This window comes from uncultured Planococcus sp., assembly GCF_947501725.1.
GTDB classification, from domain to species: domain Bacteria; phylum Bacillota; class Bacilli; order Bacillales_A; family Planococcaceae; genus Planococcus; species Planococcus donghaensis_C.
Genome location: NZ_CANMXD010000003.1, coordinates 288,358 through 346,028, shown reverse-complemented (window position 1 = coordinate 346,028; position 57,671 = coordinate 288,358). Strand labels below are relative to the sequence as shown.

At 46.0% G+C, this 57,671-nt stretch carries 53 protein-coding genes and 1 riboswitch (2 of these 54 only partly in view); of the genes, 29 read left to right on the top strand and 24 right to left on the bottom strand.

Annotated features, from left to right (window positions below):
* Positions 1-217, top strand: the final stretch of a protein-coding gene (locus Q0785_RS06265; protein ID WP_298827140.1) for a divergent PAP2 family protein. The gene continues 335 nt to the left of window position 1, outside the view; 217 of the gene's 552 nt are visible here — the last part of the coding sequence; its start codon lies beyond the left edge, outside the window; the stop codon is at positions 215-217.
* A 240-nt stretch (positions 218-457) separates the two neighbouring features.
* On the opposite strand, the gene nadA is transcribed toward Q0785_RS06265, so the two are convergent.
* From nadA to nadB, 3 genes are read right to left on the bottom strand one after another with little or no spacing between them, the layout of a single operon-like run.
* Positions 458-1,552 carry a quinolinate synthase NadA gene (nadA, locus tag Q0785_RS06260; protein WP_298827137.1) on the bottom strand — a complete coding sequence of 365 codons (1,095 nt, stop codon included), beginning with the start codon at positions 1,550-1,552 and terminating at the stop codon, positions 458-460.
* Positions 1,549-2,403 carry a carboxylating nicotinate-nucleotide diphosphorylase gene (gene nadC / locus Q0785_RS06255; protein ID WP_298827135.1) on the bottom strand — a complete coding sequence of 285 codons (855 nt, stop codon included), beginning with the start codon at positions 2,401-2,403 and terminating at the stop codon, positions 1,549-1,551. The genes nadA and nadC overlap by 4 nt, the downstream gene beginning before the upstream one ends.
* On the bottom strand, positions 2,400-3,938 hold the full coding sequence (gene nadB, locus Q0785_RS06250) for an L-aspartate oxidase (RefSeq protein WP_298827132.1): 1,539 nt from the start codon (positions 3,936-3,938) through the stop codon (positions 2,400-2,402). The genes nadC and nadB overlap by 4 nt, the downstream gene beginning before the upstream one ends.
* A 99-nt stretch (positions 3,939-4,037) precedes the next feature.
* On the opposite strand from nadB, the gene Q0785_RS06245 reads away from it, so the two are divergent.
* A complete protein-coding gene (locus Q0785_RS06245) occupies positions 4,038-5,165 on the top strand; it encodes an IscS subfamily cysteine desulfurase (protein ID WP_366522827.1) in 1,128 nt (375 codons plus the stop codon).
* Positions 5,166-5,271: 106 nt separating this feature from the next.
* Here Q0785_RS06245 and Q0785_RS06240 read toward each other — a convergent pair whose 3' ends face one another.
* Together Q0785_RS06240 and secA2 are read right to left on the bottom strand one after the other, a co-directional pair.
* A complete protein-coding gene (locus Q0785_RS06240; RefSeq protein WP_298827129.1) occupies positions 5,272-6,168 on the bottom strand; it encodes an accessory Sec system S-layer assembly protein in 897 nt (298 codons plus the stop codon).
* Positions 6,165-8,531: an accessory Sec system translocase SecA2 gene (gene secA2 / locus Q0785_RS06235; RefSeq protein ID WP_298827126.1), complete on the bottom strand. Its 2,367-nt coding sequence runs from the start codon at positions 8,529-8,531 to the stop codon at positions 6,165-6,167. Before secA2 ends, Q0785_RS06240 begins: the two co-directional genes overlap by 4 nt.
* Before the next feature lie 320 nt (positions 8,532-8,851).
* Here secA2 and Q0785_RS06230 point away from each other — a divergent pair, with 320 nt between their 5' ends.
* Both Q0785_RS06230 and Q0785_RS06225 read left to right on the top strand, forming a co-directional pair.
* Positions 8,852-9,259 carry a hypothetical protein gene (locus Q0785_RS06230; protein ID WP_298827123.1) on the top strand — a complete coding sequence of 136 codons (408 nt, stop codon included), beginning with the start codon at positions 8,852-8,854 and terminating at the stop codon, positions 9,257-9,259.
* Between the two features lie 359 nt (positions 9,260-9,618).
* Positions 9,619-11,055 (top strand): trypsin-like peptidase domain-containing protein, encoded by a 1,437-nt coding sequence (locus Q0785_RS06225; protein WP_298827121.1) that lies wholly within the window; start codon positions 9,619-9,621, stop codon positions 11,053-11,055.
* Positions 11,056-11,108: 53 nt separating this feature from the next.
* On the opposite strand, the gene Q0785_RS06220 is transcribed toward Q0785_RS06225, so the two are convergent.
* A complete protein-coding gene (locus tag Q0785_RS06220) occupies positions 11,109-11,774 on the bottom strand; it encodes a class D sortase (RefSeq protein WP_298827118.1) in 666 nt (221 codons plus the stop codon).
* Positions 11,775-11,776: 2 nt separating this feature from the next.
* Positions 11,777-12,955: a processed acidic surface protein gene (locus tag Q0785_RS06215; RefSeq protein WP_298827114.1), complete on the bottom strand. Its 1,179-nt coding sequence runs from the start codon at positions 12,953-12,955 to the stop codon at positions 11,777-11,779.
* Between the two features lie 210 nt (positions 12,956-13,165).
* On the opposite strand from Q0785_RS06215, the gene Q0785_RS06210 reads away from it, so the two are divergent.
* Complete coding sequence (locus Q0785_RS06210; RefSeq protein WP_298827111.1) at positions 13,166-13,723, top strand: DUF4126 domain-containing protein; 558 nt, start codon at positions 13,166-13,168, stop codon at positions 13,721-13,723.
* A 72-nt stretch (positions 13,724-13,795) separates the two neighbouring features.
* Here Q0785_RS06210 and Q0785_RS06205 read toward each other — a convergent pair whose 3' ends face one another.
* A complete protein-coding gene (locus Q0785_RS06205; protein ID WP_298827108.1) occupies positions 13,796-14,989 on the bottom strand; it encodes a LysM peptidoglycan-binding domain-containing protein in 1,194 nt (397 codons plus the stop codon).
* A 284-nt stretch (positions 14,990-15,273) separates the two neighbouring features.
* Here Q0785_RS06205 and Q0785_RS06200 point away from each other — a divergent pair, with 284 nt between their 5' ends.
* On the top strand, positions 15,274-16,149 hold the full coding sequence (locus tag Q0785_RS06200) for a DUF1028 domain-containing protein (protein WP_298827105.1): 876 nt from the start codon (positions 15,274-15,276) through the stop codon (positions 16,147-16,149).
* A 224-nt stretch (positions 16,150-16,373) separates the two neighbouring features.
* Here Q0785_RS06200 and Q0785_RS06195 read toward each other — a convergent pair whose 3' ends face one another.
* Both Q0785_RS06195 and Q0785_RS06190 read right to left on the bottom strand, forming a co-directional pair.
* Positions 16,374-19,571: an efflux RND transporter permease subunit gene (locus Q0785_RS06195; RefSeq protein WP_298827103.1), complete on the bottom strand. Its 3,198-nt coding sequence runs from the start codon at positions 19,569-19,571 to the stop codon at positions 16,374-16,376.
* Between the two features lie 18 nt (positions 19,572-19,589).
* Positions 19,590-20,408 carry a TetR/AcrR family transcriptional regulator gene (locus Q0785_RS06190; RefSeq protein ID WP_298827100.1) on the bottom strand — a complete coding sequence of 273 codons (819 nt, stop codon included), beginning with the start codon at positions 20,406-20,408 and terminating at the stop codon, positions 19,590-19,592.
* 277 nt (positions 20,409-20,685) lie between these two features.
* Here Q0785_RS06190 and Q0785_RS06185 point away from each other — a divergent pair, with 277 nt between their 5' ends.
* Complete coding sequence (locus Q0785_RS06185; RefSeq protein ID WP_298827097.1) at positions 20,686-21,207, top strand: GyrI-like domain-containing protein; 522 nt, start codon at positions 20,686-20,688, stop codon at positions 21,205-21,207.
* Between the two features lie 493 nt (positions 21,208-21,700).
* Here Q0785_RS06185 and Q0785_RS06180 read toward each other — a convergent pair whose 3' ends face one another.
* Positions 21,701-22,171, bottom strand: a complete 471-nt coding sequence (locus Q0785_RS06180; RefSeq protein WP_298827094.1) for a competence protein ComK — start codon at positions 22,169-22,171, stop codon at positions 21,701-21,703.
* A 240-nt stretch (positions 22,172-22,411) separates the two neighbouring features.
* Here Q0785_RS06180 and Q0785_RS06175 point away from each other — a divergent pair, with 240 nt between their 5' ends.
* Together Q0785_RS06175 and Q0785_RS06170 are read left to right on the top strand one after the other, a co-directional pair.
* Positions 22,412-22,894, top strand: a complete 483-nt coding sequence (locus Q0785_RS06175; protein WP_298827091.1) for a sigma-70 family RNA polymerase sigma factor — start codon at positions 22,412-22,414, stop codon at positions 22,892-22,894.
* Between the two features lie 103 nt (positions 22,895-22,997).
* Positions 22,998-24,275, top strand: coding sequence for a HAMP domain-containing sensor histidine kinase (locus tag Q0785_RS06170; protein WP_298827088.1), 1,278 nt, complete (start codon positions 22,998-23,000; stop codon positions 24,273-24,275).
* 32 nt (positions 24,276-24,307) lie between these two features.
* Here the strand turns inward: Q0785_RS06170 and uvsE are convergent, their stop codons facing one another.
* Positions 24,308-25,180 carry a UV DNA damage repair endonuclease UvsE gene (uvsE, locus tag Q0785_RS06165; RefSeq protein WP_298827085.1) on the bottom strand — a complete coding sequence of 291 codons (873 nt, stop codon included), beginning with the start codon at positions 25,178-25,180 and terminating at the stop codon, positions 24,308-24,310.
* Positions 25,181-25,280: 100 nt separating this feature from the next.
* Between uvsE and Q0785_RS06160 the strand changes: the two genes are divergently transcribed.
* Positions 25,281-25,766 carry an SRPBCC family protein gene (locus tag Q0785_RS06160; RefSeq protein WP_298827082.1) on the top strand — a complete coding sequence of 162 codons (486 nt, stop codon included), beginning with the start codon at positions 25,281-25,283 and terminating at the stop codon, positions 25,764-25,766.
* A 182-nt stretch (positions 25,767-25,948) separates the two neighbouring features.
* Complete coding sequence (locus tag Q0785_RS06155; RefSeq protein ID WP_298827079.1) at positions 25,949-26,812, top strand: AraC family transcriptional regulator; 864 nt, start codon at positions 25,949-25,951, stop codon at positions 26,810-26,812.
* Positions 26,813-26,883: 71 nt separating this feature from the next.
* On the opposite strand, the gene Q0785_RS06150 is transcribed toward Q0785_RS06155, so the two are convergent.
* Complete coding sequence (locus Q0785_RS06150) at positions 26,884-27,183, bottom strand: hypothetical protein (protein WP_298827075.1); 300 nt, start codon at positions 27,181-27,183, stop codon at positions 26,884-26,886.
* Positions 27,184-27,507: 324 nt separating this feature from the next.
* Between Q0785_RS06150 and Q0785_RS06145 the strand changes: the two genes are divergently transcribed.
* Positions 27,508-28,476, top strand: coding sequence for an SMP-30/gluconolactonase/LRE family protein (locus tag Q0785_RS06145; protein WP_298827072.1), 969 nt, complete (start codon positions 27,508-27,510; stop codon positions 28,474-28,476).
* Positions 28,477-28,615: 139 nt separating this feature from the next.
* Here the strand turns inward: Q0785_RS06145 and Q0785_RS06140 are convergent, their stop codons facing one another.
* Positions 28,616-29,392 (bottom strand): NRDE family protein, encoded by a 777-nt coding sequence (locus Q0785_RS06140; RefSeq protein WP_298827069.1) that lies wholly within the window; start codon positions 29,390-29,392, stop codon positions 28,616-28,618.
* A 317-nt stretch (positions 29,393-29,709) separates the two neighbouring features.
* Between Q0785_RS06140 and Q0785_RS06135 the strand changes: the two genes are divergently transcribed.
* The 12 genes from Q0785_RS06135 (at position 29,710) to Q0785_RS06080 (ending at position 43,499) form a co-directional block, all read left to right on the top strand.
* On the top strand, positions 29,710-31,383 hold the full coding sequence (locus tag Q0785_RS06135) for a diguanylate cyclase (protein ID WP_298827066.1): 1,674 nt from the start codon (positions 29,710-29,712) through the stop codon (positions 31,381-31,383).
* Positions 31,384-31,488: 105 nt separating this feature from the next.
* On the top strand, positions 31,489-31,638 hold the full coding sequence (locus tag Q0785_RS06130; RefSeq protein ID WP_298827063.1) for a hypothetical protein: 150 nt from the start codon (positions 31,489-31,491) through the stop codon (positions 31,636-31,638).
* A 352-nt stretch (positions 31,639-31,990) separates the two neighbouring features.
* On the top strand, positions 31,991-35,281 hold the full coding sequence (locus tag Q0785_RS06125) for an ATP-binding protein (protein WP_298827060.1): 3,291 nt from the start codon (positions 31,991-31,993) through the stop codon (positions 35,279-35,281).
* A gap of 14 nt (positions 35,282-35,295) precedes the next feature.
* A complete protein-coding gene (locus Q0785_RS06120; RefSeq protein ID WP_298827058.1) occupies positions 35,296-35,988 on the top strand; it encodes a response regulator transcription factor in 693 nt (230 codons plus the stop codon).
* Positions 35,989-36,149: 161 nt separating this feature from the next.
* Complete coding sequence (locus Q0785_RS06115; protein WP_298827055.1) at positions 36,150-36,938, top strand: Wzz/FepE/Etk N-terminal domain-containing protein; 789 nt, start codon at positions 36,150-36,152, stop codon at positions 36,936-36,938.
* A complete protein-coding gene (locus tag Q0785_RS06110) occupies positions 36,880-37,575 on the top strand; it encodes a CpsD/CapB family tyrosine-protein kinase (protein ID WP_298827052.1) in 696 nt (231 codons plus the stop codon). Before Q0785_RS06115 ends, Q0785_RS06110 begins: the two co-directional genes overlap by 59 nt.
* A 33-nt stretch (positions 37,576-37,608) precedes the next feature.
* Entirely contained in the window at positions 37,609-38,544 is a 936-nt protein-coding gene (locus tag Q0785_RS06105; protein ID WP_298827050.1) for a polysaccharide biosynthesis protein, read from the top strand.
* Positions 38,545-38,564: 20 nt separating this feature from the next.
* The gene (locus Q0785_RS06100; RefSeq protein WP_298827047.1) at positions 38,565-39,077 is read left to right on the top strand and encodes a sugar-transfer associated ATP-grasp domain-containing protein; all 513 of its coding nucleotides are present in this window, start codon (positions 38,565-38,567) and stop codon (positions 39,075-39,077) included.
* Positions 39,078-39,331: 254 nt separating this feature from the next.
* A complete protein-coding gene (locus Q0785_RS06095) occupies positions 39,332-40,618 on the top strand; it encodes a nucleotide sugar dehydrogenase (RefSeq protein WP_298827044.1) in 1,287 nt (428 codons plus the stop codon).
* Between the two features lie 232 nt (positions 40,619-40,850).
* Positions 40,851-41,180, top strand: coding sequence for a hypothetical protein (locus Q0785_RS06090; RefSeq protein ID WP_298827041.1), 330 nt, complete (start codon positions 40,851-40,853; stop codon positions 41,178-41,180).
* Between the two features lie 81 nt (positions 41,181-41,261).
* A complete protein-coding gene (locus tag Q0785_RS06085; RefSeq protein ID WP_298827038.1) occupies positions 41,262-41,954 on the top strand; it encodes a hypothetical protein in 693 nt (230 codons plus the stop codon).
* Between the two features lie 306 nt (positions 41,955-42,260).
* The gene (locus Q0785_RS06080; RefSeq protein ID WP_298827035.1) at positions 42,261-43,499 is read left to right on the top strand and encodes a malic enzyme-like NAD(P)-binding protein; all 1,239 of its coding nucleotides are present in this window, start codon (positions 42,261-42,263) and stop codon (positions 43,497-43,499) included.
* Between the two features lie 254 nt (positions 43,500-43,753).
* On the opposite strand, the gene Q0785_RS06075 is transcribed toward Q0785_RS06080, so the two are convergent.
* The 5 genes from Q0785_RS06075 to Q0785_RS06055 all read right to left on the bottom strand — a co-directional run bounded on the left by Q0785_RS06075 (position 43,754) and on the right by Q0785_RS06055 (position 50,080).
* Complete coding sequence (locus Q0785_RS06075) at positions 43,754-44,497, bottom strand: ABC transporter ATP-binding protein (protein WP_298827033.1); 744 nt, start codon at positions 44,495-44,497, stop codon at positions 43,754-43,756.
* Position 44,498: 1 nt separating this feature from the next.
* A complete protein-coding gene (locus tag Q0785_RS06070) occupies positions 44,499-46,130 on the bottom strand; it encodes an iron ABC transporter permease (protein WP_298827032.1) in 1,632 nt (543 codons plus the stop codon).
* 73 nt (positions 46,131-46,203) lie between these two features.
* Complete coding sequence (locus Q0785_RS06065; RefSeq protein WP_298827031.1) at positions 46,204-47,271, bottom strand: Fe(3+) ABC transporter substrate-binding protein; 1,068 nt, start codon at positions 47,269-47,271, stop codon at positions 46,204-46,206.
* Positions 47,272-47,790: 519 nt separating this feature from the next.
* Complete coding sequence (metC, locus tag Q0785_RS06060; protein ID WP_298827029.1) at positions 47,791-48,963, bottom strand: cystathionine beta-lyase; 1,173 nt, start codon at positions 48,961-48,963, stop codon at positions 47,791-47,793.
* Positions 48,956-50,080, bottom strand: a complete 1,125-nt coding sequence (locus Q0785_RS06055) for a methionine biosynthesis PLP-dependent protein (protein ID WP_298827027.1) — start codon at positions 50,078-50,080, stop codon at positions 48,956-48,958. The genes metC and Q0785_RS06055 overlap by 8 nt, the downstream gene beginning before the upstream one ends.
* A gap of 75 nt (positions 50,081-50,155) precedes the next feature.
* Positions 50,156-50,259: riboswitch (SAM riboswitch) on the bottom strand.
* A 242-nt stretch (positions 50,260-50,501) separates the two neighbouring features.
* Between Q0785_RS06055 and Q0785_RS06050 the strand changes: the two genes are divergently transcribed.
* The 5 genes from Q0785_RS06050 to Q0785_RS06030 all read left to right on the top strand — a co-directional run bounded on the left by Q0785_RS06050 (position 50,502) and on the right by Q0785_RS06030 (position 53,735).
* The gene (locus tag Q0785_RS06050) at positions 50,502-50,807 is read left to right on the top strand and encodes an antibiotic biosynthesis monooxygenase family protein (protein ID WP_223634228.1); all 306 of its coding nucleotides are present in this window, start codon (positions 50,502-50,504) and stop codon (positions 50,805-50,807) included.
* The gene (locus Q0785_RS06045; RefSeq protein ID WP_298827023.1) at positions 50,804-51,157 is read left to right on the top strand and encodes a hypothetical protein; all 354 of its coding nucleotides are present in this window, start codon (positions 50,804-50,806) and stop codon (positions 51,155-51,157) included. Before Q0785_RS06050 ends, Q0785_RS06045 begins: the two co-directional genes overlap by 4 nt.
* A gap of 16 nt (positions 51,158-51,173) precedes the next feature.
* A complete protein-coding gene (locus Q0785_RS06040; protein WP_298827021.1) occupies positions 51,174-51,830 on the top strand; it encodes a cobalamin-dependent protein in 657 nt (218 codons plus the stop codon).
* Entirely contained in the window at positions 51,808-52,575 is a 768-nt protein-coding gene (locus Q0785_RS06035; protein WP_298827019.1) for an STAS domain-containing protein, read from the top strand. Before Q0785_RS06040 ends, Q0785_RS06035 begins: the two co-directional genes overlap by 23 nt.
* A gap of 152 nt (positions 52,576-52,727) precedes the next feature.
* Positions 52,728-53,735, top strand: coding sequence for an LLM class flavin-dependent oxidoreductase (locus tag Q0785_RS06030; RefSeq protein WP_298827017.1), 1,008 nt, complete (start codon positions 52,728-52,730; stop codon positions 53,733-53,735).
* 80 nt (positions 53,736-53,815) lie between these two features.
* On the opposite strand, the gene Q0785_RS06025 is transcribed toward Q0785_RS06030, so the two are convergent.
* The 5 genes from Q0785_RS06025 to Q0785_RS06005 all read right to left on the bottom strand — a co-directional run.
* The gene (locus tag Q0785_RS06025) at positions 53,816-53,986 is read right to left on the bottom strand and encodes a hypothetical protein (protein WP_223634211.1); all 171 of its coding nucleotides are present in this window, start codon (positions 53,984-53,986) and stop codon (positions 53,816-53,818) included.
* A 524-nt stretch (positions 53,987-54,510) separates the two neighbouring features.
* A complete protein-coding gene (locus Q0785_RS06020; RefSeq protein WP_298827013.1) occupies positions 54,511-55,353 on the bottom strand; it encodes a hypothetical protein in 843 nt (280 codons plus the stop codon).
* 193 nt (positions 55,354-55,546) lie between these two features.
* Positions 55,547-56,269: an amino acid ABC transporter ATP-binding protein gene (locus tag Q0785_RS06015; RefSeq protein WP_298827012.1), complete on the bottom strand. Its 723-nt coding sequence runs from the start codon at positions 56,267-56,269 to the stop codon at positions 55,547-55,549.
* Positions 56,262-56,921 (bottom strand): amino acid ABC transporter permease, encoded by a 660-nt coding sequence (locus Q0785_RS06010; RefSeq protein ID WP_223634203.1) that lies wholly within the window; start codon positions 56,919-56,921, stop codon positions 56,262-56,264. The genes Q0785_RS06015 and Q0785_RS06010 overlap by 8 nt, the downstream gene beginning before the upstream one ends.
* A gap of 28 nt (positions 56,922-56,949) precedes the next feature.
* Positions 56,950-57,671, bottom strand: partial view of an ABC transporter substrate-binding protein gene (locus Q0785_RS06005; RefSeq protein WP_298827011.1) — the 3' portion only. Its footprint extends 55 nt past the window's final position; the window shows 722 of its 777 coding nt (coding positions 56-777); the start codon falls outside the window, past its right edge; the stop codon is at positions 56,950-56,952.

Here is a 57,671-nt window from a genome sequence, read left to right as displayed (position 1 = left end):
CCCGAGTTTTGAATTTGTCCAACGCGAAAAGGAATTGAAGGAGCTGCTTGGCCACCAGCCAGTTGAAGTGGTTGCCGGTGCAGCTTTCGGCACCGTGCTCGGGCTGGTTTCAGCCGCGATTGAAAACCGCGTACGTGAAATCGAAGAAAAAGAAGGACGTTCCAAAGCACAATTGCCATACGACGGCCGCAGCCGCCGATTGGCACGAGCCCATTAAAAAAACAGCCATCCCTTTTGGGGAATGGCTGTTTTTTCTGTGTGGATTGAGCAGTGTAAAAGTCGCGACCGCACCTCAAATGGGCATAACCGCACCTCGATGGGCAAAGACCGCACCTCGCGCCGGGATAACCGCACCTCGCGCCGGGATAACCGCACCTCAAACGGCAAAGACCGCACCTCAACGCCCCAACACCGCACCTCGCCAAACAAAAAAGGAAGGCGCAGAGCCTTCCCTCAATCACATCATCTTTTCCAACGCCAGTTTAGCTTCAATAGAAGTTTGCGGGTCAACTTGGATGCGGTTGATGACGCGCCCTTCAAGCAATTCCTCCATCGCCCATGTCAAGTGCGGCAAATCGATGCGGTTCATCGTCAGGCATGGGCACATATACGGGTTGAGCGACACGATGTCGAGATCGGGATGATCCGCAATGAGGCGGTTCACCAGATTCATCTCGGTGCCGATCGCCCATTTCGTTCCGGGTTCGGCCGCTTCGATCATGTCGATGATGTATTTGGTCGAGCCGGCGAAGTCCGATTGGCTGACCACTTCATAGGTGCATTCGGGATGGACCAGGATGCGGCGATCGGGTTCATTCGCCCGAAGATTGTCGATATGCTTCGGCAGGAAATTCATATGGACGGAACAATGGCCTTTCCACAGGATGACACGCACATCTTCAACCGGACAATGTGCTTCAAGCTTTTGCTTGATCGGATCCCAAATGGCCATCTGCTCGAGCGGAATGCCGAGTTTGACCGCCGTGTTCCGGCCGAGATGCTGATCCGGCAAAAACAGCATGCGCTCTTTTTGCGTCAATGCCCAGCGTACCATCGGCTCGGCATTGGAGGAAGTGACGGTTGCACCGCCATTGCGTCCGACAAAAGCTTTGATGGCCGCGGTGGAATTGACGTAAGTCAAGGGCACGATGGTATCGCCGAACAGTTCCTGCAGCTGTGTCCAGGCGCGTTCGGTCTGGTCGATATTGGCCATATCCGCCATCGAACAGCCGGCGCGCATGTCCGGGAGGATGACCGCCTGCTCCCTCTCTGTCAGGATATCTGCAGTTTCCGCCATGAAATGAACGCCGCAGAAGATGATGTAATCGGCTTTTTGCTGCCCCGCGATCTGCGACAATTGGAGCGAATCGCCAGTAACGTCAGCGTAGCGGATGACTTCGTCTTTCTGGTAATGGTGGCCAAGTATGTATAAGCGGTCGCCGAGCTCAGCACGTGCGCGTTTCGCGCGTTCGTGCAGCTCTTCAGTCGTCGCTTTCAAGTACGATTCCGGCATTGCGTCCGTCTGCTGTAATTCATTCAGGAATAAAGTCATTGGTGAATTGCCTCCTTCTGTGAAATGGTCAGGTTCATGCTGATGTCCAGATTGTGCACGCTATGGGTCAAAGCGCCGATGGAAATCACGTCGACTCCTGTATGGCGGTAAGCCGCCAGATTGTTCAAGTCGATGCCGCCGGATGCTTCTGTACGAATCGGTTCCGGAACGAGCTGCACCCAGGCTTTCATGGTATCAGGTGTTTGATTGTCGAACATAATGACGTCCGGGCGTGCCGCAATCGCTTCCTGCAACTCTGCCAGGCTTTCGACTTCCACTTCGATCATGGTCATATGGCCAAGAGCGGTACGGACCCTTTGCACCGCCTGCGTGATGGAACCGGCGGCTGCGATATGGTTGTCTTTCAGCATAACCGCGTCGTACAGACCGTTCCGATGGTTGAATCCACCGCCGACACGAACTGCATATTTCTCGAACATCCGCAGTCCAGGAGTGGTCTTGCGGGTGTCGACGATGCGGGTATGCGTTGAACCCAGAGCTTCGACGCATTGGGCAGTCAAAGTCGCAATGGCGCTCATGCGCTGCACCAGATTCAACAGCACGCGCTCACCCGCAAGTAACGCCGCAACGGGCCCTTGAATCCGGATAATCGCTTCTCCGGACTCCACGAAATCTCCATCTGTTTTCAAGGATTCCACTATGATAGTCGGATCGAGTAAGCGATAGCCCCATTTGAAACAATCAAGCCCCGCAACGACGCCGTCCTGTTTCAAGCGGACCACCGCTTCGCCTCGATCTTCTTCGGTGAATAAAACAGAAGACACGTCACGGTCTCCGATATCTTCCAGTAAAAAATTCTTGATGGCATCTTCCGCTTTTAAGCGATTCATGAAATCGCCTCCTTTTGCTGTAGTTGACGTTCTCCAATTTTTATTCCAGTTACCGACAATCCTATCGTTTTTCCGGTCCATTCCTCGGAAGGCTTTGGTACATCGTGGCGGTAATGTGCGCCGCGGCTTTCGTTTCGGAACAGCGCAGCTTCAGCGATCAGGCTGCTGGCTGTATAACGGTGGATCATCTTGATTTGTTGTGCTGAATACTGCTGCAGCTCGAATCGCATTAATGGAAAATCTGCAGTGAAGTTCTTTAATTCGCCTGCTTCCCTTAAAATGCCCACTTGCTGGGTCATGCGCAACTGCAGATCAGCGGGAAGGGAGAAGTGCTTCGTCGGTTCCGTTAACTGGAAAACCGTTTCTTTATGACTGAAGCCGCAAGTCTGTATCTTGTCTGCCAGGCGCTTTGCGAATACGAGGCCTTCCAGCAATGAATTGCTGGCGAGCCGGTTTGCACCGTGTACACCGGTAGACGCGACTTCGCCGACGGCATAAAGACGGGGAATCGTTGTTTCTCCCCATTCGTTTGTCCGGACACCTCCCATATGAAAATGGGCGCCCGGACGAACGGGTATGGGGTGGATCTCAGGATTTATCTGGTGGTTCATGCAATTCCTGTAGATAGAAGGGAATTTCACTTTAAATTGCTGAATGTGGCAGGCATCAAGAAATACCGGGCCACTCTGCTGCCAATGGCGCTCGGTGGCACGGGCGACAATATCCCGCGGCGCCAATTCCATAAGTGGATGGAGACCTTCCATGATGCGCTGTCCGGCCAAATCGACGAGCCAGGCGCCTTCCCCGCGAACGGCCTCGGAAATCAACCCGCATGATTGGCCATTGAGCGTGAAAACGGTGGGATGGAATTGAACGAATTCCAAATCTTCCAGCACGGCACCTGCGTGATAAGCAAGAGATAGACCATCACCTGTGGCGACAGTGGAGTTGGATGTCTGGCTGTAAAGCTGGCCGATGCCGCCAGTCGCCAATACGGTATGCTGTGCCTGGATGACCGAGCGTTTTCCGAAAGCATCTTCTATGCAGACACCTGTACATTCACCATTGCTCATCAACAGTTCAAGCACTGAGCTGTATGGAACACGCTCGACTTGGTTTTCAGTCTGAACCAGTAAATGCTGCAGCAGCATTTTGCCGGTCTGGTCGCCGCCTGCATGAAGAATTCTTCTGGTGGAATGGGCGGCTTCCTGCCCGAGCAAGGGAAGGCCATCGGTATCGGCGTCGAAAGGCAAGCCTTGGGACATCAGTTTTTCGATCAGGCACTGGCCTTGCTGGACCATGATTTCGACTCTTTCTGCATCCGCATGGTTCGCTGAAGCGGAAAGCGTATCAGCTGCGTGGGACGCCGAATAATCACTGAGACCGATGCTCGCGGCAATGCCGCCTTGGGCAAGGGCTGTATTGCTTGAAAATGGATTTTCTTTCGTGAGGACAGTGACGGAAAGGGAAGGTGGAAGCGAATGTGCAAGCATCAGGCCAGCAGCGCCTCCGCCGATGATACAAACATCAACCATAAGTTTACACTACCTTTACAAGTGTCTTGACACTATTAATGACATAAAGATAAAGTAATTACAAGATTAAAATCTTCTTTATGAAGGAATTGATGATAAATGATGATTTATTTGGACTATGCCGCAACTGCTCCGATGCGCCAAGCGGCAATCGATGCTTATGCAGAGACTGCCGAACAAGTTTTTGGGAATACCCAAAGTTTGCATGATGCAGGCTCTGCTGCCGACAATCTGCTGGAGGCATGCCGCAAAATGTGGGGAGGCTTACTGAATGTCCGGAGCGAGGGCATGTATTTTACTGGCAATGCCTCCGAAGGCAATCAATTGGCCATCCGTTCGCTGCTGCGGGGAAGGGGCGATGGCAAACGGGAAATCGTTACAACAGCACTCGAGCACGCTTCTGTTCTGACAGCTTTGCATGAATTGGAGAAGGACGGCTACCGGATCCATTATGTACCGGTTGATGCGGACGGCGTCCTTGATTTTGAACAGTACCAGAAACTGGTCACCAGCCAAACGGCGTTGATCGTAATCCAATTGGTCAATTCGGAAATGGGGGCCATCCAGCCGGTAGCGGAATGCGCTGCCTATGCAAAAGAAAAAGGGGTGCCGCTGCATTGTGATATTGTCCAGGCCATAGGGAAAATTCCGGTGGATCTGGAGCAGCTGGGTGTCACTTCCGCTGTTTGTTCGGGCCATAAAATCGGCGGACCGAAAGGAGTGGGAATCGTTTGGGTGGATCCCGGCGTCCACTGGGAATCGGTTTATGAAGGAACGGTGCATCAAGAGGGATTCCGCGCAGGAACTGTGGATGTCCCGGGAATCACATCTGCGACGATTGCGGGGAAGGAAGCGGTAGCGGAACAATGGGAAGCGGCGTTGCATGCTGAAGAGCTGCAGCGTCACTTAATGGGCGGACTTCAGGAATCGGTTTTATTGACCGGTAATCCAGCGAAGAAATCGCCTTTTATCCAAGGACTGCTCTTGCCGCATGTTGAAGGACAGTGGATGATGCTCGAATGCAATCGCCAGCAAATTGCAATTTCGACAGGAACCGCCTGCAAAATCGGTGCCGGGGAAGCGATGTCCGCTATGGGCGCCATCGGAATCGAACAGGATGCTGCGCGGAAATTCATCCGGATTTCATTTTCAGCAAACACTACTAAAGAGCATATTGATGCTTTTTTGCAGGTGATCGGAACGTCGATGGCGAAAGCAGCGTTTTGATGAGTCTGCAGAAACCAGCACTTGATAACAAAAAAAGAAAGTGGGCCCTGTCGCATAAACAGGACCCACTTTCTTTTGGGGAGAGAAAAATTATGAGAACTCTCTCTTATTGCGGTATTCGGGCAGTCCATCGTGACAAATCAGGGTCACTTACCTGCAATGTTTCTTTCGGGAAAATAAATGTCCAGGGTTTTGTGGTATTGGCCTTCACTACAAGCGGATCCAAGTTGAAAGAACCTTTCACAATCGACGATCCGGTTGCATCCAAAATCTCCAGTGGCAACTTTTCCAATTCAATCTGTTTGGAATAGCCATTGCGGATAAAGACAGAAACCGCTAAATTGCCGTCTTCTGAAAATCTCGTCTGAAAGCCAGTGATGTTCAATTCTTGAGGCTTCAGTTCAGGCAATTTTTTCACAAGTTCGGCTAAGCCTGATTTTTGTTTGTCTGTCAATGCTTCTTCCCAAGATGCGTCTAAATCCACCGCATGGGGAACAAGGGATTGGACATTGAACGCCAGTGACCAACCAGCTGCAGGGATCTCGGAGACTTGAAGGGCGTCCTTCTTGAATTTAAAGATCCAAGGGCGGTTTGAAAGCGGCGGAATGGAACCTAATTCCGATAAATCGAATTCCTGTGAAGCAATGGTTTTTTTGTCGGCATCCTGTAAAACCAACTCCGCTTTTTCCATTGTGATCGGACGATCAAGGGAAGAACGGAAAAATGCCTGGACGTTCCAATCATCCGTGTACGGGTCCGCTTCAATGTCGATGCCTGCGAGAGATAATTGATTCGGCTGCAGAGGCGGCAAATCATTCGACAGGAATTTCAATACGTATTCTTGTTCCTTGCTGATTTCCCAACTTTCGGAAATGGATAAAGCAAGTGTGACATCTTCTGTTTCTGAAGGATTCGTGTCAGAAACCTCGCCCAATTCTGTAGAGGAGACGATTGAATCCTTTCCTGTTTTATCGGTTTTATTGAAAAAAGAAAAAATACTCAATTTTTCTGCTCCTTTTCACGACGATTCAAGTTACGCAAAAATCCCAATATTTCCGACGCGATTGAATAGCGCAGGTTCTGGAAATTTGCAGCGAATAATTCAAGACCTTCTTTTTGATAGATTCTCATCGGATCTTCCTGCTGGTAAGAGCGCAGTCCGATGCCTTCTTTGAGGTGAGCCATCGATTCCAGGTGCTTCACCCACATCGCATCAATTTGCGTTTGCATGACAAGCTGGATGGTTCTGAGGACTTTTTCATCGTCCTGGCCAGCCAGGATCAATGCTGAAATGCTTTCAAGATACGGTTCGACCGCAACATCGATTTCTTTCCGTTTACTGGCCTTTTCCGGCACAGAAATCGGCTCGCCCAGCAAATGCTGTAAGTCTTGTTTTATGGACACCAGATGGACCAGTTGAATATCATCGTCTTCCGGAAGTGTTTCAGAAATCACATAATCTGCGGCATCGCGGACCATGCCCTGCACTAATTCCAAGTTCTCTTGGCCCGTCAACACACGGTTTCGCAGTCCATAGACGATTTTGCGCTGTTCGTTGATCACATCATCCAGCTTGAGGTTGTACTCCCGCATGGAGAAGTGGGAGCCTTCCACAATCCGTTGAGTACGATCCGTCAGTTCGTGGATTTCTTTATTGGTGATTTCTCCGAGTTTATCGGTTTTCATCTTTTTCTCGAACTTCTCGACATCTTCTTTTGCAAAGCGTTTAAACATATCATCTTCAAGAGAAAGGATGAATTGGGACGAACCTGGATCTCCTTGACGGCCGGAACGACCGCGCAATTGATTGTCGATTCTGCGGTTTTCATGTTTTTCGGTACCGATTACATGCAGCCCGCCAAGTTCTGCGACTCCGTCTCCAAGGACAATGTCTGTTCCGCGGCCAGCCATATTGGTGGCCACTGTAATCTGGTTCAGCTGTCCTGCCTGCGAAATCAGATAGACTTCCTGTTCCATGCTTTTCGCATTAAGCAGTTGGAAATCCAGGTTTTTCTCTTTCAAGTAAGCAGCCACAGCTTCGGATTGCAGGATGGAAGTTGTTCCAATAAGAACGGGCTGTCCGGTTTGATGGCGTTCAGCAGCTTCTTCCGCTACTATTTTGTATTTATGGTCCATCGTTTGGAATACCCGGTCGAGCAAATCGATGCGGGCTCTTGGGTGATTGGTCGGCACTTCCACTACGTCCATGCCATAGACCTCACGAAATTCCTTCTGTTGTGTTTTTGCGGTACCGGTCATCCCTGAGAGATGAGGATACATGCGGAAAAAATTCTGTATGGTGATTTGTGCCTGCGCCTTATTTTCTTCAGTGATTTCCACTTTTTCCTTCGCTTCGATGGCTTGATGCAATCCATCTGATAAGGTTCTGCCTTCAAGCGTACGCCCCGTGAACATATCGACCAAAAGGATCTTATTATCTTTTACGATATAGTCGACATCCCGGATAAACATGACACGGGCACGAAGCGCCATAATGACGTAATGGTAAAGCGTCTGATGTTCAAGTTCATACAGATTGTCGACACCAAAAGCTTTTTCCACTTTTTCGATGCCTTTATCGGTTAACGAAGTTGCTTTTGTTTCGTCATCGTATTCAAAATCCTCGTCTTCGATAAAGCGAAGCGCAAGCAACGAAGCGATATGATGAAGTTCGGCACTTGCTTTCATTTTGCCTGCGACGATGAGCGGTGTTTTTGCTTCATCAATCAATACACTGTCGACTTCATCGATGATCGCGTAATGATAAGGACGCTGTACCTTGTCCTGTAAGGTTGGCGCCATATTGTCGCGCAAGTAATCAAAGCCGAATTCTGTACCGACACCGTAGGTGATATCAGCTTGATAAGCTTCCTGCTTTTCGTCGCTGAGCATCTCCGGAAGATTTAATCCGACGGACAAACCCAGAAAACGGTGGATTTGTCCGATTTGGTCATAATCCCGCTTCGCCAAATACTCGTTGACGGTAATGATGTGGACGCCTTTTCCTTCCAATGCTCTTGTATAAGCGGAAAGGGAAGATACCAGCGTCTTTCCTTCGCCTGTTGGCATCTCGGCGATATTGCCTTCGGCTAACACAAGTCCGCCGATCAGCTGAACATCGAAATGGCGCATATTCAGCACCCGTTTAGATGCTTCGCGAACAACTGCAAAAGCATCCGGAATAATCTTGTTTATTTTGATTCCTTTGTTTATTTGGTCTTTGAAAATGGCAGTCATTTGCTGAAGTTCCTCATCGGACATGGCCTGGTACTTTGCTTCAAGTGCATTGATGGCTGCTACGATCCGATTGTACTTTTTCAACTGTCTTGTATTCGTTTTAGTTGATCGCTTAAATAACGTTACCATGAATAATAATCTCCTTTTTCTATGCCGCTGCTACTTGCTTATTTTATCAAACTTTCCCAGTAAACTCCACATTACTTTAGATTGGCAAGTCTTGTCTCAAGCTGGGTATCCGCTTCGGATAAGCGGTTGCATACACGATTCAGGCTAGGGCTCTGGATGATAATATTTTGATTATATAAGAACTTGGCGATTGGGGATAGTGCATGCTTTGTAAAGCCAGGATTAAGAAATTCTAAAGACTCCTGCAAAAGGGATTACGGCGTTCGGAAGATGGGATAAGCTGAATGCAAGGCCTAATCATTTTAAAGGAGGAAGATCAATTGAAGACTTCACTTTTGAAAATGTCTGTTCCTGTTCTCACCCTTGGATTTGTTTTGACGACGCAAGTGGATACACAAGCCTATATGGCACTGACAGCTCAGGCACCTGAAGAACAAAAGCCATCTTATCAACCGGGATCGGGAGTTTTGGAAAGGTTAGGCCCCTACGAGAAGCAATTAGCTGAGCTGGAAGAGGATCTTCAAGTTCTGATTCAGGAATTGGATGGTGAAGAAACCATCAGCTTCGAGCAGTACCAGCAGTATCAGTCCACATTGGATGGGCTGATTCAGGAACTGAACACGGTGTCGCAGGAAATAGAAGCAGAGTCGCCGGCCGTTGCCGATCACTTTAGGAATCTGTTGGCGGTTCAGGAGAAAATGGTTGGAATTGATGTGGAGCAGCAATAAAACATAACGGAATACAAAATTAGCAGGGGATGCCGAATAGGCATGCCCTGTTTTTCTGTACGTTTTTGCAAGGTAAGAGATTTGGGTTTTTAATTTCCAAAATATAGTATTTAAATGCGTCAATTATAGTGAACAAAAAATAAAAATTTTACTGCCTAATTAATAATATTTTACATTTGGAGGGTTTTATTGATTGTAAATCTGCTATCTATGATAAAATTACCTTCTGAATAGATAGATTTATTACAAATGCGAAGACTTCGTTACATCTTGCAACCCTAAGTAGTTGTTTGACGTTATAAGGTTTATAATGGAAGAAATATAATGGGATTTATGCTAGTCCATCAGGAGGTACAGCCATGACGTGTAATAAATGTGGAAAAGAAAATGAGGAAGGCGCAAAATTCTGTAAGGATTGCGGGCATTCGTTGATGCAAACAAGAAGCAAGAAAAAGAAAAAAAGGAATTTCATCTACGCCATCGTGCTGGTATTGACTTTACTGGGAGTCGGAATCGGATCTGCTCAATTTATGGGAGAGGAAGCAGATCCTGTAGAGCCGCCTAAAGAAGAACAGACAGCTGAAAAAGAGCCCGAGCCAGAAGCTCCTGAAGTGAAAGAAGAACCGGAAACACAAGAGGGCCAAGTGGAAAAAGTTGAAGAACCTGAAGAAACGGTTCCTGCTGATGCACCAGTGGAAGGCACTGTAACCAAAGTGGAAAACGTCGTGCCGCCTTCCGAGCAGCCGGAAAAAGTAGAGCCTAAGAAAAAAGAAAAAACAGCTATCATCAAGGAGTCGCAGCAAAAAGTTTACACCATATTGACTGAAGGAGGACAAGGCTCCGGCTTCCTGTTCTCTGATACGGGAATGGTGGTAACCAACGCTCATGCTGTAGCCGGCTTTACAGATGTAGTCGTCCGCAACATCAACGGACAGGATCACCCGGGTACAGTCGTCGGTATTTCCGATGAATCCGATATTGCATTGATCCATGTGGAAGCTTTTGAAGGCATCACGCCATTGGAAGTTGAAATGGAAGCAACGGATGTGGGAACTGAAGTAATCGCGCTGGGCAGCCCGGCAGGTATGGAGAATACGGCAACAATCGGCTATTTGACAGGGATTGACCGTGATTTCTATCAGGAATTCACCTACGAAAATATTTACCAGATCGATGCAAAAATTGCTCCGGGCAGCAGTGGTGGACCATTGGTCGATGCTGCAACCGGTAAAGTCATCGGCATCAACTCGCTGGTGATCGAAGAAGGCGATTCAATCGGCTTTTCAATTCCGATGTACTCGATGTATGAACAATTGTCCCAATGGGTTGCTGCTCCGATGTCAGCAGAAGAAGTTGCAGCCTTGTTCAAGGTTTATGACGACTTCAGCGGTTATGAAGATGAAGACTACGAGTACGACATCGACTTGGAAATGAAGTTCGATGAAGCGAACTTAAGTGAGTTTATCGGCGATTTCCGTTATTATTATGAAACATCTCTTGAAGAAGAAGATTTTTTCTATGTACAGAATCTGCTCGTTTACCAAAGCGAAATCTACAATGGAATTGCTGAATATATTGCTGATATTTCAGGCAAAAACATGGAGTACAATTTCACGAAGCTGGATATCATGGATATCGAAATCTACGAAGATTACGCTCTAGTCCATACAGAAGAAGCTTTTGACATGATGAACGAAGCGGGTATCTGGTCTGTGGAAGAACGCAGCAAAATGTATACGATCGTCATGGATGAATATGGCTTCTATTATGTTTCGGATATCGTCAATAAAGAATAGCCTGCCAGAATGAATAGAAAAAAAGGAATTCCCGTTGAATGGGAATTCCTTTTTTAATTGCTCGAAATCAAATCAGCCACCAGTATATACCGGTCGGGAGCGTATCCGACGTAATCGAATGGATAGCAGGTGGAAACGGTTAAGATGGCTTTTGGTTTTGGAACAATTACGGTGCGGTCATCTTCGTCGACAATCCGTACTTGCCGGACTTTATAGGTGAAGGTCCCTGCATATGTTTTTACAATCAGGAGATCGCCTTTTCCGACTTCACCGAGTTCACGGAATACCGTATCCCGATGTCCCGACAAAACGGAATTGTCATTTTCTCCGGGCAATACGCTGTCAGCAAAATGGCCGACGCCTTTTTCCAGTTCATCTTCATCAGTGCCATGGATGATCGGCAGCGCAGCATCCAGTTTCGGAATGATCAGTTCACCCATCAGCTCTCCGATTTCCGGAGTTTCCGGATATTCAGGAGTGAGTTCGGATCCGCTGCTTTCCTGCTCTTTAGGCTCTTCCGGAATTTCAATGGCCGGTGGTGATGCAGTCTCGCTGCTGACCACCGTTGCTTCGGCATTCCCTGTTTTATAAAGCAGATAGCCTTTTACAAATGTCGCAGTGTTGGTGGTGCTGAACCATAAGCCGGATACAATAAGGACAAGGGGCAGAAAAAGAAGTAACGGTTTTCTGCTTGTTCTTTTTTGTGATCTGTCAGCCATCATTAAATTCCTTGGGTTCTATAGCGACGGAATAAACCAATGCCGGCTAAAATCAAAGCCAGTCCCAGAAGTGAATTTACAGCGAAATCTGAAGCTGTTGCAGGAAGTTTTCCGCCTTTTATAGTTTGAGTGGCAGGTGCAACCGGTTTTTGGACTGCGGGTGGAGTTGCAATGGCATTTTCCACTGTGATTAAATCTTTCCCTGTTTCGTTGATCAATTCAGAACCGAACATATCGGCAGTCAGCAGAATATCAGCCAGGAATACATCTTTCAGGTTAAAGATTTCAATCAAGAGGTCAGCGCCTTCAGTTGACTGCAGAGTAAGCAGCGTCGCTAAGGATACCGGTGTTTTCTGGCCGTCTTTACTGAAATACAGATCGGTTCTTATTTCGAATAAATCCGTCATGTCGCTGTAAATATCCAGAATTTCAGCCAGTTGTTCTGCCGTCAGTTCATCAGCACTTTCAAAATTGTCGACCGCTACCATACGATCGCTCAATTGCTCCAATTTGCTTTCAAAGTCTGGATCTTCATAATCCAGAGTCTCCAGATGTGCGATCAGTTTTTCCACTTCTTCTTCGGTCAAGCCGAGTTCAGTGAAGAGAATTTCAGTATCGAATCCGTACTCGCCCATTTCGGAATAGTAGAGAAGCGAAGACTCTAAGTCTTCGATATACTCATAATTTGACAATGAATCAGAATAACCCTGAAGATATTCTTCCAGCTCGGTTTCCGAAGTGAATCCGTATCTCTCCATCAGCTCCTGAAGGTTCACCGCATTGATCGGAGTTCCTGTGTACTCTTCCAAATAAAATTCAACAGAGAATTTTACATCCTCTATGAAAATCAAATAAGTCCCCTCTAAAACGTCTTGTCCGTATTCCAGATCTCCATATTCATAAAGCAGCTCGTTCAATTCCGTGCGGGTCATCTCCAATTCCCCGAGCAGGGCTTGAATGCCTGCTTCCGTTAAAGGAGTTCCCAATTCATCTGCAGAGTCAAATTCTTCTAAAGACCAGTCTTTGCCGGTTAAATAGTCGAGATAGTCCTGCTTTTTCCAATCGATTTCAGTCAAATGGCGGTCAAATTGCGCATCGTCAGCTTTGATGGCAAACGCTGATAGCGGCATCGTACTAACCGCAACGGCTATAATTAATAAAAATATGGCTAAACGCTTCATTTTCTTCCTCCTACGCGTAATAAATGGAATATCTAGAATATTATAGTCTTAGATAATAGGAAAAAGAATGGGTATAAAAACCTATATAAAGAAGATTTCGAAAAGAGATCTCTCCATCTTTAAGATCGTGATTCACTAAACGATGAGCATGCCGGCAGAACCCCTGGTCGTGTATACTAGAAGAAAACAAGGATGACGGAGGTTGATGTAATGGAAACCATTCTTGCGATAGCCATCGGTTTGGCATTAAGCGCAACCGTGGGTTTTAGGATTTTTACACCTTTGTTGATAACGGGGATATTTGTCCATGTGGACTGGCTGACGCTTTCAGAAGGTTTCAGTTGGATCGGCAGTACGCCGGCGATCATTGCATTTGCTGTCGCCACCCTTTTTGAAGTCGCGGTCAATTATATTCCGGCTGTAGGTTCTTTTATGAAGATGATAGCGACTCCGATTGCCGCTTTGGCTGGAATCCTGCTGACTGCTTCTTTTATCGGGGACATGAGCCCGTTTTTAGAATGGAGCATCGCCATCATCGGGGGTGGAGGGGTGGCCACTGCTTCCCATGCAACGATTACAGCGGTCAAAGGCGTCAGCGAAACAGCGATGATGAGTCCTGCTGTCTCTGCAGCAGAAGATGCGACGGCAACGTTTGTCCCCATCCTGATATTCATCGCACCGATCCTGGCGATTGTCTTCCTGCTGGCAATGGTATTTATGATCTATAAGTTATATCGCAGATTTCTCTACAAGCCGAAAGCTATATAAAAAGGAGCCGGAAACTTTCTTCCGGCTCCTTTTTGCTATCGGTTAAGGTGAAGCTGTTTTTTCAGCCTGCAGTTATCTCGGAATCACCAGCACCTGCCCAACACGAATTGAATTGACATTGGTGATTTTATTGGCCGCCGCAATTTTCGAGACGGTGGTATTGTAGGTGCGCGCAATGCTGTAAAGTGTGTCTCCAGCTTTAACCGTGTGTTTTACGGTCGTGGCAGGAGGTGCAGTGGTTTTGCCTGGAATCGTCAATACCTGTCCGACACGGATCAAATTGTAGTTGGTGATATTGTTGGCTTTAGCCAAAGCCGCTACGGTCACATTGTATTTTTTGGCGATGCTGTAGAGTGTGTCTCCAGCTTTGACCGTGTATTTTACAGACGTGGCAGGAGGCGTAGTGGTTTTACCTGGAATGGTCAACACCTGTCCGACACGAATCAGATTGTAATTGGTGATATTGTTGGCTTTAGCCAATGTCGCTACAGTGACATTGTATTTTTTGGCAATGCTGTAGAGCGTGTCTCCAGCTTTTACTGTATACTTGGTGCCGCTCACTGGAGCAGAAGACAGGTTCAATAGTTCGGAAACGGTGACGAATTTATACCCTTGGGCTTTCAATTTGCTGATCATGCCCGGCAATGCACCAGGGGTTCCGGATGCTCCGGCTCCAGTGTGCATTAACACGATGGATCCCGGCACGATATTGTTCATGACCTTATTGGTGATTTGGGTGGATGAAACGCCTTTCCAGTCAACGGTGTCGATATTCCATTGAATGGTATGGGTGTACCCGGCATCGCCCACTGCCTTAAGAACAGAGGCGTTGGATGCGCCGAACGGAGCTCTGAAAATTGGCTTGGTCGTTTTTCCGGTTATTCCTTTAATGGTCGTTTCCGTACTAGCAAGTTCACTTTTTATCTTGGCAGCGGAGAGTTTCGTAAAATCAGGATGCGAATAGGAGTGGTTTCCGAGCTGGTGGCCTTTGGCTGAAATGTTCTTGATCCAGGAAGGGTGATTTTTGGCACCGGAACCTGTTAGAAAGAACGTCGCTTTAACATTATTGGCAGACAGGACATCCAATATTTTGTTGATGTTCGTGCCGTCTGAACCATCATCAAAAGTGAGGGCGACCACTTTGCTGGCCGTACTGCCTTTGGTGACATAGGTGGAGCTTGCTGCTTGTGACTGACTGGAGAAAGACAATACGGTAAATAGGATCAGTAATACGGCTGCTGCGACTTTACTCCATTTAGAGAGCATCTTTTTCACCCCTTCATTTAGTGCGCTGGAATATGTTCCAGCGTATGTATGAGGGACTCGACTGGAAATTAAACTAAGGGGAGGAAAATGGGGTTTTACACGAATTTTATAATCCTATTATACCATGAGTGTGTGTAATAAGTATCATTTAAATCTGGAAAAATAATTTATTTGATTTCTGTAACTATGGAGTTTCATTATATAATAAATTTCGTTCAATAAAAAAGTTCAATGATTTAACTTTCTGTACGTTTTGATTAAACTGGAGAAAAGGGGGATGTTAAATGAAGAACAGCATACATGAAGAGAAGTTAGTCGCGACATTTTCAATTGTCGCCGCCGATCCGGAAACAGGGGAAGTTGGAGTGGCGGTCCAATCGAAGTTTTTGGCAGTCGGATCAGTCGTGCCATGGGCGAAAGCGGATGTAGGGGCGGTTGCCACGCAATCCTGGGCGAATACGGCTTTTGGGCCGGAAGGATTGAAACTGTTGGAGAAAGGCTTGACGCCTGAGGAAGTGATCGACAAACTCGTCGCCGCCGATCCCGGCAGAAGTTTGCGCCAGGTTGCCATCATCAACTCGGATGGTGAAGCGAGCGCTTTTACAGGCCATGAATGCTACGATTGGGCAGGACATAAAGTAGGGAAGCACCACTCCTGCCAAGGGAATATCCTGATCAGTGAAAAAACTGTCAGCGAAATGAGCAGAGCTTTCGAAGAATCGGATGGTCCGCTTGCCGAACGCATGCTGACGGCTATATCCGCAGCTCAACAGGCGGGAGGGGATAGCCGTGGCAAGCAGTCGGCTGCTGTTTATGTGCTGCAAAAAGGCGCAGGGTATGGCGGTTATAACGATGTCAAAGTCGATTTGCGCGTCGATGACCATCCGGAGCCGATCGAAGAATTGCAGCGGCTGTACGAGCTGCATAAAATGTATGCCGCACCATCAGAAGAAAAGTTGGCCATCGAAGGTGATGTGCTGGAAACAGTCGTGGAGAAATTGGTGGAGATCGGTTTATTGGCTTCGGCTGATCACAGCAGCTATGACGTGAAAGTGAAGGAAGCGCTGAAAACTTTTGTGCTGCGCGAGAACTTCGATGATCATTGGTCGGAAGACGCACTTATTGATGAAACGGTGCTTAATTATTTGAAAAAGCAATAATGGCGAAGGCCGGTTCAATTGAACCGGCCTTTTTTTTATGCGAGGTGCGGTTATGGGCCGGCGAGGTGCGGAGTTTACCATTTGGGGTGCGGTTACGGGTCGGCGAGGTGCGGAGTTTGCCATTTGAGGTGCGGTTACGGACGAATGAGGTGCGGTTACTCCCCAAAAACATAAAAAAACAGACAGCCCACGAATGGGCTGCCTGAATTTCCTTCACAACAAATTTAGTTTACTTGTTTCTTGCGGAATTTCGATACGACTTCATAAACGATCGGCACGATGACCAATGTCAATAAAGTAGAGCTGATCAATCCACCGATAACCGTGATGCCGAGGCCTTGGGAAATCAATCCGCCGCCTCCGCCTTCAACACCAATCGCAAGCGGGATCAACGCGCCGATTGTAGCCAAAGCAGTCATCAGGATCGGGCGCAGACGTGTCACGCCGCCTTCAAGAAGGGCTTCGCGCGTCGTCAATCCGGCTTTCTCCATGTGGATGACCCGGTCAATCAGGACGATTGCATTGGTGACAACGATTCCGATCAGCATCAAGACGCCGATCAATGCGTTGACACTCAAGGCTTCTCCGGTAATCCATAAGGCTACCAGAACACCGATTACAGTGAAAGGCAACGAGAACAGGATGGAGAACGGAGCGAGTGCGCCGCCGAAAGTTACAACCAGTACAAAATAAACGATCGCAATGGCTGCAAGCATGGCCAGGCCAAGCTGCGTAAATGATTCATTGATCTGTTCAGTCACGCCGCCGTGGTCAGTCGTTACACCAGCCGGCAAGTCAAGCTCTGCAACCTGCTCATCGATATCAGCCGTGATTTCAGCAGCATTGTTGCCGAGGACGTCTGAAGTCAGGGAAGCGTACATTTGCCCATCTCTGCGGTTGATGGTATCCGGCGATTTGCCTTCTTCCACTTCCATGACGTCGCCAACGGTAACCGTCGTCCCAAGTGCTGTCGGGATTTCTACATCCGTTACATCATCAATCCCGGCATACTCAGTTTCTTCTGTTTCGATATAGACATTAAGCTCTTCGCCTTCATTCGTGACAGTGGTTAAAACCGGTGCTTCACCGACTCCACTTAACGCCATGCCGATTTGAGCTGCGGTCAAGCCGTTTTCGCTCAAGCTTTCCTGACTGGCCACTAATGTGAACTGGTCATAAGCTTCAGTCAAACTGGATTCTGTATTTTCCAGGCCATCGTTATCTTCCATGAATGGCTGGATTTCATCGATTGCGGTTTGAATATCTTCCACGTTGTCTCCGTAGACGAACATTTCCAGGCCACTTGCTCCCATAGCAGCAAAGTCCAGGCTTGCCCATTCCCCGGATTCAGTGGATCCGTTCAATTCTTCAATCAGTTTTTTGCTTTCATCACTGAATTCTTCAAATTCGTCATCATACTCAATATAGAACAACGCGGAATTATCTCCGCCTCCGCCCATTGCAGCCAACGGATTTCCTCCGCCAAGCGAATATTGGTATGAGGTAACGCCTTCGCGTCCGTCAATGGAAGCTTCTGCCTCAAGTGCAATGGCTTCTACATCTTCGCGCGTCTGGCCAGGTTCCGGGCTGTAAGTAGCCATGACCATTTTCTGTTCTTCTTCAGGCAGGAAGCTGACACCGATAACCGGGATCAGGAACAAACTTGCCGCAAGGACTACGGAAGCTCCACCGAACGTAATGATTTTATGATTCAATGACCATTCCAAAATGCGTTTATAGCCGGCTGCCATTTTGCCTGGCTTATGTTCTTTTTGTGCAGATTTAGGAGTACCCAGATTCTGCAATTGCTTGCGGTACATCAAATGCGCCATCATCGGAACGATGGTTACAGCGACCAATAACGAAGCTGATAATGCAAAGACGACTGCTAATGCGAACGGCAGGAATAATTCGCCGATTTGTCCGCTGACCAGTGCAAGCGGCAGGAATACTGCGATTGTGACAATGGTGGATGAAAAAATCGGCAGGAACATTTCACGCGTTGCTTCGCGGATCAATTCTTTGCCGCGCAGTTTCTCACCCGGCAAGGCCATACGGCGGTAGATGTTCTCAATAACGACGATCGAATCATCGATTACGCGTCCGATTGCGACCGTCAATGCACCAAGTGTCATGATATTCAACGTGATGTCCATCTGGTTCAATAGGAAAATCGCCATCAATAACGACAAGGGGATGGAAATGATCGAAATCAATGTCGTTTTAAAGCTGCGCAGGAACATCAAAATGATGACGACAGCGAATAAAATACCGAAGAGCGCTTTGCTGAGCATCGTTTCCACCGATTTCTCAATGGGTTCACCCTGGTCAAAAGTGGAGGAAACGGTCAAACCGTACTCTTCCTCGACATCTGCGACGATGTCTTTGACCTCATTAACCACTTCAACGGTATTGGCATCAGGCGATTTGACAATCGAGATTCCGATTGATTCTTCACCGTTTGTACGTGAAATCGATTCCGCTTCGCTGACTACTTCAATCTCCGCCAATTCGCTTAATGCGACGGTAGGAATGGTAGTAGGAACAGCAGCAGGTGCCTGAGCAGATGGGGGCTGTGCGCCCGCAGCGACATCAGGTGCAGCCGGAGCTTGAGCGGCAGGACCCTCGGCACCCGCAGCAGCAGGAGGTACTTCGCCTGGAGCAGCAGCTGCTGCTTGAGGGATCGCTGGAATCTGCAGGTTCTTCAAATCATCGACAGATGTGATATCGCCATCGATGACCAGGTTTTTAAGTTCTCCATCGAATTCCGTCAATCCCAGTGGGAAGGTCAGCTTCGAACCTTGGATCAATTGTTGGATCGTTTCTTCAGTCAAGCCATATTGTGCAAGAGCTTCCTGATCAAAGGCCATGGTGACTTTCTGCACGCGCTGGCCGGAAACCTGTGCGTCGGACAAACCGGATACACCTTCAAGGGCGGGCAGCACATTGTCTTCAACAGTGGCTGTCAACTCTTCAAGTGAACTGCCCGAATTGCTGATGCTCAATGTCAGGATAGGAAAGGCATCCAAACTGAGGCGGGAAACCTGTGGCTCATTGGCTGCTTCGGGAATCGAAATCTGGGATAAAGCATCTTCCAATTCGCGGGCCGCTTCGTCCATATCGACATCAAAATCGTATTGGACTTGAATGGTGGAGGCGTTTGCCATCGATGTGGATGTCATCAGCTCGACGCCATTCATGTTTTGAATGCGCTGTTCCATCGGAATGGTGACTTCTTCCATGATTTCGTCAGGTGCAGCACCCGGGTATGTAGTGACGACAGTTACAGCAGGCAAAGTGATGCTTGGAATGGATTCCTGTTTCATCGTCAATCCTGCATATAGGCCGGCAACAACAATCATAATGGTCAAAATCCATATCGCAAATTTATTGTTAAGGGAAAAATCAATGATTTTCTTCAAGTTCTTGGCTCCTTTAAGTTAAATAAAATTCTCCAGGTAAATGACTTCATTCTTAATGGTAGGATGTTGTTTCAGATAGACCAGCAAAGCTTCAATCAGAAAATCCTGCGGCTCTTCTTTGCCGACTTGCTCTTTCAGCAAAGCTAATGAAGCCAGCAACTTTTCCGGATCTGTTTCAGAGGCTTTTATTTTTTCAGCAACTTGCTGAAAGCTTTCCTCCATCGTCGCGGCCGGAGAACGCGCCTCGGTCAATACAGGTTCCATCGTTTCTAATTTGTCGACTACTGCATCAATGGTAGCTGTGATGAAATTGACGAGTTTTGAAATCTGTACATGTTTTTTCTCAATCACCAGCGTAATGATGTACTGTTGCATCAAGCCTTCAAGTACCGTCACCAAATCGGGCAGAAACGGTTCGATATCCGTTCCATAAGTATCCAACAAGATGGTTTTGTGCAGGGTGATGGTCGACTGCCGCAGTTCTCCGAACAAAGAACTCAACTTTTCGCTGTCGCTGAGCGGTAAATCCTTGAATACCATCATGAAAAACTCCTGATTGGAGAGGGTCCGTTCAATCTCAATCTCAAGTTTCTTTTTAAAGACATCCTTGGAGTCGGAACCGGGGGCCTGTTGGAAATTGGCGATTTCCGTCGAGATTTCATCGTGATACTGCTTTAAAATTTCGACAAACATATTTTCCTTCGAATCGAAATGCTTATAGAAAGCACCTTTGGAAATGCCGACGGCTTGTGCCACTTCCTGAACAGATGTTTGATGGAAGCCTTTCGAAGAAAACAAGTGCACAGCCTGCTTCATTATTTCAGTTCTTTTGTCCATTAGAGCCCTCCTGAACCAATTGGTCACGTATAGTGACCAGTCAGTCACTTGTTACAGATTATAGTTTAGCTTAAGCAAAGTCAATTTGAAGAGCTTCAGATTTTGTGTCAATTTCATGGCTGGCTTTCACTTCCATCGAACGGTACAGCTGATAAGAGAAGAAGCCTTTAAGGATTGGGGCATCCCGAAATTTCCAGAGACGATTTAAAGGAATGTCTCGGCGGGTATAGAATACTAGTTAGTATTAGCTTGATTCGGAAATAGAGGAGTGGAATGGATGGTGCAGAAATATATCAGTGAACCATTTGTTGAGGAACGGACAGAACAACCCTACGTCGGCATTCCGATTTTGGCGGGGCTGTCGGACTGGGAAGAAGTCAACGGGCTCGTGGGAGAGTTGTTTGACTGGCTGAAAGTGAAAGGGATTAAACCTGCAGGAGCTCCATTTTTCCGTTATTGGTGCATGGGCGATTCAGAAGGAAAGTACAAGATGGAAGTCGGGGTACCCGTAAAACGGATGGTGACAGGGGATCAACGTGTGATGGCAAGCTATATACCCGGCGGTTCCTATTTATCCGCTTTGCACAAAGGGCACCCCGACAACCTGGATAAATCCCTTGATGCACTGGAGCAATGGGCGGTACAGGAAGGCTTGGACATCGATAAACGGTGGGAAGGGGAAGATGAAATCTGGAACGGCCGTTTTGAATTTTATGTATCCGAGCCGGAAATAGAAGTTGATTTAGACAACTGGGCCATCGAAATCGCTTTTTTGTTGATGAGGGATGATGCTGCTTAAAAGAAAAGCGCAAGCGCCCGTGTAGATTCGACGGGCATAAGACAGACCAGCAGAGTGGCGCTCTTTGCCACGCAGCTGGGTTGGCTTATGACCCTAGAATCTGGCCGCTGGAGCTGGACAATAAGAAAAGCGAAGGCGGCCGTTCAGCTCCGAAAGGCATAAGACGCTCTGGCGAAGCGGCGTGTTTTCAGCCGCACAGCACGAAAAGTAGAAGTGCCTGTTTAGCTCTGACAGGCATAAGGCAGCCCGGCGAAGTGGCGTTTTTTACCACACAGCTGGGTTGACTTATGACCCGAAGAGCTAGGCGCTGAACTAGACACCAGAGTGGCTTATGACCCGAGGAGTTGGCCGCTGGAGCTGGACAATAAGAAAAGCGAAGGCGGCCATGTAGCCGCAACTAACAAACCTGCATAGTCAAAACACCTAAAAAAAGACACCTTTCTCTGCATTGGCCTTCAAGCCAGTGCAGAGAGAGGTGTCTTAACTTGTGGCGTCAGTACCTGTTTCTTTCACGGACGTCTGAGTAATAATACATCATTTCATACATTCGGCTTCGCTGTTTTTGCAGGATGCCGATAGAGACATTGACCTCTGTCGAAACATTGAATTCGTCAAACAGGATACGCGTCCTGTTTGGGGCTATCGCTTCCAGCCGGTAATGATGATTGAAGATCCAAACGCAGTCAGGTTTATCAGGAGACTTGGTGGGATAGGCGGCCAATCCATCTTCCGAGATGAGAAGTGTTGTTTTTTGATGCTGCTTGAGATTATGCCGCGTGGCTTTCACTCGGCCTTCATATGTCGATGCAAACATCATACAAGCCTTATCGATTAAAGTCAGAACCGAGTCTTGGGAATAAAAAACGCCGTCCTTTGTTACAATTTTGGACTTTCGCTCCATTTCAAAATAATTTTCAACAAACAACACCGAACGATCAATTAAATTTTCATGATACTTCTTCACTGTCACAAGCTCCCCTTTCTCAACACATGAAAATTCTACCATTCGCAAGTTAGTGAAGCAATCTATATTTCTGAAAATAGATACTGTTTTGACAATTATGTAGGTCATACAAACTGTACGCCAGCTATGAATTCAGTTTTTATAACGACAAATGACCTATTGAGCAAGTGGATACAAGTCTCTTCTTATCTTAATCTAAAACGTACCCGGGAATAAATGAACGTTCAGAAGGATACGATCATGAAAGACTTTGAAGAAGTGGCAGTAAAATATGCACCGATGATTTCTGCGGTTATCCGCAAACTTCATATTTACCGTGATTACGAGACCTTCCGTCAAATCGGCACTATCGCGCTATGGCAGGCGTGGGAGCGTTTTGAAGATGAAAAAGGAAATTTCACCCCTTTTGCGTACCGTAGTATCAAAGGAGCGATGCTTGATGAGTTGAAGCGCGAAACCAAAAGGAATGACCAGCTCCCCCCTAAAGGCGCCGGAGCCCAGGAAGAAGACAGGGAAGAAATGGTGGATGGTCTGCCTGACTGGCTGGATGTGGGTAAATTGAATGGACAGGAAAAGCGGCTGTTGGAAGCACTGTATGTAAAGGGATGCAGCCTTCCGGAACTGTCCATTGCGGAAAATATTTCACTTGCGGGCATGAAGAAAAGGCGTGAGCGTCTGCTGAAGAAGCTGAAAGATACGACTGCTCATCCTTATAGGGAATAAAAGTCAAACCAATTGCACGGAAGAGAATACAGAAAAAGGTGGTAGTGAATAAATTCGGATTGTATAATGAATGACGCAGTGGAAAGAAATGAGGGTGACATCTATGGAAGCAATGATGACAGGCATGATCAATAATATCTTTTTCATCATATTTCCAATCATCGTCTATCAGATGCTGGCGACAGCGGGCCAACGAAATTTTTTCGTCAGCCATCGCGTTACAATGACCGTACTTTTTTCGATTTCAATTATTTTGTGTATGCTGTTTCCCTATCAATTTTTGACAGACCAATATATTTTCGACCTGCGTCAAGTACCAATGATCGTAGGAGCTCTCTACGGCGGTCCGATTGTTTCGGCCATGCTTTTTCTTGTATCCTCTATTGGCCGGATTTTTATCGGCGGGGACGGGATGTACATCGCGATCCTCAATCAATTTGTCATCGCTGCCGGCGTGCCGTTTCTGCGGCCTTTGTATATGCGCATCAACCGGCTTAGAAAAATCGCGCTGGTATTTTGCATTTCGATTGCCTCGCTGTTGTTCAATATGTTTGCAGGTGCCTTCTTCTTTGGGGATCCGCTCGACGACATCATCGGAATTTGGGTGATGCTGATGATCAACCAGGGGACGATCATCGTTTTGACGGCTTTGCTGATCGAACATATGCAAAGACAGGAGTACATGTACAACTCCCTGCTGAAGCATGAAAAAATGGAGACAGTCAGCCATTTTGCAGCAGCGGTATCGCATGAACTGCGAAATCCCCTGCAGAGCATCAAAGGTTTTATTCAGCTGATGAAAGAATACGAATACAGCCGTGAAAAACAAGTGGAGTTTCATGACCTGATTTTAAGGGAAATCAATGCTGCAGAAGATTTGATCGATGATTATCTTGTCTATGCCAAGCCGACTTATGGGCAGCTTGAGCCAACTGCTGCTGCTTCTGAGGTTCGTCATGTCCTCAAAATCATGGCACCATATGCTACGGGAAAAGATGTGGAAGTGCATTTTGCTGAAATGGATGAGACTGTTGAAATCCTGGTCGATCGCCATAAGTTTCAGCAGGCCCTGGTCAACATCATCCGGAATGGCATAGAAGCGATGCCGGATGGAGGGACACTTTCAATTTCAGTGAAGTCATCTCCTGCCAAAGTTTGGGTGGAAGTGACGGATAAAGGTGTCGGTATGACGAAAGAAGAAGTGCAGCGCTTAGGAGAACCTTATTTTTCAAATAAAATCAAAGGCACCGGACTTGGATTGATGGTCACTTACAGCATCGTCAGCCAAATGAATGGCCAAGTCCTGGTTGACTCGGAAAAAGGAAAAGGTACGGAATTCACCTTGGAATTCCCGAATTTTGCGAACTCAGAAAATGAATAAAACAGCAGTCTCCGCGGAGACTGCTGTTTTATTCATTTACGCAATAATTGACGTACAAAAGGAAGCACAGACTGCTCCTTCAGTTTGGCTTCGAACATGATGTCCGCATCCGTGTCGCCGAGTAAGAGCAATAATTCATTGAAGTCCGTTTCAGAAACAAGGTCATGATGGCGAAGATCTGTAAAACCTTCCTTGCCTGTACTGATATGGATTTTGGGTGTGCCGTAGCCTTCCCAGGTTTTCAGGATTTCTGCATAATCGACTGGTGTGCCGTCGTTATTGCAGTTGTGATGATGGATGTCAAAGCAGACAGGCACTCCGCATACAGCGTGGACGTCCAGAACATCTCTGACAGTAAAGGTCTTATCATCATTTTCCAATCGAAGCCGCTGGCGTATGCTTGGGGACAATGCAAGGTAAGCTTCCGCAAAACGCTGTTTGGCTGCTTCTTTATCACCATATGCGCCACCGGTATGGAGGATGATATCCGAGCCGCCAAGCAGCTGAATCAGTTTGTCGTGATATTCAAGGTCTTCAATCGATTTTCGCACCACTTCCGGTTTCGGTGAATTAAGGACAGTGTATTGGCCAGGATGTACAGATACCCTCATCTCATGTGTTTCGACCATCGAGCGGATTTCGTCTGTGATAGCCAGTACTTCTGGATCTTCCCACCAGATCCAGTCATTTATCGGATGGGTGGATAATGGGACGATCGAGCTGGATGCACGGTAGAAATAAATATCATTTTTCAGGTTCCAACGGAGGATTTCGAGTGTGGTCTCAAAATTCTTCATCGTCAATTCCTTTATCTTTCCAGTTCCTTCCGTTTCTGCAGTCGCTACACGCAAGGTTCTGAAGATCGTTTTCAATTCAGTGTTCATGCAGGCATAACCTAATCTCATGTTGCTTCAACTCCTCGCTCTTATTATACCCATCTCGAACGGATTGCATTCCTCCTGTGGGGGTATAAGTATAGTAACAATCCAATAAGGAGGAATTCCAATGATTGCAGAGGTCACCCGAACTCAACAAGGATATAAAGCGGTATTTGATCGGAAACTGGCTCATGAACCGGAACATGTTTGGCAGATGCTGACGGACAATCAGAAGATTCATCGATGGTTTGCGGGATTGCAGATAGAGCAATCTGGCAAAGATGGCTACCTGACATTTGATATGGGGCATGGCAATTTCGAGAAAATGGCGATCACGGATTATGAGGAAAGAGAACGTTTGGGGTTTGAGTGGGGCGAAGATCATGTCCTGTTCAAACTTACACCGGAAGAAGGCGGAACCCGGCTCAAGCTGGTGGAAACGATCCAGGCACTCACCGACCATACGCCGAAAGATGTCGCGGGTTGGCATGTCTGCCTGGATGTCCTTCAAGCACTTCTTGACAAAAAAGGAATTGAGCGGACATTGGAATGGGAACATTGGTATCCGGAATACAAACGCCTTTTTGAAAGCATGCGGGTTTCTTTTGAATAAGCTGCAGTGCGGATTCTAAGATGCTTGCCTTTAATTCAACAAAAGTCAATTCATCGATGAATTGTGAACGTTTGTAAAGTGCTTCAATGCACTTACAAACGTTTTTTACTGTCTGCAGTCAGCACAAAAAGACAGGACGAACAGCGCTTTGCTTGGTAAAATCAGCTAAAGGAGTGAGGGCTATGGGATGGGTGGAATCGCTGCAACGTGCCATTGATTACATGGAAGAGCATATGGAAGAGGCGCTGACGATTGATCAAATTGCCGAACAGGCAAACGCTTCTGTTTTTCATTTTCAACGGACCTTTGCAATATTGACAGATTGTTCAGTTGCTGAATATTTACGTAGAAGGAGACTGACCTTAGCGGCGCAGGAGCTCTCGGCAACGAACCGGAAAATCATCGATATCGCCTACAAATATGGCTATGACACGCCCGAAGCTTTTTCAAAAGCGTTTCGTCGGCAGCATGGCGTCACACCAAGTGAAGCCAGAAAAAACTTAGGGGAACTGCGAGCTTTTAACCGACTGGTGATCCAAGTAAATTTGAAAGGGGCAGATCCAATGAAGTATCGCATTGTAGAGAAGCAAAGTTTTCAAGCAATCGGGCTAAAACGCCAGTTCTCTTTGACAGGTGGAGAGAACATGGCAGGGATTCCGAAAATGTGGGAGGAACTGAATCACAATGGCACGAGCGGCCTAATTGCCAGTTTGAATGATGGGGAAATCAAGGGATTATTGGGCATTTGCGCCGACTACCAGGACGGCCAGACCATGGATTATTGGATTGCTGCTGAAAGTAAACAAAGCGTACCTGAAGGCCTTTCTCATTTGGAAGTACCGGCATCAACATGGGGGATCTTTGAAGTGCACGGTGCTATGCCGGATGCCATGCCAAAAGTGTGGAAGCAGATTTTTTCGGAATGGTTTCCATCCAATCAGTATGAGAATGCCGGAACCGCTGAACTGGAGGTTTATCCGGAAGGTGATCCTTACCAGGAAGAGTACGTATCCGAAATATGGATTCCACTAAAAAGTAAACGGTAATGGCAAAGAAAAGGAGATGGAATGGCAGAAAATCCTGCCTTCCATCTCCTTTTTTATGTGTTTTTCAGTAGCTACTTGCTGCCATTTTCAAAAAAACTTTCTAAAGCTGTATTGATTTTTCTCATCACTTCAATCTGAGTAGCGTCGGAATTTACCTTATGGACCCAAAGATAAGCCTCAGATTTTTTGGCAGGCAAATGTTCAAGAAGTAAAACTTCACGACAAAAGTCTGGAGTGTTTTTTCCGGAGATCAGTTTTATTGTATATAAGGAACTGGTTTTGATAACTTTATCTATCTGATGGGTCTCCTCAAATTCCTCGAAGTCTGTAATCTGTATAAATTCGCTGTCTTTCTCATTTGGTGACACCACTTAAAACACTCCTTTTACAAGATTGTCTATCCTCTATTTTTTAGATGATACACGTTGAGGCTGTTTTCCTCAAATGCCACACAATCCTTTAGTTTAGCAAATAAAAACTTGATAAAACAGATAAATAGTTACTGAGTATTTATTGTTCTCTAGCAATTATTCTGGTTGTTTAAGGTGAAGCACCCCTGTATATTCTGTATGAGCAGTTTCATATCTCGGCGACATCAGCTGGATTTATGTGATTGATAAAACATGATTGCTTTATTGAAAAGACCATTTTAAGTGTGAATTAAATTTGTTCATTAAAAAAAGGGGGATCTGGATATGAAGAAAAAAGGATTGGCAATCGCATTATTGATGGTTTTTCTGCTGGTAGCAGCGACGTTTGTGGGAGCCAAATCTGCATATGAAAAAGCGCCTGTGCCAAAAGGGGAGCGGCATGACATTTCGGAAATTATTCCTTCCAAAGCCAAGTGGGAAAAGGTTGTTGCTGGAAAAGAAGGGTTTATGGAAGGGATCAACTTCGACCGTGAGGGTAATATTTGGATGGTGAGCCCGATGTCAGGAGAACTTCTGAAAGTGGAAGATGGCGAGGTCAAGCATGTTAGAGAATATCCGGGTCCGGTAGGCGCGAAGTTCCATAAAGACGGCCGCCTTTTCATTACGGATATATCAGGAGTGATTCATGCGTATGATCCTGAAACCGGAAACAGTGAAATTGCCGTAAGCACGTATGAAGGCAAACCATTAAATGGATTGAATGACTTGATATTCGACGAAGAAGGCGGCTTGTATTTCACAGAACCGATGGGCTCGAGTGCGACCAATCCGGTGGGACGCGTCTTCTATCTTCCGGCAGGCAGTACGGAGCCTGAACTGTTCGCAGAAAAGATCGCCTATCCGAATGGAGTTGCGATTTCCGCTGATGGACAACGTGTTTATATCTCAGAATTTGCGAAAAACAGCGTTTTGTCTGTTCCGGCTAAGAATGCACCACCCTCACCTGAAACACCGTTTGTCTTCGGATATTATGAAGGGGGCATCGGGCCCGATGGTTTGGCAGTCGATGAAAAGGGCAATTTGTACGTAGCCCATTTCCAGGCAGGTGAAATTGTTGTTCAGGATGCAAGAGGATTCAGTTATGGAACTATTCGTCTGCCTGAAGATGCGGGTACTTTTACGACCAATCTGACATTCCATGACGGCTACCTGTATATCACCGAATCCTCGAAAAATGAGGTCTGGCGCATCCAAGTGAAAGAAGATGGAGTGCCGCTGTACGGACTGCAATAGCTGATTAATTGCAGATGCTCAAATCCTTCTGCCGAAGTGAAGCTGCTGAACAAGCCTGAAACCTAAGCGTGCAGACATAAATAGTCTAGTGAAAAAGAAGAAGCTCGGCATTTCCTCAGGAAAATTGCCGGGCTTCTTCTTATTCTGCGGTATTCTCTTGCTCAATTTTGAATTCGAAAACAGTGTCTTCTTTGAATTCACCTTTTTCGTAGTTTCTTTCGGCAAAGGTGAGGGTGCCGTCATGTGCAATCAGGACCACGGTTGCAGAACGCGTGCCGTAATCCGGTGTTTTGATGAACATGGGAGACAGCATGCGTTCTAAATCCAATCCAACTCCAGTATCCGGCAGATGGGTATCAGGTGCCTGTTCAGCGTCTGCCAGTATCGTGAAGAGCATTTCCATATCCGGCTGATCAGTCTGTGCCATATAGGAAGCAAGTTGTTCTTTACCTTTTGTCACTTTGGGCCAGGGGGTATTCAGGAAATGGTTGCTCAGTCCATGGGTACCCGGTGGAATGTCATAGGATTCGTTTTGAATATTGTTATAGTAGACCAGTTTCTTTACATCGCCCATGATGATGTTGAATCCGGCATAGTGTGTCGGATCGATCGATTGCAAATAGTCTGCTGGAGAATCTGTACCTGCCAAAAAATCTTTGACGACTGCACCTCTCGATAACCGGCCCGCTTCCAGATTAGTGGGATCCCGAAAGTTCGTCAAAGCGGCAATCCGCCCTTGCTTGGTCACGCCCAACCAAGTGCCCATCCCGGTCAAGTCACGCCCAGCTAAAATATGAGGTTCATCTTCCCAAAAATGAGCGGGCGCAGCAGGCCGTCCGTAGAATTCGTCCCGGTTCGCAGCGACAATTAATTTGTATGTTGGGTGGTTCCGAAATTGAAGGTTGATAAGGCACATACTTTTTCCCCTTTTTGGTTTTATTATATACAATGAAGTGGCCAGTGCACAGAAAGAGGCATTACTTTCTGACAATTAACAGGAGTTTATTTCGCTTATAAAATGCAAGACCCCTATCCGTTCCACTAAGTTTTCCATTCTTTCTATGGTTAGAAAGTAAGTTTGCCATCAGGCTATTGGTATATCGACCAAAACGAAGCCAGTAAATTTCTAATAATAGGTAGGTCAAAAGTTTCAATTGGAATTATTTTCTGCTACACTATTAAAAGAGTTTTTCTCGGAACTGAGTCAGCAGCAAGTTAATAGGAGGAACAGCCATGACGAGTGAAGCAGGTTCATTATCTTTTGCACGCATATTGATGGAAGGCATTAAAGAGATGGTATTTGTTGTGAAAGTAAATGATAATGATTCTTTCGCTTATGAGTTTCTCAACAATGCAGTAATGGAGCGGACACTGCTAACTCCAGCCTCAATTGGAAAGACCATTGATGAAGTCCATTCCGTAAAAAAAGCGGAGTTTTTGAAGAGGAAATATAGTGAAGTTCTCCGGGGGAATTGCAGTATCAGCTATGAAGATTCATATCATTCTCGTGCAAACCGTTTGTTCTATTCGAAAAGCCTTTTGACCCCTTTCTTTAATGATGAAGGTAAATGTACTCATATAGTGGGTCTTGTAACCGATGTCACTGAAGAGAAAACCGCTTTACTGCAAAGTGAAGGAATCCGCCAGCGGTTGGAGGAAAGCAGCGCTCGCTACCGTCCTTTATTCGACAGCAGTGCGGCTGCAATATTCACCTTAGATTCCGAAGGCTGTATTACGGGGGGAAATGCTACGGGACAGAAGCTCAGCGGGTTTTTCATGAGAGACCTGGCAGGAAAGAATTTTGTTGATTTCATTATGCTGAAAGAGCGGGAACAGGCAAACGAGCATTTCTTATCGGCGATGGCAGGTGAAGTCAAAGACCGCCGCCTTAAATTCACTTTTAAATCAGACATATCCATTGTCTGTCTAGTCAAGTTCATTCCAATAAACCCGGAATCTAAAAAAACGGGTTTCTATATGATTATCAAAGATATGACGGAGCTCGACAGGATTGCGAGCCTGTATCAGGAAGGAGCAGAGAATTTTCGGATCATCGCTGAAAATGTTCATGACGTCATCATATTGATGGACCGGGACAAAAATTATCTGTATGTCTCACCTTCAGTAGAAACTATTTACGGCTATAAAGCAGATGGGATTGTCGGACAGAAGCCGTTTTACAATGTGCATCCGGACGATGTCGATTTCCTCCAGCAGGCTTTCAACGAAGCGGCAGAAAAAAGAACCCCGTACTTAATGCAGTTGCGGCTCCTCCATAAAAACAAAGGATGGGTTTGGTCGGAAATCAACGGTACTCCTGTTTTCGATGAAGAAGATCGATTTAACCATATGGTGATGGTGGCGCGGGATATCTCCATCCAAAAAGAGTATGAGAGCCAGCTCAAGCATTTCGCTTATTTCGATTCGTTGACAGAGTTGCCGAACCGGCGGAACTTCCAGGAGTATGCAAAGTCTCAATTGGAACTCAATGAACGGTGTGGAAAGAGTTTGGCGGTTCTTATCCTCGATATAGATGATTTTAAGGAAATCAACGATCAATGGGGACACGAAACAGGAGATGCCGTCATCCAGGAATTCGGATTCCGGTTGAATAGCTGCATTCAAGGAGAGAACATGGCTGCACGCTTGGGCGGGGATGAATTCGTCATCTTGTTGGCAGACACCGAAAGCAAAGAACAAGTCGCGGAAATCGCGGATCAAATTTATCGGGTGATGGAAAAGCCGATTGAAGTGCAGGGATTGTCGCTGAAGATTTCCATCAGTATGGGCATCGCCCTTGCGCCAGCTGAAGAGGTTTCAGTTTCCGTGATGATGAAACGTGCTGACATGGCCATGTATAAAGCGAAGAAGCAGGAGAAAAATTCATTTCACGTGAGTCCGGCATGAGCAGAAATAGCTCATGCTTTTTAATTTCTATTATTCAAAGACTTTTGTAATACCCATTGATAGTAATAAGTTCTTTCTACGGGTGATTGTGAAAGAGAGCAGCAATTGATTCCGGACAGCGAATTGAAAGTGATCACCAGTATCGCAGGCCATTTCGGGTTGTTTGGCGGCGAAGGTGAAGCATATCATGGCCAGGTCGACGGCTACTTGAAAGAGGTGTTGGCTGCAAGTGTATTTGAAAGCGTTAAGGAATAGACAGCAACGTAAACAAGCAGGGAAATTTCAGAACTCTTAGCTGGTGGAAGCTAAGGGTTTTTTATGATGCGATTTGATGGATTCTTATAATTTGGTAAAAATAGTGGGTAAAAGGTAATGATTGAATTTTCGGATACAAAATAAGTTTTCTTTTTCTGTGAAAAATGTTATGATTTCGTTAAATCATACATCCTATTAAAAATCCATAAATTGTATTTTTATATAAACAAATATACCTTTTTTCTCTTATGTCTTTAAGAAAAGGCTTTGTACCAACAAGTTATTAAGCAATCCCGCGACCTGATCATAGGGAATTCAATTTATTGATTATTCGAATAGTTGAGGTGAGGAAATGAAAGGATCCAATCGGAAAACTTCTATTTTTATTAGAATTTGCTGCATTCTTTGGATTTCTTTCTTTTTTCTTGCTATCGGAAAAACGACTGCAGAAACAGGCAGCGGTGGAGCCATAACTTTAACTGAAGAAGTTAAAGAGATGCCTCTTATCGCTGATTTACAGATCCTGGAGGATAGACAAGGGACACTTGAAGTGGATGAGCTGCAGCAGCCTCCGCATAATTGGAAGTTCATTTCAAATGAAGAAGTAATTCCGAATGCTGGATTAAGCTTCGCTGCTTATTGGCTAAGCTTTACTGTTGAGGATCAGTCAGAGGGCAAGGAATGGCTTCTTGAACTTGCCAACCCCTCCATTGATGAAGCGATTCTTTATTCCCCAGAAGTTTCGGGAGGGTTTGACATGGTTAAGTTGGGAACTACCGTTTCGAACTCAGAAAAAGCTCATCCCCATCATCATTTGGTCTTCGAACTGTTGCCGTTGGAGAATGCAGAAACTACGTTTTTCATAAGAATTGAATCACAGGGAGCGATGTATCTTCCTTTAACGATTTGGGAACATGAAGCCTTTGATGCACAGAGTCGGCAGATAACCGCAATCATCGGCTTACTCGGCGGCTTGATCTTATTGTTATCAGCAGGCTGCATCAAGTGGTTTTTCAATTACCGACAAAAAAATTTCCTATATCTCTTTGTGTTGGCGCTATCCGTCTTTGTCGTTGCGTCAACTTGGACCGGATTGAGTCTTGCGTATATTTGGCCGGAAACGGGAGGGCTGATCCGAAAAACTGTCTGGGCATTTTTTGGAACAGCTGGCATCATGACCTTGTTCATCACGAAGAAGCTATTGCCATCCGCTCTGCAAAGCCACAAATTTATCGGGTTGTTTGCAGCAATGACTTTCTTTGTCTTGCTGTCGATGGTGGTTTCTTTCTTTTCTTATCCCATGGCTGATGTGTTCTTGTGTCTAGCTGTTTTCCTGTCGCTCAGCTTATCTTTGGGGATTTCCCTTTCGGCCTGGAGCAAAGGGGTTTCCTACGCAGCTCCTTATGCTTTTTCCCTGTTTCTATCAGTCACTGCATTGGTCATTACATTTCTGACGGCAACAGCTATTTTGCCCTATGTAAAGCTGCTGCCATACGTACTTTATCTAGTCAGTGCAATTAGTTTGTTTTTTGCCTCAAAAGGGTTGCTGGTAAAAGAAAGAACGAATCTCGATAAGCACAGTCATCAAGAACGTCAAGCGAATAAACGCCAATTGATGGAAATCGAAACCTTGAAACATGCAAATAAGCGAAAAGATGAGTTATTGGCATTCACCACCAATGGCTTGCGCACGCCGCTTTACGGCATGATCGGCATTGCGGAATCACTTCAGGAATCCACCGCGGGGAAAATATCGCCTTTAGTCGCAAATCAATTGAAAGAATTGGTGGCAAGCGGAAAAAACATGGCGCATTTAGTCAATGATGTTATGGATTCTTCAAAAATGAAGCAGCCCCATATGCAGCTGCATGTGGAAGCGACTGAAATTGACGAGCTTTGCGATAACGTTATTTCGCTGTGTCGGCCGCTTTTGCGGTCTGAGTCAGTTGAGCTCTATCATACCGTTCCTGCTTCGTTGCCGAAAGCAATGGCTGATCCGGAGCGTGTCCAGCAAATCCTTTTTAATCTGATCGACAATTCCATCAAATATACACATAAAGGAGAGATCACCCTCTCAGCCCGCGTTTTGGGAAATCAGCTGGAAATATCAGTAAAGGACACCGGGACGGGCATCCAGGAGAAACGGATTCCTTCTTTATTTGAAGAGGATGGTGCACAGGAAGAGCTGCATGAAAATAAAAGCACAGGGTTGAAAATCGCCAAAAATTTAGTGGAACTTCAAGGAGGAGTACTGAAGGCCAAGTCGTATATGGGAACCGGCTCAACTTTCAGCTTCACTTTGCCGATTCATAAAGATGAATTGGGATGGGGATTTTCGGATGGCTTCGAATCGGGCATAAAGGAATTGACCGCATCCCAATTAGCTGATTCCATGCTGAAAGAAAGTACAACAAAAAGAAATCTTCACATCCTGGTCGTCGATTCGGAAGAAATCAACCGTCTTGTCCTATTGCGCCAATTGCTGTCAGCCGGCTATCAGGCTGTTGGTGTGGAAGGCGGAAAAGCAGCGATGCAGCTGCTGGGGCATAAACCGGTGGATTTGATTGTGATGGATGGACATTTAGTGGATATGACAGGAGATGAATTATGCCGCCATATCCGCTTGGACTTCACCTTGACGGAACTGCCGATCCTCATGCTGTCGCACGTGGATGGGCTGCGTGAAAAAAAAGAAGCCTTTACTGCGGGGGCAAATGATTATTTGCTGAAGCCCTGCGACAAGGAAGAGTTTTTACTGCGCGTCGAAACCCTGGCGAATATGCGGAGCCTGACCCAGGAAATCACCAACTTGAATTATTTTCTTGAACGCAATGTCAAAGAACGGACGATGGCACTTGAAATCACCAACATGAATCTGTTGACTGTCAATGACGAAATTCAGGAGATCGAAAAGTCCAGAAACGAAATGCTGTCAGCGATTTCCCACGAGCTTGGCACCCCGATTACGTTGATCCATAGTTATATCCAGGCAGTGAAAGAAAGTTTAATCGAAGAGAATAATCCGCGCTATTTAGATATGATCCATAAAAAGCTGCTGCTTTTGGAACGCCTGACAGAAGACCTTGTGGAGTTGACCAAATACAAATCAGGGAATATGACGTTGCGCTTTGAGGAAAGACAGTTGCAGGGATGGTTGGATCGTCTCGTAGAATCCATGGCATCTGATGTGACACAGAGTGGGCGGACGTTCGAATTTCTCGGAACGGAAAATCGGGATGATATCCGACGAGCGCTTTTGGCCATTGACCTGGATCGTCTTGACCAGGTCATCTCCAATATCCTCTGGAACGCTGTCAAACATACCTCTGCAGAGGAAGGCAGAATCACATTATCTATCGAAATACTGGCCGGAAATAATGAAGATGCGTCACTGAATGAAGAAATGGACGGAGAACTGGTGATTCGGATTGGCGATAATGGTTGTGGCATCAATAAAGAAGCCTTGCCTTATATCTTCGATCGTTTCTATAAGATCGACAGTTCGACCGCCTATAAAGGAAGCGGTCTTGGACTAGCGATCGCCAAAGAAATTATTTTAGCCCATAAAGGACAGATTTGGGCAGACAGTACAGAAGGGAAAGGAAGCGTCTTTAACATTGTACTGCCGCTGAATTTCCATTAAGGGGTGGATGAAAAATGGATGCTACTGTATTGATAGTGGACGATGATGAAGGAATTCGTGAATTGATGCGTTTATTCCTTTTAAAGAAAGGCTACAGCGTGCTGCAGGCTGAAGATGGTTTTCATGCCCTTGAACTGCTGGAAAAGGAAAAGCCGGATCTGATCTTGCTGGATGTCGAAATGCCGGGCATGAATGGGTTGGAAGTATGTGAGAAAATCCGTCTGAAGACGACTCTGCCGATTCTATTTGTCAGCTATCGGAAAGAGCTGGTGTATAAGATTCAGGGGCTCGAAGCCGGAGGCGATGACTATATCACCAAGCCTTTCGATTTTAATGAATTGGAGGCCCGCATCCGTGCCATACTTCGGAGAAATGGATGGAAGAATGCCGAAGAAGATCAGCTGACGATCATCAAATACAAAGATCTTCACATTCATGTAGATGCGCGTGAACTTTACATTGCGGGAAAACCGGTGAAGCTTTACCATAAGGAATTTCAATTATTGCTGCTGTTGGCGCAGACACCTAATCGGGTTTGGACGGCTGAACAATTATACGATCAAGTATGGGGTTATTATTCCGAAGGGGATGTCCAGACAGTAAAAGTGCATATCAGTAATTTGCGGAGAAAGATCGAAAGGGACCCCGCTAATCCAAACTTCATCCAAACTGTAAGGGGCTTTGGCTACAAATTCATATTGGACTGAAAGGCATTCGGCTTACCCAGGCCGGATGCTTTTTTTGCGAAAATAAGTACGCTTTTCAAAAGAATTCTCTTTTATTAGAATTTTAAGATTATTTAACTTCTATTTAACCTTAACTCCTTATGATCAACTGTACAAAGGATAAATCTTAGGAGGACCTACTTATGGAGAGCACATTCAACCTGAACAAATTCCTGAAAGCGATGCAGAAGAGAAAAGCATTGATCATTCTCGTCACTTTGGCTTTCATTGTCTTCAGCGCTGTTGCGAGCTATACCATCATGAAGCCGGTATACCAGGCAACTACACAAATCCTGATCAATCAAAATACGGCGGGCAGCCAGAGTTTCGATAGTCTGGATATCGATACTAACCTTCAATTGATCGGAACGTATAATGTCATCATAAAAAGTCCGGCGATTTTGTCCAGTGTGATCGAGGAATTAGAGCTGAATGAATCAGTTGCTTCGCTGACGGAACGGATTACAGTCAACAATATCGAAAGTTCACAAGTAGTCACCTTGTCTGTTGAAGATTCGTCGATGGAGCAGGCTGTGCTGATCGCCAATACGACAGCGAAGGTTTTTCAAACGGAAATCAAGCAAATGATGAAGGTGGACAATGTCAGTGTACTGGCTGCAGCGGAAGCGAATCCGAATGCCAAGCCCATTCGTCCCGACCCTGTATTCAACATGGCCATTGGAACCATTATTGGATTGGTCTTCGGGGTGGGCATCACGTTGATCCTGGAGCAATTGAATACGACTGTCCGTTCTGAAGAGGATATCGAAGAAATGGCAGGACTGCAGATTTTGGGAGTGGTCAGTCCGGTAGACAGCAATTTAAAAATGGAAAAACCATTAAATCTTAAAGACAGATTGGAGAAGGATATCCATGCAGAAAACGAAAAAGACAAAAAGGTTAATGCCGCGAAAATTGGTGGCTCGTACTAATCCACAATCGATTGCGGCTGAACAATACCGGACCATCCGGACCAACATCAACTTTTCGACACCTGGACTGGATTCGAAGATCATCCTATTCACATCTGCTTCTAAAGAGGAGGGAAAATCGACGACCGCTGCAAACATGGCTATCGTCTTTGCAGAAACCGGCAAAAAGGTATTGCTGATTGATGCGGATATGCGGCGGCCGAGTTTGTATCGGACTTTCCAATTAGGGAATAATACCGGGCTTTCCAACTTATTACTCAGAAAAGGACAGCTCAAACATTCAGTGAAAGCCAGCGGCATTCAAAATTTGGACCTGCTGATGAGTGGACAGATTCCACCAAATCCAGCTGAATTGCTGGAGTCGGATGCGTTGGATGAATTGATGGAAGAGATGCGGGGATTGTATGATTACGTGCTTTTTGACTCGCCGCCAATCCTATCTGTAACGGACTCCAAAATTCTGGCAAATAAATGCGATGGTACGGTGCTGGTCGTCAATACCGGCAAATCTGAAAAGCAAAGTGTTGAAAAAGCGCGTGATTCCTTAGCGACCGCAAAAGCATTCATCCTGGGTGTCGTATTGAATAATTATCCGCTGAATAAAGAAAATTATTATTATCACAACTATACGAGCTAGTTCGGTCCATTCGATAGGAAAGGGAGAAAATGAATGAAGGTGCATAAACAACGATTACTCGGAATTCTTCATCATTCTCTACCGCCGTTTCTTGTCTTCTTTCGCCAGATCCGTCAATTCATACTGGTCGGATTTGAAAATATTGAAGAAAAACCTGAAGATGCGGTCTTGCTGACGGCACCGCATCTAACAGGGAAAACTGTTATGGTGACCGGTGCGGGCGGCCGGATCGGTTCAGAAATCAGCCGGCAGCTGATCCAATTTCAGCCTGACCGGATCCTATTGCTTGGACATGGACCACGCTCCATCTATATTGTCGAGCACCAGCTGCAGAAGCTGTTGAATAGGAATAGCGAAATTATTCCTCTTATTGTGAATGTGCAGGATAAGAAGCGGCTTTTTGAAGCAGTCCGTCGCCACCGTCCCGACACCATCTATCATACGGCTGGACATCAGCAAATTGATTTTACGGAAGAGAAATCGGGCGAAATGCTGTACTCGAATGTCTTTGGAACAAATAATATTTCAGAAGCGGCCAGCCGCTATCGCATCAGCACTTTTGTACTTGTTTCTTCAGAGCAGGCAGCAAAGCCGCATAATCTAATGGAGGCTGCCAAACGATTGGCAGAAATGATTGTTGAGAGCTTTTCATTGACGGGTCTGACAGAATACATAATCGTCCGCTTGCCTGAAAAGTTGGATCGTCGACAACAAACTGAAAACTCCTATCGCCTGTTCGAGGAGGACGCACTAGTTGTACAGGCAGCACAAAATGTGCTTCAGGCCGGAAGGGTGAGGGAAGTGCCAGAAAGCAAAAATATGGTTCAGCAAAAGGGCAAAATCATCGAAAGTGAGTTTCAGCCACAAATACAGCTTAGTCAAATTGAGCGGGCACGCCTTTTAAAACAATTGAAAATATTGCCGGAAACAAAGACGAGGGAACTGGTTATTTCTATCATTAAGAACTAAAGAGTGAAAGGGTGAAGCAAATGGACGCAGAAAAATATTACAACGAGTTTTATTTTAAAGAAGAAGTGGGCGAGTTTGGAAGGGATCTGCCATTTCAGAATGATGACATGATCGAACAGCATCCATTTCTGAACAAAATCTATCCCTATGCCCTGAACACGATTCATTTGGTGACATATTGTGAAAACAATACGATTTCATTGCTGTCGGGCAGTTTGGAAATTGGCACTGTGGAAAGCGTCTCTGGATTTGCAGACGAGATCGGAGGCATCTCATGCGGATTGGATCATCAAGGGAACTTGAAATCACATGCCTATGACTTGAATACTTTAGAAAAAATCGATAAGCATCCACAGACACGTTTTGTGTTCGCAGGCAGCAGCATTCCCCATTTCGATCGACTCAAGTCCTTTGCCATCAACATGCACATCCACAATAACGTCGATGATGTGATTTCGTGGAAACTGGCATTGGATTCAAAAGGCCAGCCTATTTTGATCACTTCACTGATGGAAAAAGAAAACCTGCTTTAACCGAATTTTTTAAAAAACATCTTACCTAAATTCAGGATGCCCTGAAGCCGCTCCGCTAATTAAAGAATCCATCATGTGTGAGCCAAGAGAAATTCGGTATTCCAGGATTTCTGCATAAACTAAACAAGATACAGCTGATTGTTGGATTCCATAAAAGAGAAAAGACAGCGGATATTGCAGAGGATTGGAACAACCGGCTCAGACAATTCCACTGCTTGAGTCTGAGTAGTAGAAAAAGGGGGATATTCAGTGCTATGTTGCAAAACTTAAAAATAGCCGTAGTCGGTCTGGGCTATGTCGGGTTGCCCATCGCGGTTGCCTTCAACCAAAAATACCCTGTCATCGGCTACGATACAAGTACAGAGAGAGTTCAGGCCTTAACGATCGGCTTGGATAAAACGAATGAAGTAAGCCGTGAGGAGTTCAGAAAATCGACCATCCTTTTTACGGCTGACCCAACAGATCTGAATGACGCAGGATTCATCATCATTGCTGTGCCGGCATCCATGGATGAAGAGAAGCTGCCAGATCTTTCTGCTTTGGAGGGAGCCTGCAGGTGTGTGGGGGAACATATGAAAAAAGGGGCGGTAGTAGTCTTGGAATCGATTGTGGCACCAGGGATGACCGAAGAGATCTGTATTCCGTTGCTGGAGAAATACTCGGGCTTTGAAAGTGGGAAGGAATTTTTTGTTGGCTATTCCCCTGCCAGAATTTCACCTGGAGACAAAAAAAACTGCTTTACAAAAATAAAAAAAGTAGTGGCAGGGCAAAATGAAGATGTGACGGATTTTCTGGAACTTGTATATGGAAGTGTCGTGACTGGCGGCATCCATAAAGCGCCATCTATCCGTGTTGCTGAAACAGCAAAGCTGATCGAGAACATTCAGCGGGATGTCAATGTGGCGTTGATGAACGAATTGGCGTTGATTTGTGAGCGCTTAAAAATCGACACACAAGAGGTTTTGGAGACAGCAGGAAGCAAACGGGATTTCGTGAAGGTGTTTCCGGATCTGGTCGGTGGACAGGGAGTTGAAGTGGCTTCATTTTATATGGCGAACAAAGCAAGAATGGTCGGCCACAACTCAGAAGTGATTTTGTCGGGACGCAACATCAATGACGGAATGGGCAAATTCATTGCACAGTCGCTGATCAAAAAAATGATTCAGGAGAATATCAGTATAGCGGATGGCCGCGTTACGGTATTAGGGCTTTCTTCTAAAGAAGATGTCCCCGACCTCCGAAATTCCAAAGTGATCGATATAGTAAAGGAGCTGAAGGAATATGGCATTGAAGTGCAGTTGGCCGATCCTTATGCCTCCGAGGAGGATGCAGAACGCTATTACGAATCGGTTCTCTTAAGCAAGCACCAACTGAAACCGGCACATGCCGTTATCCTGGCAGTGCCGCATAAACCATACAAAGAAGGGGGCTGGCGGCAATTTGAGGACTTATTGTTTGGGCAGCAGGGAATTGTCTTCGATGTAAATGGCATTCTCGACCGAAAAAAGAAACCGGAAAAAATCCGATTATGGCGCTTGTGACTTTGTTGAAAAACGATATTCTCATGTACATCTGAACGTCCCGCAGCCGATCATCGGATTCGAAGGACCGGGAACTGCTGGACCAAGGAACGCCACACTAAAAGTCTCCTTGTGTTATTTACAGACGAAGGAATATTTAGAAGAAAAACAGCCCGCGAGATATTTTCGCGAGCTGTTTTTTTGAACAGGTGGAAGGGTATGGAACAGTATAGAACTAAAGGAGGGCGAAGTTATGGAGATTGTGGCGAAGAGGGATTTGCTCAAGGACCGTTACGGGAATTATTATATGGTGTCTTATGCTTCGAAAAAATCGTTGACCATTGTCAATGCAGCTATGTATCATGCGTTCAATCAAATTCTCAATGAAGAGCTGGTGGCTAAAGTAAAGGCGAAGTATCCGAATGATATCGCCTGTGGAAAGTATTTTGCCGATTTGGTCCATGAGCAGGTAGAGCAAATGAACAGTCCCGACAATCCCGGTGAAATCTATGATATCGAAGATGTAAAAAAAGAATATGATTTACACATGAAGCCGCTTTATGATGATTCATTTCATTTGTAGCGGTATCTGGAAGTCTGTCGCTTTGGTTGGCGTATAACCGAACTGTCCTCAACGCCACTTTTTTAAAAGGAGAGGATTCGTATGCCCAGATTAATAAGTTGCAGTGCAGCGTTGGTACTGCTTTTGGGAGCATGTGGAAATGAAGAGCCGGAAGTGCAGATTCCGCCAGGATCGGATACCAACATAACTGCGGACGACCCAGAACGTGCAGAAGAAGCCGTAAGTGAGCCTGCTTCGGAAGGGGAGGCAACGACTGTAGATCCGTATGACTATTTAATGCCGGACGGTTCGACAGCTTCTTTTCTCGGTGAAGGAATAGAGTACGCAAACTTTACATTGCGGACAGTTTATCTGGAAGGTGAGCATGTGGCTGTCTACGAAAACAACGGCGGAACTGTAGCGCTCAGAGTTTATAGGTTGAGCGAAGACGCAATCGAACTGGTGGAAGAACAAGTTGAGTTTTACGAAGACTACACAGCAACACGCGAAGAACTGGAGGCGCTCGAGCCGATCCGGACTTACCTGACCTTCCCGTTGGAATCCGGAATGGTTATCGGAGAGCGGACAGTCGTCGAAACGGAGACGACAGTTGAAACGCCTTATAAAAATTTCGAGCAGGTGGTTGTTCTCGAAAGTAAAGGTGAGCAAGACTCCCTCAGCAGATCTTATTTTGCCGAAGGCTACGGTGAGATAAAACGTGAATACCGGATGCAGGAGGAAGGCCAAGAGGAATTCGTTGTGACCTCCGTTTTGGAAGAGCTTGAAACAGAATAAAAAGAGCGCCTGCCGAAGGAATGGCAGGCATTTTTAAGTGGAGAGCCAATCAGCCAAAACATGTGCAGGAATTTTTAAATGAATCAGTAATTGCTTTTCTGATATAGAGTTTGAAGAACCTCCGTTTTCAATCGACATGGAGTTGTGAACGCTTACACTCGACAGAGAACATTATTGGTAAAGGAATTACAACTTTAACTCTCTATCCGCCTAAAGTCTGAAAATTTCCCGAATTGAGCGAAAACTCTTTCAATTCTTCGAATACCCTTTATAATGAACAATTATAAACAAAGGGAGATGAGGCAAATGTCTAAGCTGAAAAACGACTCGTTGCAATTGCATCGGACGCATCAAGGGAAATTGGAGATTCGGTCGAAAGTGGCAGTAGAAAACGAAAGGGACTTGAGCCTCGCTTATTCTCCAGGAGTTGCTGAACCTTGCAGGGAAATCGCTGCAGATCCAGCGAAAGTCCACGACTATACGATGAAAAGCAATATGGTTGCTGTAGTTACAGATGGTACAGCTGTCTTGGGACTTGGCAATATAGGGCCGCTGGCGGCGTTGCCGGTTATGGAAGGGAAAGCTATATTGTTCAAGGAGTTTGCTGGAGTGGATGCATTCCCGATTTGCTTGGATACGACAGATGCTGAAACCATCATCCAAACGGTGAAATTGCTTGAACCGGGCTTCGGCGGCGTCAACCTTGAAGACATTTCAGCCCCTACTTGTTTCATTGTGGAAGAGCGCCTGAAAAAAGAAATGGGCATTCCCGTGTTTCATGATGATCAACATGGCACCGCCATCGTCACATTGGCTGGTCTGATCAATGCATTGAAATTGGTGGGCAAGGATGTGCAGGAAACCAAAATCGTCGTAAACGGTGCAGGAGCTGCAGGGATTGCCATTGTTAAATTACTGAGTAAATTCGGCTTCGGCCACCTGATCATGTGTGATACGAAAGGCGCCATTTACAAGGGACGCAAAAACGGCATGAATCCATATAAAGAAGAAGTGGCTGAAATGAGCAATTACGACCGTAAGGAAGGCTTATTGGCAGATGTCATCCACGGAGCGGATGTCTTTATCGGCGTTTCGGCAGAAGGTGCTTTGACTGAAGAGATGGTCAGAACGATGAACAGCGATGCCATCATCTTTGCAATGGCCAATCCGAATCCTGAAATTCTGCCACATTTAGCGAAGCAGGCGGGAGCCAGAGTCGTTGGTACAGGACGCTCCGACTTCCCGAACCAGGTCAACAATGTATTGGCTTTCCCAGGACTCTTCAGAGGCGCTTTGGACGTGTTGGCTACAGATATCAATGACGCAATGAAAATCGCTGCTGTCGAAGCGATAGCGGGCTTATTGGAAACAAATGAACTGCATGAAGATTATGTCATCCCGAAACCATTTGATTTGCGTGTAGCGTCTGCAGTTGCGTCTGCAGTTGCTAGAGCAGCAATAGAGACTGGTGTTGCCCGTAAAACGATTGAAACGGATGATCTGAAGCAAAAGACGGCAAGCTTGTCGGCAGCCGGAGAAAACTAAACTACGTATGTATTATAGAAGAAACCCATTCGCTGTCATCAGGCAGATGGGTTTTTTTCGTGATTTTGGGAGAGCGGTTGCAAATCGGGCTGAACGACTGCAAATCATTTTGAACGGTTGCAAATCCGTCTGAGTGGTGCCCACAAATCTATTTGAACGACTATGGATGTCTCGAAAATGAGAGCTTCTGAAAAAAAGATTGGAATCTAAAAAAAGCCGACACATCGCTGGTTACAAGCGTGTGTTGGCTTTTTTCAGGTATACAATAGTTCTTTATCTTCTGATACTGGTGGAATACTTTGTTTTTCATTTCGATAGACATCAAGCAAATCACATGGTCGACCGATAAAGTCGGTTCGGCCATTTCTGATTTTGACAATCCGATCTGCGAGGATATGGGCATCCTTTTCATCATGCGTGACAAAGATGGAAGTGATGTTTGCTTTTTTCAGGATATCCCGCAACTCTTTGCGTATTTTCTCCTGCAGCTCTGCATCCAGATTGCTGAATGGTTCATCGAGTAAGAGAAGGTAAGGGTTTGGAGCAAGTGCTCTCGCTATCGCTACACGCTGCTGCTGGCCACCGCTCAATTGATGGGGATAGCGCTTTGCATAGCCCTGCAGTTCTACGAGCTCCAGGACTTCCTGGAGGCGCTTCTGCTTTGCAGCTTTTTTCAGGCGGAAAAGCCCAAACAAGATATTGTCAGCAACCGTCAAGTGAGGAAACAGCGCATAGTCCTGAAACACCATGCCGATTCCACGCTTTTCAGGTTGTACAAAATTGCGGTCATCAACAAGAACTTGATCTTGAATCGCGATTTTTCCATTAGACGGCTTTTCAAGCCCGGCCAATAAACGCAAAACCGTGCTTTTTCCACTTCCGCTTCTTCCGAGAATCGAAATCACTTCTCCTTTTTCGATCTGCAATGAGAAATTATCGAGTGCAGGAACTCTTGTATTCGGATAGGAAAAGCTTAGGTTTTCAATTGATACAAACATGTCAATCCATCTCCTTTTCCAGAAACTTATAAAAGATAACGATGGCTAAAGCACTGATGCCAACAATCAGTAAAGAAGCCTGGGAAGCTTCCATGATTTTTTCATCACTCGCATACTGAAAAGCTTTTGTAGAAAGTGTATCAAAATTAAACGGCCTTAAAATTAAGGTTAACGGAATTTCTTTCAGCACATCGATAAAAACTAAGATGAAGCCACTGATGATCGCGCCTTTCATTAAGGGCATGTCCACTTTGAAAAAAGTTCTCGTCAGCCCGGCACCAAGGAGGCGGGAAGCATCCTGAAAATCCGTTCCGATTTTGTCATAGCCAGTCTCGATCGAACTAAAGCCGATCGCGAAAAAACGGATGATGTAAGCAGTGATAAGCAACAGGATACTGACGCTGAGGACGAGTGTTGTATTCATGCCGGCCACCCGATAAAGCGGGGCCAGAAACTCATCCAATGCGACAAAGGCGGTTACGACAGCCACTGCAATGACAGCTCCGGGAATAGAGTAGCCGAGAACTGTCAGTTTCGGCAGCAGTTTAGCCAATCGTCCCTGAACAAGGCGGGCGAAATTGCCGACAATCAAGGCGAAAATGATAATGGCTGCAGCGCTGAACCCTGCCACAAAGATGGAGTTTCTCATATAAGCCATGAAATCATCAAGTGGAATGGTTCCGAAAGTCAAAATTGTCCAATCGATCAGCTGGGCAACAGGTATGAAAAATCCTAAGCCCAGTATGGCGAAACCATAGCCAGCTGCTGCAAATCCCTTCCAGCCTGTCAGCTGGATAAGCGGAAGGGGGCGAACTTTAGTGGAAGAATAACTGTACTGCCGTCTGCCTCTCAGTATTTTTTCGATGAGCAGGATCACTATGACAAAACCCATCAAGGAAGCTGCGAGCTTAATGGATGTTTCGAGGTCGCCCAAGCCGAACCATGTTTGAAAGATTGCTGTTGTAAAGGTCTGAATGCCGTAGTATTTCACTACTCCATAATCATTCAGCACTTCAAGGACAACTAAACTGGCGCCCGCGATGATGGAAATCCGGGAAATCGGAACAACGACCTGAAAAAAAGTTCGCCATGCCCCTTTTCCGAGCAACCGGGTACTCTCAATTAAAGAAGCGGATTGCTGCGACAGAAAAACTTGAGAGATTGTATAGACATATGGATAGAGAAAAATCGTATAGATGAAAATTGCACCTGGCAGGTTCATGATGTCGAAGTGCGCCGGATTCAAAGCCATGCCAAAATTCTCACGAAGCGTTGTCTGGATCACGCCAGTATAATTGACGATGCCATGGTAGGTATAAGCACCGATAAAAGGTGGAATGGAAAGTGGCAAGATCAATGCCCATTTCAAAAATCGACGGAATGGGAACTGGTATTGGGCAATAAGCCACGCCAGGCTCAGGCCGATGATGATCGTCGAAACAGCAGTAGCAACAACCAAAACCACAGAATTTTTGACGAAGGACCATAGGACGAACTCTTTCATATGCTCCCAGTTTTCATTGGAGGGTGTGAACAGGCCCGTTACAATCGTTAAGTTCGGCAAAAACAAGGCAGCGATAATAGCGATTGCTGCAACCGTCCAAACATTTACATTTGCTAATCTTCTTTGCATGTTCCTCTACACCCTTCCAATCGCAAGAAATCCCTTGCTGCAAAAAACACACAGCAAGGGGACAGCATAACGATTATTTCCAGCCTACTTCATTAAAGATCAAAATCGATTTTGCATTGTTTTCTCCCAAAACAGATAATGGGATATCCTGCTCCTCGAACTCGCCCCATGATTTCAGGAGTTCAGACGGTTCAACTTCCGCATTTACCGGGTACTCATAATTGGCTTCTGCAAACGTTCCTTGTGCTTCTGGAGCAGACAGGAACTCAAGCAGTTTGATGGCATTTTCTTTGTTCTTGGAAGCCTTAACAACTCCTGCGCCACTTACATTGACGTGGGTTCCAGTCGTTTCCTGGTTCGGGAAGAATAAGCCAAGGCTTTCTGCAACTTCCACTTCAGCCGGATCTTCAGAATTCAGCATCTGTCCGAAATAGTAGCTATTCATAATGGCGACATCACCGACTCCCGCAGCAATCGCTTTGGCTTGATCACGGTCTCCACCTTCAGGGTCACGGGCGAAATTCTCCACCAGTCCTGCAGCCCATTCTTTTGCCTGCTCTTCACCATCCAGCTCGATGAATGAAGCCAATAATGACTGATTGTAGACATTTTCAGAGCTTCGGATCAATACACGGCCCTTCCAAGCATCTTCTGTCAATGCTTCGTATGTTGAAAGCTCTTCGGGTTTCACCGTATCTTTATCATATACAATTACGCGTGCGCGTTTAGTTAAGCCGTACCACATTTGATCCGTGTCACGGAAGTTTTCTGGAATCTGCTCGTTTAGAAGGTCACTCGACACTGCCTGAAGCAATCCATCGTCTTTTGCACGGAATAGGCGTCCAGCATCTGCAGTTAAGAATAAATCTGCTTCCGTGCCATCGCCTTCGCGTTTAATACGCTCAAGCAATTCATCTGCTTCCCCCTTGATGAGGTTTACTTTAATGCCAGTTTCTTCTTCGAATTTCTTATACAGTTCATCGTCTACATCGTAATGTCTTGCAGTGTATAAATTAACCTCTGTGCTTTCAGGCGCTTCTTCGGTGGCATCAGTTGTTGCTGGTTCGGATGCATCGCCGTTTCCGCATGCCGTTAACACAAGAAGCAAGAAAGCTAGTACAAGATAAAAAAGTTTGTTCATAGATGTCTCTCCCTTTGTTATGTAATTGAGAAGTTAAATGAAAATCATTCTCAATCCCAATTATAAAGAGCTAATTGAGAATGTCAATTGAAGTTGGTGAATTATATTAAAAATTTTGTATTTTAGTTCAATATCCATACAAATACCAGGCTGATGTAACTAATATTGTGAAATTAAATTTGTGTTGTGGGATTAAAAAGGGTAAAAGTATTTTCCGCTTATTTAGTTTCCACCCAAATTATCGGCAAAGGGGTTGTTTGGAAGCCGGAGGAAGTTGGATGTTATATAGAAGAAACCCATTCGCTGTTGTCAGGCGGATGGGTTTTTGCGTGATTTTAGGTGAACGGTTGCAAATCGGACAGAACGACTGCAAATCATTTTGAACGGTTGCAAATCCGCCCGAACGCCCACAAATCCATCTGAACGTCCATTAAACCCCAGCGTACGAAGCTGAAGGCAGAAAAGAGCCCTTTGCCGAATCGGGCAAAGGGCTCTGTCATCCTCTTTAAGGATTTTTATCTAGTTGGCGATGCTCAAGCCGTTGCGGCGGGCTACTTGAGCCAGTGCCTGTGTAAGATCCTGCACGAGGTCATCGGGATGTTCAAGGCCGACGGAATAACGCAGCAAGCCATCTGTGATACCGCGTTTCTCACGTTCTTCAACGGGCATAGAGCCATGGGACATGGTTGCGGGATACGACAAGATCGACTCGACAGCACCCAGGCTGACCGCAAATACCGGAATCCGCAGATGTTCCACAAAGACGCGGGCTGATTTTTTATCCTTTAGACGGAAAGACAGGACGGCACCTGCACTTTTTGCCTGGCGTTTGTGGATCGGGTTGCCGGGATGGAATGAAAATCCTGGGTAATAGACTTCTTCGATCAATGGGTGGTTGTGCAAGTACTCAGCAATGGTGCGAGCAGATTCGGATGACTGGCCAAGACGGGCGCCTAAAGTTTTGATGCCCTGGATCAATAGGTAGGAATCCTGTGCCCCCAACACCGAACCGAACGTATTTTGAATAAAGCCGAGGCGGTTTCCAAGCTCTTCATCTTTTGTGACGGCAAGCCCTGCGACGACATCGCTATGTCCTGACAGGAATTTCGTCGCGCTATGAAGAACGATATCTGCGCCAAGTGCCAATGGGTTCTGGTAAAGCGGTGTCATGAATGTATTATCGACGAAAGTCAGGCAGCCATTGGCTTTTGCCAGTTTTGCTGCAATCTCGATATCCGTGATGTTCATTGTCGGATTTGAAGGTGTTTCCAAGTAGACCACTTTGGTGTTCGGCTGGATCGCATTGGCCATTTCATTCAGGTCGGTCATGTTGACGAACGTATACTCGATATTGAATTTATCCAAAACTTCCGTGATGAAACGGTACGTGCCTCCGTAGACATCTTCCGACACCAGGACATGATCACCTGAAGACAAGAGCATGAAAGCGGAAGAGATGGCGGCCATCCCTGAAGAAAAGGCGAAGCCGCGTTTGCCGCCTTCAAGATTTGCGATGGTTTCCTCTAATGCCAGACGCGTCGGATTTCCGGAGCGGCTATAGTCAAAGGGACCGAACGAGTCTAAGCTTTTCTGGTGGAATGTTGAGGACAAATAGATCGGTACATTTACAGCCCCTGTCAATGGATCAACTCCGGTAGAGTGAATAAACTTGGTTTCTATGCGATCAGTCATATTCAACAACCTCCTTCTTCAATTTCGAAAATGCCTGTGTCAGATCAGCGATTAAATCTTCAGCGAGTTCAACGCCGACCGAAAATCGTAATAGCCGGTTGCAGACGCCGCGTTTTGTGCGTTCTTCAAATGGAATATCTGCATGGGTCTGGGTGGCGGGATAAGTGATGAAGCTTTCAACTCCACCCAAACTCTCAGCGAAGGTGATGAGTTTGATATTTTCCAGGAAAGGCCCGACCCATTCCTCTTCCTGTAGACGGAACGACAACATGCCGCCTTTTCCGGGATACAGCACATCTGAAATCTCTGCTTGCTGCGACAGGAATTCCGCGATGGCTTTTGCGTTTGCTTCATGCTGTCTCATGCGCAGCGGCAGGGTTTTTAATCCGCGTACCAACAGCCAGGAGTCGAAAGGTGACAATACTGCCCCCACTGAGTTGTGGAAGAATGACAGCCTTTCGCAGATGCTTTCGCCTTTTGCGGCAACCAGTCCGGCAAGCACATCATTGTGTCCGCCGATATATTTCGTAGCGCTATGGATGACGATATCCGCTCCCAGCTCGATTGGCTGCTGGAAGAACGGTGTCAGAAATGTATTGTCGACGATCAATAGAAGATTATGCTTTTTCGCTAATGCTGCATATGCGATCAGATCAATTTCCTGCATAAGCGGATTAGTCGGCGTTTCAATGAAGAGCGCCCGTGTATTCAACGTTATTTTTTGTTCTGTATCCTGAACATCTTTGAATTCAGCGTATTTTGGATGAATATTATAGGCGGATGCGAAATGGTCCAGCAGGCGATAAGTTCCGCCATAAATGTCTTCAGGCACCAATATCTCATCTCCCGGACGGAACAACGACAAAATCAGTTGGATGGCAGCCATTCCAGAGCTGCAGGCAAATGCGGCATCTGCGCCTTCGAGTTCAGCAAAACCTTCTTCAAGAACAGAGCGTGTCGGGTTTTTTGTTCGGGTGTAATCGTAGCCGGTCGATTGTCCAAGTCCCTGATGCTCATAAGCCGTTGATAAGTAGATGGGCGGATTTACCGCTCCTGTAGCAGCGTCGCTGCGATTGCCTAATTGAACCAATAAAGTTTCCAAACTGTGTTTTGTCATTCCACTCATCCTCTCAACAATAAAACAGGGGCTTTTCTTCAAAAAAGAAGAAAGCCCCTGACTGGAAATGCATTCTTCTCATCTGTTAGGCGTAGCCTATTGGAATTAGCACCGTGTCTTCATCAGACTGGTTGCTGAGACTTCACAGGGCCAAATCCCTCCGTCTCTCTAGATAAGAAATATCTTATGAAGTTTATGTTGTTTCTGGTTCGATGTTTCTAATCTTAAATCATTAAGCAATAGAAAGCAAGGATGAAATTTTAAATAGTTGAAATAAAAAGATAATAGATGGGGGACGCAGTACTGACGGCTGCTGAGATGACTTCGCCGAAGTAGCTGTAAAGAACCGCGCTATTCTTTTAATTCGCTTTCCGAAGTGATATACTGATTGAATGAAATTTGTATGCAAAGGGGAAAGCGAATGTATATTGTCACCTCAACAGTGGTTGTTCCGCCTGAAAAAACGCAGGAGGTCATTGGGATATACCAAAAGCGTTCACGCCGTGTGGATCTGGCGGAGGGCTTTCATTTATTCAGACTCATCCAAAACACTAAGAAGAAAAACGAATTGACAGTCCATATGGAATGGCACACGAAAGCTGCCTACATGGCGTGGGTGAAGAGCCAGGAATTCAAAGAAATCCATGATTTGGAAAAGAACTACCCAGATCAGGAACTGGCGAAAATCATTCCCACCGTACGGCAGTACGAAGTGGTGGCCGAATGAATATAGATATCAAAAACAAAATTGCTTCCGAGACAGCTGAAAGTATATATGAAGCATATCCCACGCTGTGGGACCGTTTTGGCGATCGGGGCTTTGAACATACGGAAAAAGATAATCACCACCACCTGGATCACTTAGAGACAGCTTTCTCCTTGAACGACGAAAAGGTATTCATCGATTACACAATCTGGCTGGAAACAGTCCTGACAAGCAGAAATGTAGAAACCGCATTGATTATCGATAATTTTGAACGCTTACTGGAGATTCTTCCGGGGAATATAGATAAGGATGAAGAGATCTTTATGACGGGTTGTTTAACGAATGCCATTGCGGTGTTGAGGCCTTCATAAAGTTAAGGAGGGTGACATGAACAGTAAATCAAAAGAACTGGCCGATCTATTTCTGGCCGGCGATGAAAAGCAGGCCCTGCAATTAGTCCAAACATATTTGGAGAACCATACTAAAGATGAGCTTTACCAATTGGTTCTGACGCCTGCCATGTATTGGATCGGAGAACTCTGGGAAAAAAATATCATTACTGTGGCGGACGAACATTTAGCGACGGCCATCTGCGATTTTGTTGTGTCGGTAACGGAAGTTCGTCGGCCAGCCTTAAATTCGCATAAAAAGAAAGTGATGGTTCTGGGGCCGGAAGGCGAAGACCATTATATTGGGTTGAAGATGGTGTCTTCTTTGTTTAAGGAAAACGGGTGGGAGGTCCAATACTTGGGACCGAATTTACCGCTCGATGCCGCAATCGACTCTGCAAACCGCTGGCAACCTGAAGTTATCGCATTATCAGCAGCACTCGCGTATCGACTGCCTATTTTGAAGGAATATGCTGAAGCTTTCAGAGCTCTTGATTTTAAGCCGACTATCATCTTAGGAGGGCGGGCTGTTTCTATGGCAAATTGGACAGCTTCCGAACCTGAAGGGACAATCATCGTAAAAGAATTGGATCAATTGAAAAAATGGATCCAGACTGGAAAGGAACCTGACAATGACTTCAGTATCTCGATTTGATGAATGGCCCCTGCCTGCTTTTAAATTGAACAGCAAACTGTCGATTGTGGAATGTTCTGAAGAAGCCAGGAAGCTATTTGGCGACTGTTCCGCGTTCCTCGATTTGCTTGATGAGGGCAGCAAGGATAAGGCGCGCAACTTCCTTTCCGGCAATCAGTCTGCTGAACCGCTTGAATTGAATTTTATTTCTGCGGACAAGAAATTATTTCTGGGGGATGTCTACAGCAAATGGGCCAGCGATTTCTGCTTGAACCTTGTGCTGGTGCCGAAGGACAACCGGCTCCTTGAAATAACCGGCCAGTTGCTGAGTCTTCGTACACGGCTTCAGGAAACTGATTATGATCTGCTTCTTGAAAAGGAGCGGACCGAAGAACTGCTGCTGCAGGTACGGAAGCTATCCGCTCCTTGCATCAACCTTGGAAAAAAGCATGTGCTCATTCCGCTGTTCGGTGATCTGGATCCCCGCAAAATTGAAGTGATCCGTTTCCATATATTGAACCAGATTTATGAAGCAGATGCTGAAACAGTCATCATGGATTTCACTGCCATGGACAAGCTTGAGCAGAATGGCGTCGATTATTTGAAATCTCTGATGCAGACTTTGCAGATCATGGGTATCCATGGGATCGTAACAGGAATAAAACCCCAGCACGCACAACAGCTTCACCATTTGAAGACAGGACTCGACCTGCATTTTGTCTCTTCTCTGCAGACAGTCCTGGCTTCACGGAAGCTTCTATTATGAAGACGATACAAAAGCCGAAGCGGGTTGCTTCGGCTTTTGTGTAGTTAGATTAGCATCTGGTGTTGGCAGCTTGCGCTTTTAGTTGATGAGCAGAAAAAAGGACGTTTCAGATAAACATCGATACAATGGAAAGGATAGGAGTGGAAGTAGACATGGCAATTAAGAAATTTGAAAATATACCATTGGCTGTGCTGGATTTGGCACCGATCAATGAAGGTTCAGAAACAGCGCAGGCGTTTAAAAATAGTGTGGAATTGGCTCAACACGTTGAAAAATTAGGGTTCAACCGTTACTGGTTGGCTGAACACCACAATATGCCGGGCATCGGCAGTTCGGCAACATCGGTCCTTATCGGGCATATTGCAGGGGCGACGGAATCGATCCGTGTGGGTTCCGGCGGCATCATGCTGCCGAATCATGCTCCACTTGTCATTGCGGAGCAATTTGGTACACTTGAAACCATCTATCCGGGCCGCATCGATTTAGGATTAGGCCGTGCGCCAGGCAGTGATCAGGCGACCGCCTATGCACTCCGCCGTAACTTGCAGAGCAGTGGAGATGATTTTCCTCAGCAGGTGGCTGAGCTGGAGAATTACTTTTCGGAAAATCCGGTCGGGCGTGTTCGGGCTTATCCCGGAACCAACTTGAAGATTCCACTTTGGCTGCTGGGGTCAAGTGGGTTCAGTGCACAGCTTGCGGCACTCAAAGGTCTGCCGTTTTCATTCGCCAGCCATTTTGCGCCGGATTATATGATGCAGGCGCTTCAGCTGTATCATCAGAACTTCAAACCGTCTCCGGCTTTGGCAGTGCCTTACGCGATGCTGGGCGTCAATATCATTGTGGCAGAAACACAGGAGCGGGCTGAATGGCTTGCGACTTCTTCTCAGCAGCAGATGTTTTCGTTGATGAGAGGGGAGCCGACGACATTCCAGGCACCGATCGATAACCTGGAAGAAGTTTGGACGGATCGTGAAATTGCGATTTTCCGTGACAAATTGGATTCTGAATCCATGATTGTCGGAACACCGGATGTCGTTAAACAAAAACTGAAAAACTTCATCCAAAAAACAAGAGCCAACGAAGTCATCGTCAACTCGCCGATTTTCCATCAGGAAGATCGCCTGCGGTCGTACGATTACGTGGCTGAAATGATGGACTAAAGAAAACCCCCGTGCTCAGAGCGGGGGTTTTCTTGCATAAAAAAATCACCTCTCCCATGAGGAGCGGTGATCAGCCGGCGTCAATGAAGATCTTTCGCCTTGTCTTCTTCACGCTGCCGTTCTTTTGGAACCTCGTCTTCTTCATAGGCTGCATAATCAGGTGCACCTTCGCCAATCATATTCAGAACCGCATTGAAATCGTCGTCTAAACGAAGTTCAGCTTCTCGTGGATCAAGTACTTTGCGTTCCATTATGAACAACCTCCTTGTTTCATAATCAGCAGCCATATGACAATGAAGGCGGAGTCCTATCTCACTTACAGTATACAAAATATTCTGTTTAATTGAAAGGGAAGTGGCTTAGGATTTTACTGGTCTATTTCGAAGAAATCCATAAGAAAACGACCATAAGCAATCGGGAATTCAGGGAGGTAACTGGAATCGGTTCTCCATCGATCGCTGCAAAACTAGTAGCGGGCACGAAGATGTCCCGTTAAGGCAGTTTTAAAGACCGCCATTACCCCATCCCGGAAGTATTTTAGCTTGCGGACAGTATTGTGCTGAGTTTGGACAGTATTTCATCCGACTTGGACTGTAAGCTCTATTAATGGAATAAAAAAATTCTTCTTTTCAAAAAAAATCCAAAATAAAAGACCTTTGCCTACAATCTCCTGAAAACCGCATACAAAGCAAAAACCGCTGGAGAAAAATCATTGATTTTTCTCCAGCGGTTTTATTTTAGGGATTTTTGGGACAGCTCCGTTTTTTTTTGCTTATCATTGCTGAGTGATTTCTGCATTCAACATCATGGATTCAAAGAACGGGGAAGGAGAGGTTTCATTCCATTCAAGGGAAGTTAGGTCTGCCGTCCGCTTATCGATGTAGCCGTATGCAAGTTCGGTTCGTGGGTCGTCCGTCAATTCGAGCTTGATGTATGGCCCTTCCGGCGTCAGCCAGTTTAATTGGGACAGGCGGTTTTCAAGTGAAAATTCGATCCATTCATCTTCGGTTTCTTGTGTTTCAAATAAAGGCTCCTGTGCGGCCATCAGCCATGTGTGGCTCGAGTGTTTAGGAGGCAGCCACAGGTTTTTCGACAATACGCCTTCTTCTGCAGCAAATTCCGAAATCTCATGGCGCAGTTCCCGTACCCATTCACCGTTGCCGAGTTGCAGGCTTCGGGATACATAGACATTGCCGACCAGAATTTCGCTGTTTTCCGTTGTGAAGACTCCATAAGGATTGATGGTAGGGTCTGGACCATATATTGCTTCATCAAGTCTGACAGTCGGTTCTGGATTCCAGGACTTAAAGTCGGCGTCTTCCAGATTGTTGACGTTCATCGAAAATGTATAAGGGATCCAGCCGGTATTTTTGATTTCCTCAAAAATGATGGACGTGCCGTTTTGGAGCGACCGATCGACCAATGTATAGGTTCCGACGTCGAGTCCAAGAAAGGTCATATTATAAACCTGTGTAAGATCCGAACCGCTCTCGCTGACTTCAGGTTCGCTGAGCGTAATGAAAGTCGGTTTTTCAACAGTTAGCGACACATTGTTTTCTGAGTAAAGTTCAACTTCATTTTTTAAGAACATGACGGCTGTAAAGACGATCAGCGACATGAAAAATATGACTCCGAGTAAAATTATGATTTTTCTAAACACATTGTCCACCTCTGTTTTCTGCATGTATGCCAGTTTTGATTATAACATGGCAGGATAGGGAGCAGACTGTCCATATTTGAGCATCAAATGAACAAATCCGGAGGGTGGAACATCCTATCCATAAAAAAACAGGCATCCCTATGGACACCTGCTACAGTACTTTATCCAGAAAATCTTTGGCGCGTTCGGTTTTCGGATTGCTGAAGAACTCAGCAGGCTGGCCTTCTTCAACCAGTACACCGTGATCCAGGAACAGGACGCGGTCTGCGACTTCGCGGGCAAAGCCCATTTCATGTGTCACAACAACCATCGTCATGCCGGATTTCGCCAAATCTTTCATAACATCCAATACTTCTTTGACCATTTCGGGATCGAGTGCCGATGTCGGTTCGTCAAACAGCATCAGTTCCGGCTCCATCGCCAAGGCACGCGCAATTGCGACGCGCTGTTTCTGGCCGCCGGACAGGCTGTTCGGATAAGCTTCTTCTTTTTCAGACAGTCCAACGCGTTCCAGCAGGATCCGGGCTTTTGTTTCCGCCTCCGCTTTTTTGACGCCTTTCGCTTTCATCGGCGCATAGGTCAGGTTTTCAAGTACTGTCAAATGAGGGAATAAATGAAAATGCTGAAATACCATGCCGATTTGCTGGCGGATTTTATGGATATTGTTTTTTGAAGCCGTCAAGCTCTTTCCGTTGATTTCGATTGTGCCGGAAGTCGGGGTTTCCAGCAGGTTCAAGCAGCGCAGGAAAGTAGACTTTCCTGAGCCGGAAGGGCCGATGATCGATACTACTTCACCTTTCGTGACGGCAGTGGAGATGTCGCTGAGTACTTCATTGGTGCCGAATTTCTTATACAAGTTTTTTACATCAATCACTTTGTTTCAGCCTCCGTTCGAAAACTCTGCCGATCATCGTCAAGCCCATTACCATGCACCAATAAATAAGGCCGACAAATAACAGGGGTTCGAAGTTGCGGAACAAGTCCGAGCCGACGACTTGTGCACGTCTCATCAAATCGAGATAACCGATGGTCGAGACGATGGCGGATTCTTTTGTTAAGGTGATGAATTCATTCATCAAAGCCGGCAGGATATTTTTTAGGGCCTGAGGCAAAATGATGTCTTTCATCATGGAACGGTAAGGAACGCCAAGAGCTTGCGCCGCTTCCATCTGCCCTTTATCGACTGCCTGGATGCCGGCACGGATGATTTCCGAAATATAAGCGGATGAATTCAGTCCAAAAGCCAAGATGGCAGATAGAAATGCCGATATATCATATCCAGTCAGCTGGGGAGTGGAATAGTAGATGATCATCAATTGGAGGATCAGCGGTGTTCCACGGAAGATGGACGTATAAGCGCCGGCAAACCATCGCAACGGTTTGATGCTGCCTATTTTAAACAGAGCCAGCAGAGTTCCAAGAATGGCTCCGAGAATGATCGCAAAAAATACAAATTTTAAAGTAGCCCATATCCCTTCCAGCATGAAAGGGATATAAGGAATGATTTGTGAGAAATCCAGATTCATCTATTACATCTCTTTTCTAAAGGTAAGTTTACTCTTCGTCAGTCAGCCATTCTTCCTTCAGCGCATCCAGCTCGCCGTTTTCTTCCATTTCGGCAAGTACACCGTCAACTTCTTCGACAAGGTCACTGCCTTTCGGGAAAGCGACTGCCATGCCTGGTGAAGAGGTAGTAGGATCATCAAATGCGCCAAGATCCTGTGCTTCGATATAGCCGATAGCAACTTGCTTGTCCATGTATGCAGCATCGATGCGGCCAGAAAGGATTTCCTGGATCAATGCGCCAGAGTCGTCCAGTGCTTTCAATTCAAAATCGATGCCTTCATCTGCAATAATGCTTTTCGCGCCTTCCTCTTGGATCGTCCCAAGTTGGACGCCGACGGATTTGCCTTCCAGCGATTCGAGTGTAGTAAGCTCTGAGTCTTTAGCTGTCAGGAACATTTCGCCTGAATGGTTGTATTCTGTAGAAAAATCAACGTTTTCTCTACGGGAGTCAGTTGCGGACATGCCAGCGATGACCATATCAACGCGGTCATTCTGCAAAGCGCCGACCAAGCCATCAAATTTCATGTCCGTAATTTCAAGTTCATAGCCGAGTTCATCCGCAATATGATTGGCCAGGTCAATATCGAATCCGACAATCTCACCTTCTGGATTACGTGATTCAAATGGAGGGAATTCAGCGGATGTGCCCATTTTCAATACTTCTTTTTCTTCTGAAGATCCTTCACTCGCGCTGTCACTGCCGCATGCTC

Excerpts from the sequence above, each read along its gene's own strand:
- Q0785_RS06040 (WP_298827021.1), top strand. The coding sequence starts at position 51,174 with ATGAACAGTAAATCAAAAGAACTGGCCGATCTATTTCTGGCCGGCGAT.
- Q0785_RS06225 (WP_298827121.1), top strand. The coding sequence starts at position 9,619 with ATGACGTGTAATAAATGTGGAAAAGAAAATGAGGAAGGCGCAAAATTC.
- Q0785_RS06070 (WP_298827032.1), bottom strand. The coding sequence starts at position 46,130 with ATGCAAAGAAGATTAGCAAATGTAAATGTTTGGACGGTTGCAGCAATC.
- Q0785_RS06120 (WP_298827058.1), top strand. The coding sequence starts at position 35,296 with ATGGATGCTACTGTATTGATAGTGGACGATGATGAAGGAATTCGTGAA.
- secA2 (WP_298827126.1), bottom strand. The coding sequence starts at position 8,531 with ATGGTAACGTTATTTAAGCGATCAACTAAAACGAATACAAGACAGTTG.
- Q0785_RS06125 (WP_298827060.1), top strand. The coding sequence starts at position 31,991 with ATGAAAGGATCCAATCGGAAAACTTCTATTTTTATTAGAATTTGCTGC.
- Q0785_RS06100 (WP_298827047.1), top strand. The coding sequence starts at position 38,565 with ATGGACGCAGAAAAATATTACAACGAGTTTTATTTTAAAGAAGAAGTG.
- Q0785_RS06050 (WP_223634228.1), top strand. The coding sequence starts at position 50,502 with ATGTATATTGTCACCTCAACAGTGGTTGTTCCGCCTGAAAAAACGCAG.
- Q0785_RS06030 (WP_298827017.1), top strand. The coding sequence starts at position 52,728 with ATGGCAATTAAGAAATTTGAAAATATACCATTGGCTGTGCTGGATTTG.
- nadC (WP_298827135.1), bottom strand. The coding sequence starts at position 2,403 with ATGAATCGCTTAAAAGCGGAAGATGCCATCAAGAATTTTTTACTGGAA.
- Q0785_RS06020 (WP_298827013.1), bottom strand. The coding sequence starts at position 55,353 with ATGTCGCTGATCGTCTTTACAGCCGTCATGTTCTTAAAAAATGAAGTT.
- metC (WP_298827029.1), bottom strand. The coding sequence starts at position 48,963 with ATGACTGATCGCATAGAAACCAAGTTTATTCACTCTACCGGAGTTGAT.
- Q0785_RS06065 (WP_298827031.1), bottom strand. The coding sequence starts at position 47,271 with ATGAACAAACTTTTTTATCTTGTACTAGCTTTCTTGCTTCTTGTGTTA.
- Q0785_RS06185 (WP_298827097.1), top strand. The coding sequence starts at position 20,686 with ATGGTGCAGAAATATATCAGTGAACCATTTGTTGAGGAACGGACAGAA.
- Q0785_RS06110 (WP_298827052.1), top strand. The coding sequence starts at position 36,880 with ATGCAGAAAACGAAAAAGACAAAAAGGTTAATGCCGCGAAAATTGGTG.
- Q0785_RS06135 (WP_298827066.1), top strand. The coding sequence starts at position 29,710 with ATGACGAGTGAAGCAGGTTCATTATCTTTTGCACGCATATTGATGGAA.
- Q0785_RS06075 (WP_298827033.1), bottom strand. The coding sequence starts at position 44,497 with ATGTTTGTATCAATTGAAAACCTAAGCTTTTCCTATCCGAATACAAGA.
- Q0785_RS06095 (WP_298827044.1), top strand. The coding sequence starts at position 39,332 with ATGTTGCAAAACTTAAAAATAGCCGTAGTCGGTCTGGGCTATGTCGGG.
- Q0785_RS06215 (WP_298827114.1), bottom strand. The coding sequence starts at position 12,955 with ATGAAGCGTTTAGCCATATTTTTATTAATTATAGCCGTTGCGGTTAGT.
- uvsE (WP_298827085.1), bottom strand. The coding sequence starts at position 25,180 with ATGAGATTAGGTTATGCCTGCATGAACACTGAATTGAAAACGATCTTC.
- Q0785_RS06055 (WP_298827027.1), bottom strand. The coding sequence starts at position 50,080 with ATGACAAAACACAGTTTGGAAACTTTATTGGTTCAATTAGGCAATCGC.
- Q0785_RS06025 (WP_223634211.1), bottom strand. The coding sequence starts at position 53,986 with ATGGAACGCAAAGTACTTGATCCACGAGAAGCTGAACTTCGTTTAGAC.
- Q0785_RS06190 (WP_298827100.1), bottom strand. The coding sequence starts at position 20,408 with ATGGACAAAAGAACTGAAATAATGAAGCAGGCTGTGCACTTGTTTTCT.
- Q0785_RS06155 (WP_298827079.1), top strand. The coding sequence starts at position 25,949 with ATGGGATGGGTGGAATCGCTGCAACGTGCCATTGATTACATGGAAGAG.
- Q0785_RS06245 (WP_366522827.1), top strand. The coding sequence starts at position 4,038 with ATGATGATTTATTTGGACTATGCCGCAACTGCTCCGATGCGCCAAGCG.
- Q0785_RS06080 (WP_298827035.1), top strand. The coding sequence starts at position 42,261 with ATGTCTAAGCTGAAAAACGACTCGTTGCAATTGCATCGGACGCATCAA.
- Q0785_RS06175 (WP_298827091.1), top strand. The coding sequence starts at position 22,412 with ATGAAAGACTTTGAAGAAGTGGCAGTAAAATATGCACCGATGATTTCT.
- Q0785_RS06160 (WP_298827082.1), top strand. The coding sequence starts at position 25,281 with ATGATTGCAGAGGTCACCCGAACTCAACAAGGATATAAAGCGGTATTT.
- Q0785_RS06035 (WP_298827019.1), top strand. The coding sequence starts at position 51,808 with ATGACTTCAGTATCTCGATTTGATGAATGGCCCCTGCCTGCTTTTAAA.
- Q0785_RS06145 (WP_298827072.1), top strand. The coding sequence starts at position 27,508 with ATGAAGAAAAAAGGATTGGCAATCGCATTATTGATGGTTTTTCTGCTG.
- Q0785_RS06205 (WP_298827108.1), bottom strand. The coding sequence starts at position 14,989 with ATGCTCTCTAAATGGAGTAAAGTCGCAGCAGCCGTATTACTGATCCTA.
- Q0785_RS06010 (WP_223634203.1), bottom strand. The coding sequence starts at position 56,921 with ATGAATCTGGATTTCTCACAAATCATTCCTTATATCCCTTTCATGCTG.
- Q0785_RS06090 (WP_298827041.1), top strand. The coding sequence starts at position 40,851 with ATGGAGATTGTGGCGAAGAGGGATTTGCTCAAGGACCGTTACGGGAAT.
- Q0785_RS06220 (WP_298827118.1), bottom strand. The coding sequence starts at position 11,774 with ATGGCTGACAGATCACAAAAAAGAACAAGCAGAAAACCGTTACTTCTT.
- nadA (WP_298827137.1), bottom strand. The coding sequence starts at position 1,552 with ATGACTTTATTCCTGAATGAATTACAGCAGACGGACGCAATGCCGGAA.
- Q0785_RS06105 (WP_298827050.1), top strand. The coding sequence starts at position 37,609 with ATGAAGGTGCATAAACAACGATTACTCGGAATTCTTCATCATTCTCTA.
- nadB (WP_298827132.1), bottom strand. The coding sequence starts at position 3,938 with ATGGTTGATGTTTGTATCATCGGCGGAGGCGCTGCTGGCCTGATGCTT.
- Q0785_RS06115 (WP_298827055.1), top strand. The coding sequence starts at position 36,150 with ATGGAGAGCACATTCAACCTGAACAAATTCCTGAAAGCGATGCAGAAG.
- Q0785_RS06085 (WP_298827038.1), top strand. The coding sequence starts at position 41,262 with ATGCCCAGATTAATAAGTTGCAGTGCAGCGTTGGTACTGCTTTTGGGA.
- Q0785_RS06140 (WP_298827069.1), bottom strand. The coding sequence starts at position 29,392 with ATGTGCCTTATCAACCTTCAATTTCGGAACCACCCAACATACAAATTA.
- Q0785_RS06200 (WP_298827105.1), top strand. The coding sequence starts at position 15,274 with ATGAAGAACAGCATACATGAAGAGAAGTTAGTCGCGACATTTTCAATT.
- Q0785_RS06170 (WP_298827088.1), top strand. The coding sequence starts at position 22,998 with ATGGAAGCAATGATGACAGGCATGATCAATAATATCTTTTTCATCATA.
- Q0785_RS06210 (WP_298827111.1), top strand. The coding sequence starts at position 13,166 with ATGGAAACCATTCTTGCGATAGCCATCGGTTTGGCATTAAGCGCAACC.
- Q0785_RS06045 (WP_298827023.1), top strand. The coding sequence starts at position 50,804 with ATGAATATAGATATCAAAAACAAAATTGCTTCCGAGACAGCTGAAAGT.